The following is a 57,671-nucleotide window of genomic DNA, read 5'->3' on the forward strand; positions in this document are numbered from 1 at the left end:
TGATTTTTTGCTATGTGACAGTTTAATCGAGGCTGAGAGGATATATATTGATGAAGTCAATGATCTTTTGTCAGATTGTAATCCCAATGAATTAAAGTTGATTATTGATATTATGAAATCCATAAAAACTTCTTTGCGTCATTATAATAAGATGAACAAAACATAAGCACTTTTTAGATAAAAGTGTTTTTTTAGTTTATTAAGATGAATTTTTATTGTACAATATCATTCGAGGTGTAAAAGATGAAACAATACTTAGAGATGTGTAAATATGTTTTAGAAAATGGAGAAGATCGTGATGATCGTACGGGAACTGGAACGAGAAGTGTCTTTGGATATCAGACACGTTACGATTTAAGAGATGGTTTTCCTTTAATGACAACGAAAAAAATGTTTATTAGACCTATTGCTGAAGAATTGTTGTGGTTTATTAAAGGCGATACTAATATTAAGTATTTGGTTGATCGCAATGTTAAGATCTGGAATGATTGGCCATATGAGACTTACAAAAAATCTGCTGATTATCAAGGGGAAACACTTGAAGAATTTGTTGATAAAATTAAAAAGTTACCAGAAGATGATTCTTTTGTTTTAAAATACGGGGATCTAGGACCGGTGTATGGGGCTCAATGGCGTAATTTTAATTATGAAGGGGTAGACCAGTTAGCTAAATTAGTGGACAGTTTAAAAAATAATCCTTTTTCAAGAAGACATATTATATGTGCTTGGAATCCTGTACAAGTTGATAATATGGCTTTACCGCCATGTCATGCTTTTTTACAATTTTATGTTAGTGCTGATAAAAAGTATTTATCTTGCCAATTATATCAACGTAGCGCGGATATTTTTTTAGGAGTGCCTTTTAATATTGCTTCCTATGCTTTAATGACGGAGATGCTTGCTAAAACCTGTGGTTATGAAGCTAAGGAATTTGTGCATACGATTGGCGATGCGCATATTTATAAAGATCATATCGATGTAATCAAAGAACAGATTTCAAGAGAGCCATTGCCTAAATGCAAACTTGTCTTAAATCCGGAAGTTAAATCTATTTTTGATTATCGAATTGAAGATATTAAAATTGAAGACTATCAAAGTTATGGTAGATTAGTTGGAAAGGTAAGTGTGTAATGATTAGTATTATTGTAGCGACAGATGAAGATTTATTAATTGGTAAGAAGGATTCCTTTAATGGAATGCCTTGGAATGTTCCTGAAGATCTTAAACATTTTAAAGCAACAACTGTTAATAAGACAATTTTGATGGGACTTACTACGTATAAGGCGATTGGTAGACCGTTGCCTAATCGTAAAACGATCGTTGTTAGTTTAGAGCCGTTTGAAGATGATCGCGTTGAGATTCGCAATTCTTTAGAAGAAGTGATCGAAGAGTATCGTCAAAGTGGTGAAGATTTGTTCATTTCTGGAGGTGCTTCGATATATCGTCAATGTTTACCAATCGCTGATCAATTATTGATATCGAGAATTCCTGGTAAGCATACTGGTGAGACATATTTTCCTAATTTTGATGAATATGATTATCATTTAGTAGAACAAAAAGCGTTTGAAACATTTACTTTACAAATATATAAGCGAGGTAGTAAGTAATGAAAAGAATTATCATGATCGTAATTAGAGTTATTTTAAAACTGCCTTACTGGTGGGGATATAAAGTAAATAAGTATAAGCATATTGAAAATTATACTCTACAAAAACGTTATGGCTTTATTCACCGTGTTGTAGCAATTATCAGTAAAAAAGCTCGAGTTGAACTTGAGTGTTATGGTTTAGAAAATTTACCAGATCGATCAGGGTATTTGTTAGCGCCTAATCATCAGGGGCTATATGATCCACTAGCAATTTTTCAAACTCATGAAAGACCGATCAGGGCAATCGTAAAAAAGGAACTTGCATCAACGATTTTAGTTAAAGATGTTATTAAAATGCTTGAATATGTTCCTATGGATCGTAGTAATGTTCGTGATAGTGCAAGAGTAATTAAATATGTTTCTAATGAGGTTGCTAAGGGGGAAAATTTCTTTGTTTTTCCTGAAGGGACGAGAAGTAAAAATGGAAATAATATTTTAGAATTTAAAGGGGGAACTTTTAAGATTGCGGTAAAGGCAAAAGCTCCTATTGTTCCAGTAGCTATGATTGATTGTTATAAGGTTTTTGATAATAACACCATAAAAAAAACAACGGCTAAGATTCATTATTTAAAACCTTTGTATTATGATGAATATAAAGATTTACATACAAATGAAATTGCTAAAATTGTTCATGATCGAATTGAAGCTTGTATTAAAGAACACACAAAGGGATAGAAAATCCCTTTTTTGTGTTATAATTATATTGATTAAGAATTATATGAGGAGTTTAATATGATACTTGAAGTAAATGGAATAGAGCTGTTTTATGAAGTTAAAGGAAAAGGAAGAAATTTAATATTAGTTCATGGTAATGGCGAAGATCATCATATTTTTGATGATCTGGTTGCGGTTTTAAAAGATAATTTTAAATGTTATTGTATTGATAGTCGCGGTCATGGAAAAAGTTCTAAAGTTAAAGTATATAGTTATCAGGCAATGGCTGATGATATTATGGCATTTATAAACTGTTTAGGATTAAAAGATGTTATTTATTATGGTTTCAGTGATGGCGGAATCGTCGGTTTACTTGTTGCAAGCCAAAGTGATTTAATTAGTGATTTGATTATCAGTGGGGCAAATATAGAGCCTCAAGGTTTAAAAAAGCACATTTACTGGCAAATGAAAATAATTTATGCATTAAAGAAAGATCCTAAAATTAAACTGATGTTAGAACAGCCTCATATTAGTCATTATCTTTTACATAAAATAAAAGCTAGAACTTTAGTTCTAGCGGGTAGTAATGATATGATCAAAGAAGGACATACCTTTAATATTGCTCATCATATTAGTGGTAGTCAATTATTGATCTTGCCTAAAGAAAATCATAGCAGTTATGTTGTTAATAGTACTAAATTAGCGCCAATTATTGAAGCTTTTGTAAAGAATTAAAAATATTTTCTAATCTGAGCTGTTTGTCTATTGAAAAGATGGCATTAGGATCATTTAAATGCTGGACTAATAAGTCCGCATTTTTTATTAATTCACTATAGTCATCATCTTTTTTTTCTTTAAAGGAATGATTTTTAATGGCTGTGACGATAAGGATGATTTCATCATCCGTAAATAATTTACTATTAGTCAAAATATTTTTAGCTAGCATACTACTTCGATTGGCATGATCGAAGTGAGAATTAAATTTATAGGCAGCTAGATCATGAAGAATTCCAATAATAGCTGCTAATTCTAAATCGAGTTTTTCCATCTTGGCTAAAAAAACAGCCATATTAGCAACATTAGATAAATGCTCGATAGCTTCTTGACGATTACTTTTTGAACATTCTGTATTTAAAATATGATATACTTCATCTTTTATAACATAATAGCGATTCATCGTCTTAACCCCTTTGGATATAAATTTTTTATCTGATTGTTACTTTCTTTATAAAAAGACAATGGATAACCATCAACTAAAATCAAACCATAGCCTTTTTGGTTAGTCCCTAATAAAGTTTCCCCATGAAGATATTTAGTTATCTCTTTGTCATCAGCTTTATAATCATAATAACGCTTTACATCATTTTTAGTTAATGTTAAAGCTAAAGAGTGACTTGGTTCAAAACGTCCTTTTTTACATTCGCCCAAATATAGACCAGTTCTTAGGACTCTGATACCTTTTAATTCAGGAAATTGTGGTAATATAGCATAAATATGATTATTTGAGTTGTATAGTAAAGGTGGTACCGTTACCTTCAAGTTGTCAAGATAGAATTTGTTGATTAAATCAAGCTGTTCTTTATTAATGTTTGGTTTTAATAATTTGATTTTACTGATTTTACTTTCTTCATCGTGTTTTTTTAATAAAGCAATAAACTGTCCTTCACCTTTGTTTAGATGAGGATACATTCTTACAACTTTGTCATTTTGATAACCTGAAGTCATGCCCGGCTGTTTTTTTATTGCTAATAATTCCATGTTTAATTGTTTGACCATGTAATCGACTTGTTCTTCGTTTTCTTCTAAAGAGTATGTACAAGTTGAATAAATTAAAATACCGTCATTTTTCAACATTTTATAGGCACTATCAATGAGTTTTCTTTGAATATAAGCACATTCATTTATTTTATCGATCGACCAGGTTTTAACAGCTTGATCAAGTTTGCGAAACATTCCTTCACCAGAGCAGGGAGCATCAAGAATGATCTTATCAAAAAAATTATTGAAATATTTCTCTAATTTTACAGGATCACAATTAGTAACAATAGTATTTTTAATTCCGAAACGTTCAATATTTTCTGATAAAATGCCTGCTCTTAGTTTATTGATGTCGTTAGCGATCATAAGTCCTTGATCACTTAATTGACTTGCGGTAAAACAGGTTTTACCACCTGGCGCTGCGCACATATCTAAAACGTAATCATCTTCTTTAAAATCAACGCAATTAGCTACAGCCATTGCACTAGGTTCCTGGATATAATAAAGACCACAATTGAAATAAGGATGTTTACCAAGAGGGTAGTTATCATAGTCAAAGAAATAGGCATTTTTGATATATGGATGTGGGGTCAAGAAGTGTTGCTCTAAATGAGAAATGGCATCTTTTTTTAAAGGATTTAGATAAAAACTTTTTACTGGTTTTTGTAGTAATGCTTTTTCGAAGTTTTCATAGTCATCTTGTAAAAGTTTTTTCATGCGTTGTTTAAATAGTTCGTTCATAGTTTACCTTCTATCAGTCATCAAGATAACAGACAAGCAAGCGCTTGTCTGTTATTTTGATAGTTCGTTAGTGAGATTTGCTAGACGATTAGCAAGTCTGCTTAATTCCTGGATTGGTAATTCAAGATATAAATCTATATCGATCTTTTTGATAGCTTCTTCAAATTTAGCATTTTCTTGTAATCCGATCAAAGTTTCAGTAGTTGCATCTAGCGAATTAGTTATTTCATTAAGTTCATTTAAAATTTTATCATGTTCCATAATTATTACTCCATCTATTTATAAATTTATCTAGTTAAATTACTATTAAAAATACGTTATTTTAATTAATTCGTCAATACTATTTGTTAAATTTAATGTATTTTAGTTTCTAATTTAATAATATTAATAAATATTTTAAAATAAATAAACAAATATTTTAATTTTCTATTGATTTTATAATTAAAATTATTTATAATAGTTATCGGTAGTTGCCCAAGTGGCGAAATTGGTAGACGCAACGGACTCAAAATCCGTCGGTAGCGATACTGTACCGGTTCGAGTCCGGTCTTGGGCACCATTTGTAAATTAGTCAATGTAATGTTGACTTTTTTTATTTACTTATATAAGAAAATCTTTACTCATGAGAATGTAAAGTGGTTTCTCTTTACAATTAGTATTATGACATATTTTGATGGCTAATTTTGTCGAATTATGGTTAAAAGTTATATTTTTTGCAATATTTAATCAAAATTATGAAAAACGAATTAAAAATAGTAAATATTTGTTGTATTAAGATCATTAAAGAATAAATAATGTTATTATAAGAGAAGTTTTAAATAAAAAAAGGTGATGAAACTCATCACTTAAAGTTTTTTGAACATATTTTGTTGTTTTTGTTTATCGGATAATTCGACACGTAAGTAAATTTCTTTAACAAATTTTTGTTGCTCACTAGGACTAAGACGATTGAACAGATTTATAAGCTCATGGTTGGTTATGTAAATTTGTGATTTGTTTTGAGCGAATTGCTGATCACCGATATATGATAGAAAACCTGAATCATTAAGAATATCATAAAAACTCATTTGAAAAGCATGAGCTATCTTTACGATTGCTGGAATTGACATATTATAAGAGATACCTTTATTACCATGTTCAATATTGCTAATAGATGAAGCAGATATTCCTGATAGATATTCGAGTTTTGCTTGTGACCAGCCTTTTGATAGACGAATACTTTTAATGTATTTGCCAATTAAAGTTGTATCGATATTATTCATAAAGCCCCCTCCTTATATAATATGATTATATCGTATTTAAACGTCGATAACCGCCAAAATTGTGTAGACTCATATGGACTAATATTTTGAGAAATAAAAACTTTTTATAAAATGTGTTGACATAATTAATTTTATTGTATACAATAATTGCAACAACATCTGGTATAAATACTGTGAAAAGAAATAGTAGATATTGGAAATAGGATAGAGAGCTCTTGTTTGGTGGAAAAGAGTCTATTAGATAATATTGAATTCATCTTGGAGTAGAGGACTGAATCGTTAGTAGTAGGTCTCTCCGGTGACACCCGTTAACGTGTAAGAGTATGTACTAATAGTAATTAGCGTACTTGATGAGATCAATATAGTAATATATTGATGAACTAAGGTGGTATCACGAAGCATAGGCTCTCGTCCTTTTAGGAAGAGGGCTTTTATTTATATACAGGGTTGAAATAAATAATAAAGGGGAATAAAAAAATGATTATTGTAATGAAAATGACGGCAACAGATAAAGACGTCGAAAAAGTATCAAAAATTGTCACTGATAAGGGGTTAAGAGTAAGTGTTGTTCATGGAACTGGACAATCAATAATTGGTATTATTGGTGATACAACACGAGTTGATCCACGAGCTATTGAAGTAGATGAGGCAGTAGATCATGTAATGCGTGTATCAGAACCATATAAATTAGCGAATCGGGCATTTCATCCAGATGATACGATCATCGATGTATCAGGAGTTAAAGTCGGTGGTGAAAATCTAGCGTTGATCGCAGGGCCTTGTTCGGTAGAAAGTGAAGAACAGGTAATCGAAGTTGCTAAAGCTGTTAAAGCAGCCGGAGCTAATATTTTACGCGGTGGAGCTTTCAAACCAAGAACTTCACCATATGCATTCCAGGGAATGGGATCTTCAGGACTTGATATTTTGGTAGCTGCTAAAAAAGCAACTGGTCTGCCAATCTGTTCAGAATTAATGGATGCACAGTATCTTGAAGAATTTAATGAAAAAGTGGATTTGATTCAAATCGGAGCAAGAAATATGCAAAACTTTGATTTATTAAAGAAAGTAGGAGCAGGGACAAAAAAACCGATCTTATTAAAAAGAGGATTAAGTGCAACATTTGAAGAATGGATCATGTCGGCAGAATATATCATGGCCAGCGGGAATCCAAACGTAATATTATGTGAAAGAGGGATCAGAACATTTGAAAGCTATACAAGAAACACATTAGATCTACAAGCAATTCCAGTAGTGAAGAAACTAACACATTTACCGATCGTAATCGATCCAAGTCACGCTGGAGGGAAATGGTGGTTAGTGGAACCAATGGCAAAAGCATCAGTAGCAGGTGGAGCAGATGGATTGATGATAGAAGTGCATAACGATCCTGAAAAGGCGTTATGTGATGGACCACAGTCATTGAGACCAGAGAAATATGAGAAGTTATTAAAACAAATCAGTAAGATAGCTGAAGTTGTCGGTAAGAAAGTATAATAAATTTTAGGAGGAGATATAGCGATGGATTTGACAGTTGCGTTAAAGGATAATAGTTATCCAATTTATATTGAAAAAGGGATTTTGAATCAGGCTGATAAATATATTAAACAAATTTATCAGGGTAATAAGATCATGATTATTTCCGATGATCAGGTATATAGCTATTATGGGGATCTTTTAACTAATGTCTTGAATAAAGATTTTATCGTGGAGCATGTAACAGTTTTACATGGGGAACAGTCTAAACGGTTTGATATTTTACCATCGCTATATAAAGCTTTGTTGGATTTTAAACTAACAAGAACTGATTTGATCATTGCTTTAGGTGGTGGCGTAATTGGTGATCTAGCGGGATTTGTAGCGGCCTCTTATTTAAGAGGGGTCAAGCTTGTCCAAATTCCAACGTCGCTTTTAGCACAGGTAGATTCATCTGTAGGGGGAAAAGTGGCGGTAGATCTGCCAGAGGGCAAAAATCTTATTGGGGCTTTTTATCATCCTAAGATGGTTTTAATTGACCCAAATACGTTAAAAACTTTACCTAAACGCTTTATTAATGATGGGATGGGGGAAGTAATTAAATATGGTTGTATTAAAGATCGGGCTTTATTTGATAAATTAAATAATTATCAGAATTTTGATGAACTTTATCAAGATATTGATGAGATAATTTATCGTTGTGTTGATATTAAGCGCGATGTCGTAGAACGTGATCAGTTTGATTTTGGTGATCGCCTATTATTAAACTTTGGTCACACATTAGGACATGCGATTGAACAGTATTATCATTATCAGACATATTCTCATGGTGAGGCTGTTGCAATCGGAATGGTTCAATTAACAAAAATTGCTGAAGAAAAAGGTTTATCACCTGAGGGGACTAGTGATATAATCGAAGCGATCTGTCTTAAATATAATTTACCTACTCATAGTGATTTAAAAACAAGTGATCTAGTAGGGGCAATCAGTCTTGACAAGAAGAATATAAATAAAAAATTATCATTAGTATTATTAAAAGAAATTGGTGATAGTTATGTTTATCAAAGTGATCTTTCATTAATTCAAACAAAGGATAGGGTTTAAAATGACAGCAGTAAAAATAACACCAGCTAAATTACAGGGAACGGTTCAAGTGCCACCGTCAAAATCATTAGCACATCGCGCAATCATTTGTGCTAGTTTGGCTAAAGGAGTTAGTCGTATCGATAATATTGAATATTCAAAAGATATTCAAGCAACGATCAAAGCCATGAAATCATTAGGAACTAAAATTGAAGAGTATGATGATTATTTGATCATTGATGGAACGACTACGTACACTAAACAAAATAGTGAGATCGATTGTGAGGAATCTGGTTCAACACTTAGATTTATGGTACCAATTTCAATCGTTGCGGAAAATAAAGTTCATTTTATTGGTCGCGGAAATTTAGGGAAAAGACCTTTAGATACATTTTATGAAATTTTTGAGCGCCAAAATATTGGTTATATATATAAAAAAGATGTTTTAGATCTATATGTGATAGGAAAATTAAAACCCGATCATTATTTGATTCCAGGTAATATCTCTTCACAGTTTATTACTGGCTTACTATTTGCTTTACCGCTTTTAAAAGGTGATTCGATCATCGAAATAACTTCACCATTAGAATCTAAAGGCTATATTGATTTGACTTTGCAAATGTTAGATCAATACGGAATAAAAATTATCAACAATAATTATAAAAGCTTTATTGTCAGAGGTAATCAAGAATATACAGCTCATGATTATCGCGTTGAAGCAGATTTTTCTCAGGCGGCTTTTTATCTTGTTGCTGGAGCAATTGGTAATGATGTAGTTTTAAAAGATTTGAACTTAGATTCATTACAGGGGGATAAGGCAACATTAGATATTTTAAAAGCAATGAAAGCAACAGTTGATGTTGTTGATGAGGGAATCAAAGTAACCGCTCAAGAACTGGTGGCTACGACAGTTGATGCTAGTCAATGTCCGGATGTTATTCCTGTTGTCTGCGTAGCTTTAGCTTTAGCTAAAGGTAAAAGTGAGGTCGTTAATGCTAAACGGTTAAGAATTAAAGAGTGTGATCGAATTGAAGCAACAAGCTCTCAAATCAATGAATTAGGTGGAATGGTAACAGAATTGTCTGAAGGTATGATCATTGAGGGTATAAATGAGTTTGAGGGTGGAAATTGTTCAAGTTATGATGATCATCGCATTGCGATGATGCTGGCAATAGCTGCAACAAGATGCAAGCATGCAATCATTATCGATAATATGGAATGTGTAGAAAAATCTTATCCTAGTTTTTGGGAAGATTATCAGTCATTAGGAGGAATTATTGATGTCATCAACGTGGAAAAATAAAATCGAAATTACAATTTTTGGCGAATCACATGGTAAAGCGATTGGTGTTGTTTTAGGTAATCTTCCTAGTGGAATTAAGCTTGACATGGAAGAAGTTGCTAAAGAAATGAAACGACGGGCACCTGGTCAAAATAAAATGTCAACAGCTAGGAAAGAAGCTGATAAAGTAGAGATAATGAGTGGTATTCAGGATGATATTACTACCGGAGCACCGTTATGTGCGATGATCTATAATAGTGATCAACATTCTAAAGATTATTCTTTATTAAAAGAAAAAATGCGACCTGGTCATAGTGATTATCCAGCTTTTGTGAAATATCAAGGTTTTAATGATGTTCGTGGCGGGGGACATTTTTCAGGTCGGATCACAGCTCCGATCGTGTTCGCCGGTGCTGTTGCAAAACAGATCTTAGCTCAAAAAGGAATTTATGTTGGTGCCCATATTTTAAGTATCAAAAATAAGTATGATGATTATTTTGATATGCGTTTGTCTTATGATACATTGAAATATTTGAAGGCTCAGCAGTATCCTGTCTTGAATCAAGTTGTGTATGACCAATTTGTAGAAATTATTGATCAAGCGCGAATGAATCAAGATTCAGTAGGAGGAAAAATTGAGTGTGCAGTTGTTGGATTAGAGGCTGGATTAGGGGAACCATTCTTTGATTCGATTGAAAGTCATCTGTCAAGTCTTTTATTTTCGATTCCTGCTGTCAAATCAGTTGCTTTTGGCAATGATTTAATTAGTGAGATGTATGGCAGCGAAGCTAATGATTGTTATTATTATGATGGTGATGTTGTAAAGACGAAGACAAATAATAACGGGGGAATCACAGGTGGAATCAGTAATGGCATGCCGATAGTTTTTAATGTGGGAATCAAGCCAACTCCATCAATCTCTAAGGCACAAGAGACAATTGATATCAAGAATCATCAAAATACAACTTTAGAAGTTCATGGACGTCATGATCCATGTATTGTTTTTAGAGCAACAGTTGTCGTTGAAGCTATGGCCGCTTTAACAATACTTGATTTAGTGAGGTAATTATGAAAGATTTAGAACAATGTCGTAAAGAAATTGATGAAATCGATCAACAATTGATCAAACTTTTTGAACAAAGAATGCAGGTCAGTAAAGATGTAGTAACTTACAAATTAGCTCATGATATGGAAATATTTCAGCCGCAGCGCGAAAAAGCGGTAATTGAAAAAAATACTGATCGTATTACTAATCCAAATCTAGAAGACTATGCTCGTAATTTTATTCAAGATGTCATGGATATTGGAAAAAGTTATCAGGCTAGTTTTATTCCTTTAAAAGACACGTATAAATTAGCTAAGCCTAAAATTGAAAATATTAAAGTTGGGTATGCTGGAGTGCCGGGTGCTTTTGCTCATCAAGCATTATTAGAGTATTTTGGGGATGTTGATAATATTAATTATGAACATTTTCAAGACGTTTATGATGCTTTAAAGAATGATGAAATTGATTATGGCATCGTTCCTTTAGAAAATTCTTCAACCGGAGCAATTAATGATAATTATGATTTAGTAAGAGATTATGATTTTTATATCGTTGGTGAACATAGTGTTGGTGTCACGCAACATCTTTTAGGAATCAAAGGTTCTAAAGTAGAGGAACTTGAATATGTATATAGTCATCCTCAGGGAATTGCCCAATCAACGGATTTTTTAAAGAAATATCCAAATATAAAACCGCAAAATTTTTCTAATACGGCAGCAGCAGCAAAGTTTGTTAGCGAAAGTAATGATCATCATTTAGCAGCTATTGCTTCAAAAATGGCTGCTAAGTTATACGATTTAGAAGTCTTACAAGAAAATATTCATAACGAAGAAAGTAATAATACGCGTTTTATCGTTTTTTCAAAACAGTTAGAGGATCATGAAGATACTAATTGTGTTAGTATTGTTTTTACTTTACAACATAAAGCTGGAGCCCTTTATTCGATTTTAAAAGTTATTAAAGATCATCAAATAAACCTGTCAAGAATTGAATCACGACCAATCAAAGATAAACACTGGCAATATTATTTTTATATCGATTTTGAAGGCAGTTTACATGATGATAATGTAAAATTAGCTTTAGAACAATTAAAAGCTAATTGTTTAACATTAAGAGTTTTAGGAAACTATCGTCATGCCTGAGGTATACGGATGAAAAATATTGTATTGATTGGCATCATGGGCTGTGGTAAAACAACGATTGCTGCGCTTTTAGCTAAAAAATTAAAGCGCCCGGTTATTGATATTGATGAATATATTGTAGAAAAACACCAGCAAACAATTCCCGAAATGTTTAAAATCGGTGAAACTTATTTTAGAGAAAATGAAACCGATGGTTGTAAAGATATAGCTAAGTTAGAGGGGTATATTATATCTACGGGAGGCGGTGTTGTTTTAAATCCTTTGAATATTCAATATTTAAAAGAAAATGGAGTTATTGTTTATATTGATCGACCGATTGATGATATTTGTAAAGATGTTGAAACTTCAACTAGACCGCTATTAAAAGATGGACCACAAAAATTATATGACTTAAATAAACAAAGGTATCAGTTATATTTAGATGCTTGTGATATTCATTTTATTAACGATGATACGTTAGAGAATGTTACCAATAATTTAATTGAAATCTTAAAAAATTATATTTAATAACTTTTAAATTGATAAAAAGTATGGTAAAAGCCATACTTTTTACTTCTTATATTACTTTAAATATACTTATAGACAATTTTAAGATAAGTCTAAAAGTTTGTTTTTTGTAATTTTGTTAATATAGAATTTAAAACGATATTTTTATTAGCAAGAGTTTAAAAAATGTATTAATGTATTTATAACTTTTTGATTCTATGTGAAGGAAAGAAGTAAAAAGGTATTATAATGGAGTTGAGTATAGAGGAAATTAGTAAAGATGAGTGGAAACGGATAAAAAAACATAATTATAAAAAATCTTTCAAGAAAAAAGCTCATCTTATAAAAGAAGAAAAAGCAAAAGCATATTCAGATGGCGAATTTTTTGAACTTCTAGAAAGAGAAGGATTATAGTATGAAGGTTGTTATTGATGAAAGTATTTTTATGTTTTTAAAAGAAAACAATATAAAATTTTCACGATAGCTTAAAATAGGCATCGATCATATAAAAGTTAATTCAAGAATGTATGCAATGATAACAGATATAAGAATATTTAGCATTTTGTTATAAAAGGAATTGACTTTGGATATATGATTGATGGTGAAATAATTATTATTTCAGATTGCAGATTTGTAAAATCAAATACAAAATTAAAAGTAAAATAGAATCAGTTTATTGACTGGTTTTTTTTATAAAAATGAATAGTATTTACAATCAGAGGAAATGACACAGGTCAAGAAAATAGATTTCGTTGACATATTTTTTGAACTATGAACTTGTCAAAAATTATGTTTTCAAAATATAGCTATTTTTGTTGGAATAGAAAACAGGTCTTTATTTATAAAATTTTTACTTTATGAATTGAAGTTTAAATAAAGATAAAATTTATGATATAATGTTAAACAAGGTGATTAAAGTGAAATTGGTAAAAGAAGAGTATGTTGATAAAAACTTACCTAAAGGATGGAAGCCGTATTATATCTATGCCATGATCGTTGATGATAAAGCTGTCGGAAAGATCGTTTTACGTGAAGGAACGAAAGAAGAACGTTATTATGATGGTCATATTGGATATACGGTTGAAAAAGAATATCAAGGACATGGTTATGCTTTTCAAGCTACACAATTATTAAAAAAAGAAGCATCATTATTAGGATTTAAGGAACTGATAATAACTTGTTCACCTAATAATATTGCTTCTAAAAAAACAATTCTAAAATTAAAAGCACAATATTTAGAAACAGCTGCAGTTCCTAAAAAATTAAGAAAGAATTTTGCTGCTGGTGAAAGCGAAAAAGAAATTTATATCATAGAGTTATAAGGAGATAGATAATGAGATTTGTTCATATTAGTGATATTCATTTAGGCAAACTGCTTTTTCAACAGAATTTATTAGAAATTCAGGCTGATTTGTTGAAGCAGATAACTAATTATCTAGTTGAAAATGAAATTGATGTTTTAATTATGGCTGGCGATATTTATGATCGCAGTGTGCCTAGCAACGAGGCGGTTGAAGTATTAAATGATTTTTTGTCATCGTTAATTTTAAAACATCATAAAAAGGTTTTAATGATTGCTGGAAATCATGACAGTGCTGCGAGATTAAGCTTTGCTAGCGGCTTATTAAAACATGAGGGGTTATATATCGAGGCTCATTTACAAAAGGAAATGAAGCCGATCATTATTGATGGGGTAAATTTTTATTTATTACCTTTTTTTAAACCTTCTTATTATCGCTATTTGTTTGAAGATGAAAATATAATTACTTATCAAGATGCTTTTGAAGCATATTTAAAAAGACAGAATTTTGATTTTAAAGCAACGAATGTATTAATAACGCATCAGTTTATCGCTGGTAATAAAGAAGTTGTACGTAGTGAAAGTGAAGTGGTTTTAAGTGTTGGGGGAAGTGAAATAATTGATGTTTCTTTAGTGAAACCGTTTGATTATGTAGCTTTGGGACATATTCATGCGCCGCAAAAGATTGCAAAAGAAACAATTCGTTATAGTGGTAGTTTAATGCGTTATTCTTTTGATGAAGTGTTACAGCAAAAAAGTATTGTCGATGTTACGATCGTTGATAAAAAAGTATCATTTAAATTAGTAGCACTAAAGACTAAACAGAATCTAATTAAATTCTCGGGGTCATTTGATGAAATAATGAATTTAGAAGATAATCATCATGATTTTATCGCAGTTGAGTTATTAGATACAATGATCGTTCCTAATGCCATCGATTATTTACGAACAAAATTCACTAATGTTTTACAAATAACTTATCCTAATTTAATTAGTCAGCAAATAAAAAATAATACTAAAGCTGATCAGGGATTTGAAAAATTGTCCTCATTAGAACTATTTGCGCAGTTTTATCAAAAAATAAAAGGTGTGCCAATCGATGATAAATCTAAAGCAATAATAACTAAAATAATGAAGGGGGAAGATGATCATGTTGCCTAATACCCTTACAATGTCAGCTTTTGGACCATATCGAAATGTTGTCAAGATCGATTTTGAAACCTTTAAACAAGATGGATTATTTCTAATTACCGGACCTACCGGCTCAGGAAAGACAATGATCTTTGATGCCATAACCTTTGCTTTATACGGGGTTTCAAGCGGCAGTGAAAGAAGCAGTGAACAATTTCGGAGTGATAAAGCTGATAATGATGTTTTTACATATGTGGAATTAGATTTTACTTTGCATGGCAAACACTATCTGATCAAGCGTTCGCCGAAGTACTTATTAGAAGGTCGAAAAACGCCTAAAATGCCAACGGCTTTATTAACTTTGCCAGATGGAAAAGTTATTGATGGAGTCAAGGAAGTAAATGCTAAGATAAAAGAAATTTTGGGAATTGATGAAAAACAGTTTAAACAGATCGTCATGATTGCTCAGGGGGAATTTACCAAACTTATTTATGCGGGTAGTGATGAGCGGGAAAAAGTTTTAAGAAACTTGTTTAAAACGGATGATTTAGTGTATCTGGAAGAAAAATTAAAAGAACAGGTCAAAGAATATCGAAATAAATATGATTTATTATTTAAGCAAAGAGAGATGTTAAAAGATAGTTTAAAGATCGAACCGACAAATCTTGATGATGAAGATTATTTAAAGATGTATGAAAAAGAAGTGAAGGATAACGAATTGATTTATCAAACGAAGTTTGAAGAGTATAATCAGATCAATCAAGAGTTGAATATAACATTATTGAATAATCAAAGAATCAGACATTTAGATGAATTACAGTTTAAATTAGATGATTATTCAAATAATCAAGGATATTATCAAAAGCTAAAAGAAAATATCTTATTGTTGAAAAAAGCCATGAGTTTACAAAATACTTATCAAGAAATGCTTTCAAGTAAGAAAAAAGTAGATAAATTATTGACTGCTAGGGATGATAGTCAAAAACTTTTGATAAAGACTAAAAAAGAATTGGCTGATAAGGAAAGGGAATATTTAGATATTGCTAAATATCAAGAAAAAAAAGCGGCACTAACGATTGAATTACAAAAAAATAAAGAATTGAAACAAATTTATAAAGATTATCAAAATGATCTAGCTATCCAAACGAGATTAAATAAACAGATCAGAATTATTAAAAGTAGGTTAGTAGGTTTAGAAGATAAACAAAATAAATACCAAAAGTTGATTGATACTGATAGTGCTAGTATTTCTAAATTAGATAAACTAACAAGTGACTATGAGTTAGTCAATCAAGAGTACCAAAAGTTACATCAGCATAAATTAGAATTACATCGTTTAAGTGAAGATTATGATAAATTATTGTTGACTGAAGATCAGGGATATGATTTAAAAGAAGAATTTCAAAGAGTTGAAGAAAGTTATTTAAAAGAAAAGCAAAATTATGATATGATCGAACATCGTTTTCGTTTGAGCCAAGCTGGAATCTTAGCTAGTGGACTTAAAGAAAACGAGCCTTGTCCCGTCTGTGGATCGTTGCATCATCCCCATATTGCTAGTTTTGATAAAGATATTGTTTATCATGATGATTTAAAACGAGCTAAGCATAGTTTTGATAAATGTAGCGAGCGCCGTAATGATCTTTATAATGCATTAATGCTAAAACAGCAGGAAATTTCTTTGTTGAAAAATAAATTAGAGTCTGATTCGAAACGTCTTGATATTGATGAGGAATTAGGAAAAGAGGTTTTTATTAAGGAGTTAGGACTGATCAATATTAAAGAAAGTGGTTTATTGAAAAAAGCTAAAGAAATGGATAATGAGATTATTTATTTGAATAAGCTTAAAACTACTTTAGATAACCATTTAAGAGATCTAAAAGAAGTTGAAATGAAGATAACTGATGATAATAATGTACTTAGTAATTATAATGATCAATTAAATCAACTAGTGGGGAAAATAACTCCTTTAGATCATTTAAAGCAATTGACCGAGTCGAAAATTAATCAAATGATCAATGATGATGAAAAACAGCTTCAGGATCTAGATGCTTTGATTGCTGCACTTGAAAAAAATTATCATTATTTAAAAGAAAAAATGATTCAGTTAGAAACTAATGACCAGGCATTAGTTAAGCAGTTACAGGAAGAAAAAAATAATTATCAAGATAAATCAAATATTTATCTTGAACAGTTAAAACAATTATTCGATGATGAAGATCATTTTATTGAGTTATTACCACAAATAGTATTATTAAATGATAAAGAAAAAGAATATAATGATTATTTGATCAATAAGACGACATTACAAAATCAAATCAGTGAATTAAAGAAAGAATTAGAAAATACAAAATATATCGATACTTCTAAAATAAAAGAAAAGACAATGATCCTCAAAAAAGAATTAGAAGTCTTACAAGATTCATTAAATAAACAAAAAGCTAAACTAATGATGATGAAAAAAACAATTGAAAATATTAAAGAAATTGATAAACAGTTAAATGATAATTATGAAAATTATCAGCGCTACTTAGAATTAAGCGAGATAACTTCTGGTAAAAATGAATATCGGATCTCATTTGAACGCTATGTTTTAGCTGCTTATTTTGAAAATATTTTAGCTTATGCAAATATTTTGTTAAAAAGAATGTCTCAAGGCAGATATCAGTTATATCGTCGTGATAATCGTTCTAAAGGTGCTGGAAAACAAGGTTTAGAGCTGGATGTCTTAGACTTAGAAAGCGGGATGTTTAGAGATGTTAAGACTTTATCAGGGGGCGAATCATTTAAAGCAGCTTTATCGTTAGCTTTGGGATTATCAAAGATGATTCAAAGTTTTGCTGGGGGCATCGAACTTAATACTTTATTTGTTGATGAAGGGTTTGGTTCTTTAGACAGTCAGTCATTGGATCAGGCAATCAATTGTTTGATTGATTTACAGCAGGATGGTAAATTGATCGGAATAATTTCTCATGTAAGTGAACTAAAAGAGCGTATCGATCATAAGATCGTTCTTTCTAAAGGAAATAAAGAAACTTATATTTCTATTGAATAATCCAGACATAAATAGTAAAATAAACAAAGATTATAATGAAATGAGGAGATATGATGGCAAATAATAAAAAAAATGATGCAATATGTGCAATGGAGGATGACTTTGCTCAATGGTATACAGATGTATGTAAAAAAGCTGAATTAATGGATTACAGCAGTGTTAAAGGCTTTATCATTTATCGGCCATACAGTTATGCAATGTGGGAAGCAATTCAACAATATATGGATAAACGTTTTAAAGAAACTGGACATGAAAACGTTTATATGCCGATGCTTATTCCACAATCATTATTACAAAAAGAATCCGATCACGTTGAAGGATTTGCGCCCGAATGTGCAATTGTAACAAAAGGGGGATTAGATGATCTAGAAGAAAATCTAATCATCCGTCCAACTTCAGAGACCCTATTTTGTGAGCACTACGCTAAAGTAGTAAACTCTTATCGTGATCTGCCTAAATTATATAATCAATGGTGTTCAGTAGTGCGCTGGGAAAAAACAACACGTCCATTTTTAAGAGGATCAGAGTTTTTATGGCAGGAAGGGCATACGATTCATGCGACTGAAGCCGAAGCTCGAGCTGAAACTTTACAAATGTTAGATATTTATGAAGATACAGCTAAAAATTTATTAGCGATTCCAATGGTAACAGGTCGTAAAACAGAACGTGAAAAGTTTGCTGGGGCGATGGAAACATATACGATCGAAGCTTTGATGCATGATGGTAAAGCGTTACAGTCAGGAACTAGTCATTATTTTGGGCAAGGTTTTGCGAAAGCTTTTGATATGAAGTTTTTATCAAAGGAAAATAAATTAGAATATGTTTATCAGACATCTTGGGGTGTTTCAACAAGATTATTAGGGGCGATCATTATGGTTCATGGTGACAATAATGGGTTAGTTTTACCACCACGAGTAGCACCGATCCAAGTGATGATCATACCGATCCAGCAGCAAAAAGATGGTGTTTTAGATAAGGCTTATGAGCTGCAGCAAAGATTGAAAGATGCGGGAATTAAAGTTAAAGTTGATGCTAGTGATAAGACACCAGGATGGAAGTTTTCTGAAGCTGAAATGCGCGGGATTCCATTAAGACTTGAAATTGGTCCTAAAGATATTGCTAATAATGCTTGTGTTATTGCTAAAAGAAATGATGGAACTAAGGAAACATATCCATTAGATGAAAATCTTGAAAATACAGTTAAGCAATTATTAGATACGATTCATGAAGAAATGTATCAAAAGGCTTTAAAACACCGTGATAAAAATATTCGTCAAGCTAATAGCTATGATGAATTTAAAGAAATTCTTAATACTAAGGGTGGTTACATCAAAATGATGTGGTGTGGCGATGAAAACTGTGAGGTTAAGATCAAAGAAGACACAGGAGCTACTAGCCGTTGTATTAAAGAAGATGAAAAGCCATTTGGTGATGTTTGTCCAATTTGTGGTAAACCAGCTAAAAAGGTTGTTTATTTTGCGAAAGCTTATTAGAAGATCAAACAGTTTTGCTTTAAAAGTGAAACTGTTTTTTTGTTTATAGTTGACATATCAATTAATTTGAATATAATAGTTGATATGTCAATTGTTGGAGGTGTGATTATGGATAGAATAGGCAAAGTAATCAATCAGTTAGCGATATTAAATCGTAATGATAGTAATCAAAGATTGAAACAATATAATTTAACTGGCAGTGAGGGTGCTGTTTTATTGATGTTTAATGAAAAACCGGAACTTTACCAGGAAGATATTATCAAAAAATTAGAAATTGATAAAAGTGCGGTGACAAGATTATTAAAACGGATGGAAAGTAAAAATCTAATCAAGCGAATTCAGGCTCCTAATGATAAAAGGTATTGTTTAATTGGAATAACGGAATCAGGACTAGAAAAACAAAAGCTGGTTGATCGTGTCTTTAATAAAAAGGATCATGATATTGTTGCTGGTTTGTCTAAAGAGGAGCAAACTGAACTTAGAAGAATGCTGGAAATCATAAAGAATAATATTGACGGAGGGAAAATCAATGAATAATGAAAGAATGGAAACTAAAAAGATCTTACCATTGCTGGTAGAATTTAGTGTTCCAGCAATAATCGGAATGCTGGTTAATGCTATATATAATGTTGTTGATCGGATGTTTATTGGTAATGCTCCTGATTTAGGCGCAATTGGTATTGCTGGAATAACGATCAGTTATCCAATTACTTTAGTTTTAATAGCGATTTCTTTAATGGTCGGTGTTGGCGGGGCTACGCGTTTTAGTATTTCTCTAGGTAAAAAAGAGCCTGAAAAAGCAAGGATCTATCAAGGAAATGCCGTCGTATTAACGATTATTTTTGGTTTGATTTTCACGATTTTTGGAAATATTTTTATTGACCCGATTTTAAGAATCTTAGGGGCTAGTGATAAAGTTATCGGTAATGCTAGAGATTATTTATCAATTGTATTATATGGGGCTGTTTTTCAGTGTGTTGCAATGTGTGGTAATAATTTTTCACGAGCTCAAGGTAATCCTAAAAATGCGATGATTTCTCAGTTGATTGGGGCGGGATTTAATATTTTATTTGATTATATTTTAATTATGAAATTACATATGGGAATGCATGGAGCGGCTATTGCTACGATTGGGGGACAATTTTTAAGTATGATCTGGCAGCTTTGTTATTTATGTTCAAACCGATCATTAATTAAGCTGGATTTAGATTGTTTAAAATTAAAGGTAAATTACGTATTAGATATCATAAAAACAGGAATTCCTGCGTTTTTAATGCAGATGGCAAATAGTGTTTTAAACTTTATTTTGAATAGTACTTTAGGTAGATATGGTGGCGATATCGCGATTTCGGCAGTAGGAATCATCACGAGTTTTCAAACTATTTGTCAAATGCCTTTAACGGGGTTAATGCAGGGACAACAGCCATTAGTAAGTTATAATTTTGGTGCGGCAAAATATGATCGGGTGAAAGAAACTTTAAAATATGCGGTTATTGGTGGAACGATCATTGCGGTTACGGGCTTTTTAGCGGTTGAGATTTTTCCCGAAACGATCATTAAGATGTTTAATAGTGAAAAAGATGTAGTTGAACTTGGGGTTAAAGCAATTAGGATCTGGTTTGCTTGTTTGCCATTATTGGGAGCACAGATCATCATGGCTAATTATTTTCAATGTATTGGTAAAATCAAGGTAGCTAGTGTCTTGAATTTATTACGCCAAGTCATTATTTTGATTCCAATGATATTGCTTTTAGCTGCTGTTATTGGCTTAGATGGTATTTTTATGGCAGTGCCGATTGCTGATTTTAGTGCGTTTGTAATAACGATTTGTTTGTTTATCAAAGCAATAAAAAAATTATCTTAGTAAAACATAACTATAGATCAATATAGAATTAAAAAGGTCAATTAAATGACCTTTTTGTTTAGTTAAAATATTAATTTAAGATCCAAAGATCAGGCAGATCTTTATGTAAAGGCTGGATAGAAATATATAGTATACTTTGATTATTTTAAAGTTGGAATGAATGTAATATATATTCATGTTATAATTATTTATAATGAAATGAACAAATTGTTAGGAAATATTAATGGAGTGATTCGGCGACGAATATACAATGGTTGATAAGTAATAGAAAGTGGAAGAATTTTGATGGGATCATCGTATCTTTTGTTCGTGATTAAATCTTATTAGATTACAATGGGGATAGTAGTATTTTAGCATCAAAAGTTTTGGCTGATAGATATGAACAATGTAATACAAAAGAAATACTTTTTATGGCATGGTGTTGCTGTAAAAGATTTTTGTAATCCGATAATTGTTTTTGAGCGATAAATTGAAGGAATTAATCAAGATTTTGAAATTTATGATTGTCTAGATGATTTATTTAAAGAACATCATCAGGAAATATCGGTTTTTCTATATAGAAATTTAAGCAGACATTTAATGAATTACAAGATAAAAAATGCAAGTAGTTAGTTTGTAGGATGAGCGATAAATTAGAATTTGAAGGAATGAAAATAGATGATAAAAAACATATTTAAAATTATAGTAGGCTTATTTATGATTGCAGTTGTTTTAATTGGATATATTCCCCAGCCAGAGTATTTAGTTGAACTCACTTGTGTATCAAATATGCTTGGTGGATTACTTTTGCTTTTAGATGGGGTGCTTAACATCACAAAAAAGAAAGCTTTTCCTAATGCTTTTTATATGAATATTACAGTAAGCATACTTATAGTATTTCTAGTTTGTATGGGAAGTCTTATTGGAGCATATAAGTTTAACTTCAATGGTGCATTTTTCTTTATGCATGTCATCAATCCAATTGTTTTTGTGGTTTATTATATAATTTTTGTCAACGAGCAAGATCGTAAAGTTGGGTATGTTTTGAAAGCACCGATAATGATCATGGCATATGTATTGTTTGATTATATACACTACCAGTTTACAGGTGAATTTGTTTACGGTTTTATCAATTCTGAAAAATTTACGCTTGTTTATGCAATAATCGCAGGAATTGTTATTTATGTTTTAATGTATCTGCTTAGTTTGATTCTTTTTGTTTTGAATAGACTTGTTCATAAAATAAAATGGTGAATTAGAATTTATGGAGGAAAAGATGAAAATAGTTGATGGTAAGGAATATATAGAACAGGTACGAGATCTCATTATTGAATATATACAATGGCTTGATAGAGATCTTTCTTTTCAAGAAATAGATGATGAACTTGCTGATCTGGCTAAAAAATATACAGCTCCAGAAGGAGAAATTTTAGTAGTGATTGAAGATAGTGAAGTCTTAGGAATGGTTGCTTATCATCGACTTTCTAATATGCGCTGTGAAATGAAACGTCTTTATGTAAAGCCGAAATATCGTGGTATGAACTTGGGAGAAACTCTCATTACAGAAATTATTTTACATGCTAAAAAGGCGGGTTATAAAGAAATGGTACTAGATACGATCACCCCATTGAAATCTGCAATATATTTATATCAAAAACTGGGTTTTAAAGAGTGTAAACCTTATTATCATAATCCTATGTCTGACGTTTTGTATTTTAGTAAAAAGCTGTAAATTATAATTTGCAAAGGAGAAATAAACAGATGAATAATATGAAGAATGAAGAATATGTTGTATGCCCACGCTGCAAACAAGAGGTTTTCAAAGATTCAATTACATGTCCTTTTTGTAACTTTGGTATTATGGCATGGATTGAGGGAGAAATTGACGAAAATGGAGAATCAATAGAAGATAAGTCCAAACAGAGTCCCCATTTGTATAGCAAGAGATAACTTGAATTTAAGGCGGAGGTGTAGTTATGGGAAGTGGAAGAATTGTTTTAATTACGGGTTCACCAGGAACAGGAAAAACTACAGTATCGACTGTTGTTGCAGAAGAATCTGATATGAAAAAATCTGTACATATGCATACAGATGATTTTTATCACTATTTGAGCAAAGGAGCAATATCGCCACACCTGCCTGAATCTGATAAGCAAAATTTAATTGTCATTGAGGCTTTTTTAGAAGCTGCAAAACGTTATGCTCGTGGCGGATATGACGTCATTGTAGATGGTATTATTGGACCATGGTTTTTAGAACCGTGGCTAAATATTGTTCGAGATGGATATGAAGTACATTACATTATTTTAAGGACAAGTAAAAATGAAACGATGAAACGAGTAATAAATCGTTCAAAATTAGATAAAGAGACAAACATAGAATTAGTGGAAATAATGTGGGAGCAGTTTAATAATTTAGGAGTTTATGAAGCAAATGCTATAGATACAACAGAATTATCAATAAGTGATGTAGTTTCTTTAGTGAAAGAAAAAATTAGAAGTAAAATATTTATGTTATAAAGTTGATTTATTTTTATATAAAGATAAGAAATTTATAGCTTTCAAAAAAATGAAATTAATAAATGAGAATTTTTAAGGAAGTGAAATAATAATGTGTATTGAATGTTATATTGATGAAAATAGAATAACACCGCTGTTAAACCCGATAGAATGTTTACAAAATCATACGCAATATATTTGTGGAACTTGTGGACGGTGTATCTGTATTGAACGTGACCCTAAACGGGGACTGCAAAGATGGAATTTTCCTTTCAAGTCATTAGAAATTGCAAAAATGTATTTGCGTACTGCTGATTACAGTATGAAAAAATCTTGTGGTATTTATGAAATAGAAAGTGAAAACGGCAGACATTCCTTTAAAATTTTTGCAAGGGATAAAGATCTACAGATATACTTAAAAAAGAATAAAGGTAAATTTTGTAAGCGTATGAAACCTATTTTCATTGTTGCTAAATATAAGGAATACGCAAATACCCAAATACGAAAATTGACTTTTGATGAAGTACAGAAATATATGTCAGAACGATAGATCCCCGTTTGTGGCGGAAATATGAAAATGGAATGTAGTAATGAAATAAATCCAATCAGCAAAAAGCAGGATATCTGTTCTTTGTTACAAAGACTAAACTGCCAATATGAAATTTATAATGTAAATTCTGATAAGGAATATGAATATTTAAAAGGAAATGATATTTGTATTACTATATCTAATTCAAATTATAAATATTCAATGTATATTGATTTAGAAGATGGTGGAGAATTTACTTTATCCTATTATAAGTGGCATACACATTATTTTGGTGAAAAAGAGGATTATAATAGATTATGTGCTGATTTAACAGATATTTTAAGAAATAATAAATGTGTAATAGTTATAAATAGTAACAAAAGATGGCTATATAGTGGATTATCAGAAACAAAAATCAATAAAAGTTATAATTATGATAATGATATTAAAAAGTTACCAGGAGAATTTCAAAAGGAAATAAAGAAATTAAAAGGTAATGTAGAATTGTTTTATTGGGATGTTAAAGATAATATAGTAATAGATATTTAGGGACAAATGAGGGATAAATTGTTAAAATATCGATTTATTGAAATCAAGTAAAGAGTATATAAAAACGATAATATTGATCTTAAATATCTGTTCATTATAAAGCAGGATAAGATAATGTTATTAGCTGCAAGGAAACAGATCATGGCTGTGAAAATCATTCTTGTTTAAGATACAAAAAAATCAACTAAAAAAGTTGATTTTTTAGATTAGATTTTTTAATCAATAATTTTAATTGAGGTAATTACTGGCTGGTTTTGGGCCTCTACTGTACCATTATCATCTGTTACAGGTACACTGGTAGCAATTTGATCAACAACATCCATTCCTTCATATACATATCCAAAAACAGCATATTGGCCATCTAATGAAGGATATGTTTGATGAACGATAAAGAATTGTGAACTGGCACTATCATAATCTTGAGAACGCGCCATTGAAATAGCACCACGAGTATGTTTTAAAATATTATCAACATTATTAGCACTAAATTCACCTTTGATCGTTTCATCAGATCCACCTGTACCATCACCATTAGGATCACCACCCTGAATCATAAAACCATCGATGATGCGATGGAAAGTTAAGCCATCATAAAATCCTTCTTTAGCGAGTTTAACAAAATTTGTAACTGTAATTGGGGCTTCATCAGCATTAAGTTCAACTTTAATTACACCATAATCTTTAACATCGATTTCAGCATGATGATTACCGCTTAGTAAATCATCTGTTGTACTGTTTTTTGAACTGCTATCAGTATCTTTGTCTCCGCCACATCCTGCTAAAGCTAAAGCAAGAAGCATAACCATACCAATCTTAAATAATTTTTTCATACTATCTCCTTTTCATTTTCTTATTTATTATACAAAATATTACTATTAATTGTCTATACAAAAGTTTAGATAAATATTGTCCACATAAAAATAATTAAAACTGTCATGATTAATTTATCTATAAATATGATAAAATTAATGACAATGAAAAGAGGGTATTTATGAGACAAAAAAGAATTGTTTTAATAAATGATGTTACAGGGTACAGTCGCTGTTCTGTTGCCGTGCAGCTGCCAATTATTTCTGCTATGGCGATCGAATGTGTATTTGTACCGACTGCTATTTTATCGATCAATACATATCATCCTGGATATTTTTTTGATGATTACACAGATAAAATGAATGATTATATTGCAACATATAAAAATATGGAACTTGAATTTGATGGTATTGTAACTGGTTTTTTAGGTTCAGCAAAACAAATCGATATCGTTATTGATTTTATTAAATATTTTAAACATCAAAATACGTTTGTTTTAGTTGATCCTGTCATGGGAGATCATGGCAAGTTATATCCTACATACACTGCTAAAATGCAAGAAAAAATGCGTGAGTTAATACCTTATGCATCGATAATGACACCTAATTTAACGGAACTATGTGCTCTTTTGAATATTGAATATCCTAATAGGATACCGGATTTCGATGAATTGTTTAAAATGTGTAAGCAGTTATCTAGTCAAGGGCCTAAAATGATCGTAGTTACGGGAATTAGTATTGATGATGAGATAATTAATTTTGTTTACGAAGATGGTAAGGATTATCAAATTATCAAAGCCAAAAGAATCGGCGCAGATCGTAGTGGTACCGGTGATGTTATTAGTGGAGTAATTGCCGGAAAATATTTGTTGCATCATGATTTTTATCAAAGTGTCAAGGCTGCAGTTGATTTTGCTTCTAAATGCATTGATTATAGCCAAAAAATTGGTGCTCATAATCATTTAGGGTTATGTTTTGAACCGTTTTTAAAGGAGCTGTAGGAGGGAAAATAAATGGTTATTTTATATACACTATATAAAAATAGTTATCTTGATATTAAGGAATTAGATGATTTAAAAGGTGTTACCTGTTATGTAAATAGTACTAATCGCTGCAGTTGTGCGTGTACTTTTTGTTTAAGAAATACTAAAGAAATGCAAGAATCTAATTCATTGTGGTTAGAGCAGGAACCAACTGTGGAAATGATCATAGATGAGTTTAAGAAATATGATTTAAATGATTTTAAAGAAGTTGTTTTTTGCGGATTTGGAGAACCTTTGATGCGCCATGATGATTTGATGCAAGTAGCTAAATATTTAAAGGAAACAAGAAAAGATCTACAAATTAGAATTAATACTAATGGTTTATCTTCGATTGTTTTAAAAAGAGATATTACTCCTGATTTTAAGGGACTGATCGATACTGTTTCAATTAGTTTAAATGCTCCAAGTAAAGAAGAATATTATCAGTTGACAAGATCAAAATATGGTATTGATTCATTTGATTATATGCTGGATTTTACTTTAAAGACGAAGCAATATGTTGAAAATGTTGTATTGACAGTAGTTGATATTATTGGTGATGAAAAGATCGCTAAGTGTCAAAAGATTGCTGATGATCTCGGGGTGGCATTAAGAGTACGGCCTTTTGAAGAATAGAAAATTGTGTATCTAAAAATGTTATGGTATAATTTTATCAGTGAGGTAAATTATAATGATGCAATTAAGTCGAGAAGAAAGAATGTTAAAAGTGGAAAGTATGACTAATATTCGTGATCTAGGCGGGTATGAAACTCAGGCTGGTTATTATACTAAAAGTCATAAGTTTGTTCGTTCAACTAATCCAGGTAAATTGAGTGATGAAGAAAAAGAATATTTATATGAATATGGAATCAGGGTTCAAATCGATTTACGAAGTAATTTCGAATTAGAACAGCAGCCTAGTACATTAAAAGATTATCAAGATATTAAATATTATCGTATTAATTTGATGAAGGTCAAAGATTTAAATGTTCTACCTAAAGAGATAGCTAATTATCATGACTTGGCAGGTTTTTATATCTTTATGCTGGAAGCTAACAAAGAGCAGTTTAAAGAAGTATTTGAAATATTTTATGATAATCCCTATGATGCGATCATGTTTAATTGTTCGGCTGGTAAAGATAGAACGGGTGTTGTTGCAGCTTTGTTATTAGATCTAGCAGGATGTCATGAATATGATATCGTTAAGGATTATTCAGAGTCTTATGAAAATAATCTAAAGCTGATACCGGAATTGGAAAAACTCGTGGGTGTTGAAAATCGGGTTTATCTAGAATCGGAGCCACGAATGATGATGAAATTTCTTGATTATTTAAGAGATAATTATGGTAGTGCTAAGGAATATTTGATCAGTTGTGGTGTTGAAGAAGAAAAAATTTTAGAAATAATAGAAAATTTTGTAATTTAAAGAAGTAAATCTCCTATTTGATTTGTATAAGATAATAGGAGGTTTTTTTATGGGAAGAACTAATACTTTAACATTTAAACAAAAGCAGGATGCTGTTGAAAATTTATTTAAGCAATATCATCGGGCTAAATTAAAATTATATTGTTTAGAAAATGTAAATTATTATCCCCAGGTAAGTGCGGGAATTATTAAAGAGACAAAGAGGCGTTATAAAAGATCAATAGCTGAGCGTCTAAATAGTAGGATCGAAGACAAAGATGAATTAAAAAGCTTGATATCTTCTTTTGAAATCATTATTAAAGCATTGAGTCCCGATAGTCAAATCATTATTACTAATGAATTTGTAGATCAAAAAGAAGATGACTGGTGGGTTGATTTTTATAGCCGGGCTACTTATTATCGTTTGAAGACAAGAGCTTTGGAAGAGGTTTTATTTTATGTAAATATTATTTGAAGCATTATTTTTCTTGAAAAGGCACAAATTTAAGATATAATTAAAGAGAATTTGTAGAAGGAGAAAGAAATAATGCTTGAAAGATTTTTTAAATTAAAAAAGAAGGGAACTACTGTTAAAACAGAAGTGATTGCGGGAATTACAACTTTTTTAGCAATGGCTTATATCTTAGCGGTAAATCCGAACATGTTGCAAGAAACAGGTTTATCTTATGATGGGGTTTTCTTAGCAACAGCTTTATCTTCAGGAATTGCAACGTTGATCATGGGTCTACTTGCAAATTATCCTGTTGCTTTAGCTCCGGGAATGGGAGTTAATGCTTTATTTACATATACATTAGTATTTGGAATGGGATATAGTCCAGCAGCAGCATTAGCTGCAGTAGTAGTATCAGGAATAATTTTCTTAGTTATTTCAGTAACAGGTATTCGTAAAGCAATCATTAATGCTATTCCTCAGCAATTGAAATTAGCAATCGGTGCCGGAATTGGTTTCTTTATTGCTTTTCTTGGTTTTAAAAATGCAGGAATTATTGTTAGTGATGCCTCTACGTTTGTTGCATTAGGAGATTTAAGAGATCCAGTTGTTTTACTTGCGGTATTTGGAATTTTAGTAACGATTATCTTAATGGCTAGAAAAGTTCCAGCAGCAGTATTTTATGGATTGATCATTACTGCTGTTGTGGGAGTTATTTTGGGATTATGCGGAATAGCAGGAATGCCAGAAGTACCTTCAGCTATTATATCATTCGATTTAGATACTAGCGGATTTGGAATCTTTATGAATGGTTTTGGAGAATTGTTCTCACATCCAGATTGTATCGTAGCACTATTTTCATTATTATTTGTTGATTTCTTTGATACTGCAGGAACATTGATTTCAGTAGCTAATAAAACTAATTTAGTAGACAAAAATGGCGAACTTGCAAATATTGAACAAGCACTTATTGCTGATTCAACGGGTACAGTAATTGGTGGGATTTTAGGAACATCTACTGTAACTTCATTTGTTGAATCAACTGCTGGTGTTGAAGCGGGTGGTAGAACAGGTTTAACGGCTTGTACTACAGCTGTCCTTTTCTTCTTATCAATATTTTTTGCTCCAGTTTTAAGTGTAGTAACTAATGCAGTTACTGCTCCTGCGTTGATTGCTGTAGGAATTTCTATGGCAACACAATTAGGAGGAATTGAATGGGATGATATTGTTTTTGCAGCAGCTGGATTTATTACTGTAATTATGATGGTTTTAACGTATTCAATTTCTGATGGGATTGCTTTTGGTTTTATTGTTTATGGTCTTACTAGTGCTATTGCTGGTAGAGCAAAAGATATTAAGCCAATTGTTTGGGTTTTGATTCTTGTCTTTATTGCATATTTTGCTTTGATTTAGATTTTTAAAAGTGAATATTAAAAATTGAATTACTATATTAATATTAAAATGCCATGTCTTATTTAGATATAGCATTTTAAAATGACAATTGTTAAATCAAATATATGACAAATATCATTATTTATATATTATTAATATATTAAATGGATTATATTAATGAAATATAGTATAATATATTTGTAACCACACATGGGAGAAGGAAAGAAAATGGTAAAATGACAAAAAATATTAGATTTCAAGATCCTAAAAGAACTAAAGAAATTCAAGAAGATATGAGAGACTATGGACGTGCTTTGGCAGGTCGTGGTTTGATTATTGGTGGTTTTATTATCATCGCCATGTTTTTAAGTTATTTTTTTGGTATTAAGTAAAATTTATACAGTAGTTCCTGTGTGTGGTTAAAATATATTGGTAATAAAAAGTAGGTCTAGACCTACTTTTTTAGTTATGCAAAAAGATCCAAAAATTTAAATATAGGGCAAATAATAACCAGGCTAAATATGGAAGCAGTAAATATGCTGCAATGGGTCTTAGTTTATAGAACATGCGAATTAAGATAATTACAGAAATGTTTAAACATAATAAATCAGCTAATGCTAAAAGAAAGTTTTGATAGTTGAAAAAGATAATTGGCCAGATAAAATTTAAAGCTAACTGGAAATAATATAGAATTAAAGCAGATTCTTTATGTTTTTCGTTACTACGATGAATTAGATAACTTGATAAACCAATCAATACATACAAAATTGTCCAAATGATTGGAAAAATAAAACCAGGTGGCGCTATTTTAGGCCGATTGATTTTTATATAGAGATCCATAGCATTCATTGTAAAAAAGGCACTCAAAGCACCAATCCCTAAAGATATTGCTACATTAAGAATTATATATTTGTATTTTTTCAATTTAATCACCATAATCATTATTAACAATTTATAAAAAAATATTAAGAAGTGATAAAGATTGATAAAATATTTTCTATTTTAGAAAAAAATACTTCTATATAAAAATGCTTTCATGTATAATTAGATTGTGAGGTATCTAGATGAAATTAATATCATGGAATGTAAATGGAATTAGAGCTTGTATAACTAAAGGTTTTTATGATGTTTTAAAAGATAGTCAGGCTGATATATTTTGTGTTCAGGAAACAAAAATGCAGGAAGGACAAATCGAATTAGAGAAGCATGGCTATTTTACTTATATGAATAGTGCTAAGAAGAAAGGATATAGTGGCACTTTAGTATTTTCAAAAATTGAACCATTGAGTTATTGTTATGGAATCAATATTGAAGAACATGATCAAGAAGGTCGAGTCATCACTTTGGAATATGATAATTTTTATTTGGTTAATTGTTATACTCCAAATAGTCAAAATGAGCTTAAGCGTTTGGATTATCGAATGTTATGGGAAGATGATTTTTTAGCTTATTTAAAAGAGCTTGAAAAGAAGAAACCGGTTATTTTATGTGGTGATCTTAATGTTGCTCATTGTGAAATTGATTTAAAAAATCCTAAAACTAATCGTAAAAATGCTGGTTTTAGTGATGAAGAAAGAGCTAAAATGACACAATTATTAGAAAATGGTTTTGTTGATACTTTTAGATATTTATATCCTGATTTAGAAGGTATTTATTCATGGTGGTCATATCGTTTTAATGCTCGTAAAAATAATGCTGGATGGCGAATTGATTATTTTATTGTATCTGATTGTTTAAAAGATAAAATCAATGATGCATATATTTATACGGACATTATGGGAAGTGATCATTGTCCTGTTGGTTTAGAAATTGATTTATAGAAGATAAACAAAGGAGATTTTAGTATGACACCGATAATATTAATATCGTTATATACATTACTGGGAGTAATAATAGTTTTCTTTGGTTGTGTGGCTTATAATAAATTAAAAAACAAGTAGTAAAATACTTGTTTTTATATTGAAATAACACCTAAAGTTGAAAGAATTGAACTGATTAAAATAATCAACAGACCAGGAACAACAATATATTTCATACAGAAAATATATGCTTTTTTCCGTTTGAATTTAGAACTATATTCTACTTCATCAATAACTGTTTTAAATCCGGTCACTTTGATAATTAATAAACAGGTGCATATAGCTGAAATTGGCATCATAATAGAATTCGTCATAAAATCAAAGAAATCAAGAATACTCAAGCCAAGTGGGGCAATAAAATCTAAAACCCCAAAACCTAACGAGCAGGGAATTCCTAAAATACAGATAATTATTAGAATAATACTACAGCATTTCTTTCTTGAGTAATTAAATTGATCCTGAATCACTGATACACAGCATTCCATCAATGAAATTGCTGAAGTTAAAGCTGCAAATAAAACTAATAAAAAGAAAACGATCCCAATAATATTACCAAAAGCCATACTATTAAAGACTTTCGGTAAAGTAATAAACATTAATGATGCCCCAGCATTTAATGTATCTGGATTACCACCTGAAAAAGCAAATACAGCGGGGATGATCATTAAACCAGCTAAAAAGGCAATTAATGTATCCATAATTTCAACTTGAGTAATTGAATGTTCCATATCGATTTCTTTTTTCATATATGAGCCGTAAGTAAATAAAATTCCCATTCCTATCGAAAGTGAATAAAACATTTGCCCCATTGCTGCTACTACGGTCATGATCGAAAATCTAGAAAAATCAGGAATTAAATAGTATTTAGCTCCTTCGAGCGCTCCTGGCGTAAATAACGCATATCCAGCAATAAAAATAGCCATGACTACTAAAGTTGGCATTAAAATCTTACTGCATTTTTCCACACCTTTTTCTACCCCTAACATTACTACTGCAAAAACCAGGATAGCAAATATTAATAACCAGAATACTGGTTGTACTGGTGAAGCAGCAAAACCAGTGAAATATGTATCAATTATTAAACTGGTAGAATTGTTAGTAAGATATTCAAATAAGTATTTACACACCCATCCTCCAACAACACAGTAATATGGCACGATCAACATCGGGATAATGGCATTTAACCAGCCGCCAAGCTGTAGTTTTTTAGCTCCTAATTGCTTATAAGCAGCAATAGGACTTTTTTTAGTTTTTCTACCTAAAGCCGTTTCACTAACTAAAAGCGCAAAACCAAAGGTAATTGCAAGGATAAAATAAGTAAATAGAAAGGTACCACCACCATATTTAGCTGCCAAATATGGAAAGCGCCAAATATTTCCTAGACCAACAGCAGATCCTGCAACCGCCATTACATAACCAAGCTGTCCAGAAAATGTACTACGTTTATTTTTTGTCTCCATTTCGTTCTCCTATAATAAGTTCTGTATTGTCCATTATAATAAATCCTGAATATAAAAGTCAATCAAAGTCGTAGAATAAACAGTTAAAATTGATTTTCAAAATAAAATAGTTTTCTAATATTGATAAATCTTAGAAAACTATTTGCAATCTTAAAAATAATTTACGCCAATAATAGCAATTCCCAGGATAGTTAAAACTATACCAGTAGCTCGATTTAATGTGATTGGTGAAGCTTTATTAGCAAATCTGGCAGCAATCAAAGCCCATAATAGTGTTGCTAAAACACAAAAAAGCAGAGCGCTAATATCTGGGATGCCACCAATTGCAAAGTGACTAACGGCTCCAGTAAGAGCTGTAAAAGTCATGATAAAGACACTTGTTCCCACAGCTGTTTTTAATTCATATCCTAAAACGCTAGTAAGAATCAACAGCATCATCATACCGCCTCCAGCACCAATAAAACCGCAAATAAAACCAATTAAAATTCCGCATAGAATAGACTGCCTAAACCTTTTTTGTTTATTTACACTGACCATTGATTCTTTAGTCGTCATGACAGGTTTAACAATAAATTTGATTCCTAAGATCAAAGTCATAAAAACCGAGAAACCGCCCATTGTGCTGCTGGAAAGAAAACTTGAGATCCAGCTACCGACCATTGTAAAACCTAAAACAGCAATCATCATTACGATTCCGTTTTTAATATCAAGATTTTTATTTTTACCATAAGTATAAGCGCTAACAGCACTAGCTAAGACATCACTGGCAAGAGCAATTCCAACTGCTTGATAAGCTGGAATATTTAAAAAAGTTATCAACATGGGACTAATTACTGCAGCAGCACTCATACCAGCAAAACCGGTTCCTAGTCCGGCTCCGATTCCAGCGAGAAAACAAATAATAAATTTATATAACATGTATTAGTCCTCCTTTAATTTTTGTTGAGCATTTCTTTGGATTTTAGAAAAAGCATTAATAATTGTTTGTTTTTCATCTTTTGAAAAATCTTTAAGAATCGTTTCAAAAAAATTTTTTTGTGCTTGTTGACCAGCTTTGATGATTTCATCGGCACTATTTAATAACTTTAAATGTACAGTTTTTTTATTATTTGGTAAATATACGGGTTTGAGATAATTATTTTTAGTTAGGGACTTGATTGAGGTAGAAACATGGGATTTTGTTAATTTACGACGTTCGATAATATCTTTAGCACTATCATATTGAGGATTGTTAGCAAGAAATAGAAGAATATCTAGTTCCATTCTGGTTAGGTCATATTGTTTACATACAGGTTCTAATGAAACTGTATATAGTTTTTTTATTGTTGTAATAGTATCTAAGAAATCAATGATCATAATACCTCCAAATAGTTCTATTTAGAACTAAAATGATTTTAACAATGAAGATAATATTTGTCAAGATAAAAGGATATTCTGTTACTGAATATCCTTAGAATAAACAACAAGTCCATCTTTAATGGTTTTTAAAATATTGATTTTTAAAATTTCATCTATAGCTACCTTGCAGGGATTCTTATCTAAAATAATTAAATCAGCAATTTTACCCTCAGCAATAGAACCTTTGACTTTTTCTTCAAAATATTGATAAGCCGCATTTATCGTAACGCCCTTTAAAGCATTGTATCTTGAGATTTGTTCATTTTCACCTAAAATAATTCCCGCTTTAGTTTCTCGTTTACAAGCACACCAGACACTTTCAAGCATATTAGGGGGAATTACTGGACTATCTTGATGAAAAGTATATGGAAGTTCTTGTTTTAAAGCACTGTGAATACAAGAAATCTGGTGAGCTCGCGGACCAAGATTTTTTAAATGAATATCACCCCAATGATAAAGATGATTGACAAAAAAACTAGGAATCATGTTGATCGTTTTTAATTGCGGTAGTTGATCGGGACGTAAAGTCTGGCAATGAATCATGACGGGGCGAGTATTAGTAGGTCTATTTTTAAAAGCATCTAAAAGTTGTTTAGCAGCCCTATCACCATTACAATGGGTTATTAATTGAATATTGTTTTGTAAAATATAATCTACATATTTAATAACATCCTCATCTTGATAAATAGGATAGCCGCAATAATCACCACTGTCTAAATATGGCTGACTTAACCAAGCTGTTTTTCCCTGAGGAGAACCGTCGAGGAAAAGTTTATAACCACCTAATTTAAAATGATTTTGATATTGATGATATAAAGTATTTTCTTGATACAATTGCTGATGATCTTTAATATCAACATAACCAACAACATCTAAAAATAACTTATTTTCTTTTGCTAATGAAGCTAATAAAGAAAATTCTTCTTCTTTCATATAACCTTCCTGAACAGTAGTTATACCATAACTGGCATAAATTTTTAAGGCTTCGAGACATTGTTCTTTTAAATTTGTATTTGTTTCATCATTTTTTGAAGCAATCATGAGATAAGCCTGTTCTTCAAGATAACCATTTAATTGCTGGTTTTCATCACGCCCATATTTTCCCCCAGCAGGATCACTAACACTATTATCTATTTTAAATAACTTCATAGCTTTTGTATTTATAACTCCCATGTGTCCAGATACATGAGAAATCATTACTGGATAAGCTATTTGATCAAGATCTTTAGCTAAAGGATGACGGCATTCTTTTAAAGAATTATGATCATAACCAAACCCTACTAACAATTTATTTTTTTCTGGATTAGTTATCTTGATATATTGATTAAAACGAGAAATTATTTCTTTAATACTTGTACTATTACTCAAATCAACTAAGTTTAATGTTTTAGCTAAAGATACAAGATGACTATGACTATCAATAAAAGAGGGCATTAGACAATTATTGTTTAAATCAATTAATTTTGTATCATTAGGAATAACTTGTTTTAAAGTGGCAAGATCACCACATTTTTTTATAATTCCATCTTCAACATAGATAGCCTCATAACTGCTGTTTTCCATCGTTAAAATATCGCCATTATAATATAATGTTCTCATTTTTTGACCTCCTAAATATATTATAGACGCACATATTTGATTTTATGTAAACTATAGTTAGGATTCTATTTAGATATTTTGACTTTCTACTAAAACACAATTTAGGTAATAATTGATTTTTGCCTCTTTGATCATTGAAATCAGTTCATCATTATAAGTTCCTGGTTGTAGCCAAATATGCTCAATTTTTAATTTTTGACATTCTTTAACATAATCAACACCAAATTTTGGACTAACGACAAATACAGCAACATCTATTTTATTTTTGACGGCTGATAAATCAGGATAAGTAGGGGTTCCTTCAATATCCCTATAAACAGGTGAAATTCCATAAACATTCTTACCAAGATCTTTTAAACATTGAAATATTTTATAACCATATTTTTCTTGGTTGTTGGTTGCACCGATAACAGCAAAATTTTTATGATCTCTTAATACATCTATAGCATTCATTTTTCTAACTCCTTATTAAGATAATAAAATTGGTTTTATTTGTTCAAGAGCCTCTGTTTTACTGAGCTCATTGATCATTTTGATCATTCCTGGTCCCATTGAAATCGGATACGCACTGATCAATCCATCATAAGTAATCACATTTCTAAATGGTAAGATCAGCATTTCTGTTAATGCTGGAGCAGGAATAATTTCTCCAATGTTGGAATAAAGGCCTTTTATTTTATAACTAACATTATTTTTTGTACAAACTATCGTACAATCTTGACGATGTTCAACAATAATAAATTGATCGATGATTCCAAATTTAAAATTATCAAGAATTTTTAATTCATCATCATTAAAATTAAAAGGATTATCTTTGATAAAATCATCAATGATATTACGATGGTTTTTAAATAAAGCATCACGAATCTTAGTTAATTTTTCAGATGGCAAGTCTTTTTTGCGATAGATTTTTTTTAGATTTGTTACACGTAATTTTTTATTGGCATATTCCAATAAACCTAGATATATTTTGAAAAATGTTTTGACATCATCTTCACACATGCGAGCATTGCTTTGAATTACAGATGGATAAGCAGCGTCATCATTTTCAAAATAATCTGTTAAATCGGAAATTGAATGGCCATATAAAACAGCGCAGGGATAATTGAAATAAGCTTCAGTGAATAAATCACAAAGTTCATCAAGATCAATATCTTTCTGGTAAAAAGTTTCCTCTAACCATTCACAAAATGACTCTGGATCACAAACGGTGTTAACACAATTTCGAAAATTAGTAATGATAAATTCACTTTCATAAGTCATCAGATTTGCAGTCAAGAAGTTCGTAAAATCTGTATAACTTCGATGATCATACTTGTCACCAGCGATGAGGCGAAGGGTATTTTTAGAAAATATTTTATATTCAAGGGAAGGATATTCTTCTTGAAGATCAAGAATTTCATTACCGATATTTTCTCCAAGATAGTCGTAATTTTGAATTATATCATCATCAATGTCAATAATGTGTTTAAGACTTTTTGCGGTAATTAGATAGTCATATAGTTCATCATAGTTTTTATCAGGATAATATTTTAACAGTATTTCAATAAAAGTATCGATGTTCATGATACCGTAAGCCATGATCATGCCTTTAATTATTTCATCTAATTCACTTTTTCTTTTTATTTTTTGTAAATCAAGTGTTTTTATGGCTTCAAGAATATATTCGCTTAATTCTTCAGGAATATAAAGGATATCATCGATAGTATTAAAGTTAGGAAGCAGAAGCATTTTTGTATATAATTCACGACTGATATTGTCATGACCAGCTTCAATTTGATTGTTTTTTAAAGCTTTTTTTAAAAATATTACTTCTTTATAAGTTAAAATATCTTGAATGTTTTTGATATTACTGTAAGTTTTGATGATTTCATCAAACATTTTATTACGTGTGATTTTTTTATATTCTTTAGGTTCTGTTACAATATTACAATAACAGTTGTAAATAAATTCTTTGCGGACAATAGTTCCAAGTTCTTTAAGTTTCATTTGTGTTTCTCCAATTTATAAATATGATGTCTTTATTTTTTACGTTTAGATTTATGACGAATCTTTTTTCTTGCTTGTTTTTTTACATGTTGTTTTGTTGAATGGTGATCTTTTTTAAAAAAAGAATTATGAAATGTATCTATTTTATTTTGATATAGATCATGAGTTTTATTATCTTTAGTTAAAGTATAATATAATGTTAAAGTGCAAAATAGTGATAATGTATCAAAATCACATTCGATTTCTGGATCGATATATTTATCTATTAATTCCTTAGCAAAATCGAGTTTATTTTGATGAATCAAGCTAGATAGGTAAGATTCAAGACAAGTATAATTAGAGCCATCTTCTTCAAGCCAATTATTATACCATTTATAAGCTTGATCATCTTCTTTTAAAAACACTAAACATTCACCATAGGCAGCTTTGAAATGGTCTAATTCATGATTATTGCAAGTAAATAAAGTTAGTACCTCATTCAAAAATTCTTTTTGCTGTAAAATGTCATGATTGTTGCATAGAGCTGTTAAAAAATCATCAAACCAGCTTTTTATTGTATCTTCATAATCGAGCAGGATTTCTAACCATTCAAGAGTAACTTTGAGTTGATTGCTTTGCTTAATAGCTGTTTTTATTTCATGCCATGCTGATGACCACAGTTTAAGACATTGATCAAAGTTATCATCGTGAAAATAGTCATATCCTTGGTAAATGAGTTCAGTTGTAGTAATTGTATTTGTTTTTGAGAGTTTAGCTAAGTCGTTAGCATAAGAAGTTTCGTTAAATGTAGTTTGATACATGATCATATTTCGAATATGTTTTTCTAAAACCTTGCCAATTAAATGTTTAGCTTCCTGCTTACTGCATCCTTCTTGTTGAAGCCTTATATATGCTTCATTGGTGCATTGGGGTTTTTTCATTTTGATTTGATTTTCAACTACATTTTGGATTTCAGTTGTTAGAATTTTATTAGACATACGTTTCTCCTCTATCATATTTTAACATGTTAATAGTAAAAATTATAGATAAGATGTTTTAATATTAGATAATATTTAGTAAAATTTAGATAGTAGTAAATTCAAAGTTAAGTTTTAAAAAATATTAGCGGAAATAAAAAGGAAGTTTGAATTATGGGATTAAAAATTATTTATGGTGATGTTACTTTGATGGCAACTGATGCGATCGTTAATGCAGCAAATTCTGGTTTGAAGATGGGTGGCGGTGTTTGTGGTGCTATTTTTAAACGGGCTGGAGCTACTAAATTACAAGCAGAATGTAATTTGAAAAAATATTGTCCACCAGGGCAGGCGGTAATTACTAATGGTTATGATTTAAAGGCTAAATATATTATTCATGCAGTTGGTCCTGTTTACCAGGATGGCAAACATCATGAAGCAGAATTGTTAGCTAGCAGTTATGAAAATTCGTTACTTTTAGCCAAGCAGTATAATTGTCATTCAATTGCTTTTCCTTTGATTTCATCAGGAATTTATGGCTATCCATATCAGGAAGCTTTAGATATTGCCAAAGATACGATCAAGCAGTTTTTAGCTGTTAACGAAATGGATGTCTATTTAGTGTTATTTAAATAAAAAGCTGTTAAACAGTTTAGACTGTTTTAACAGCTTTTAATAATTTTTGATACAATTCAAGATCTTCTTTAAAAGTATCAATAGAACTTTGCCAAAAAGCTTTATCTTTCAAATCAATATCAACACTTAAACAAACATCTTCTAATGACATTTTACCAGTTAAAGATAATAACTTTTCATAAGTATTACTAAATGCTGGACCTTCTTTTTGATATTTTGCATATAATCCCTTAGCTAGTAAAAGTCCAAAAGCATAGGGAAAATTATAAAAAGAGCAATCGGCATAATAGTAATGCGGTTTCCAAGTCCACATATATGGATGAAGATAATTATGATCTAGACCATCACCATAAGCATCAATTTGTGATTGAGTCATTAATTCTTTGATTTCAGCGACGGCTAGAGCACCATTTTCTCTCTTTTCAAAAAAGCGGCTTTCAAATAAAAATCTTGAATAAATATCAACGATTACTTGAGTAGCACCAGATAATTCATCTTCTAATAAAACTAGTTTAGTTTTATCATCGGCATCTTTTAAAGCGGCTTTGGTTACGATCGTTTCGCAAAAAGTAGATGCTGTTTCCGCAATTGGCATCGGATATGCGCTATTTAAAATCGATTCATTATTTAAACATTCACCATGAAAACCATGTCCTAATTCATGAGCCATCGTAATTGCATCAGCGAAGTTATTACCATAGTTTAAAAGAAAACGGCTTTCTTTGAGACTATGCAAATTACAACAAAAAGCGCCACCTACTTTACCGCTATGAGGGTAAACGTCGATCCAGTTATTATTGATTGCCTGGAAAGCAAAATCACCTAGATGACAAGAAAAAGTATTGAATTGTTTAATGATGAATTCACAGCTTGTTTCATAGGGATAGCTGGTATTATCTTCAACTACAGGTGCATATAGATCGTACCATGGTAGGCCGTTTTGATAGCCTAAGTGGTTTGCTTTGATTTTTAAATAATCTCTAAAAAGAGGAAGATTTTCATTTATTGTTTCAAGTAAAACATCTAGCGTTTCTTTAGACATTCGGGCATTGATCAACGTCCGTTCTAATTCATTTTTATACCCCCGCAGCTTAGTCGTGTATAAAACTTCACCTTTGATTCCGTTTAAACAAGCAGCGATAGCTTGTTCTTTATCTTGATAGCTGTTGATTTCTGCTTCATAAGCTTTTTTCCTAGTTTCTTTATCTTTGCTATAAGCCATATTTAAAACTTCAGTTAAAGGGTATTTTTGATTATCAATATTGACTTCAATTGAAGAAATAAGCTGGTCTTTTAATTTACTAAAAGCGTTACTTCCAGTATTTTGCATATGGGCAATGATACTTTCGCTTTTTTTATCTAAAGTATATTTTTGGTTTTGTTGGATTTCTTTTAGAATAAATAGATGTTCTTTGATCAGTTTAGAATCAAGGGTATCTAAAGCAAAAGAAGCGATCCATTGTTGATTTAAAGTGTCGTCTTCGACAAATGACGCTAGTAGAGTGTCTAATTGATCACTATATTTTAAGGCATCTTTATTAGTGGTATCAACTGATAAAGTAAGACTGATGAAATTAGCTAATTTTTCAATCATTTCATTGATCGTTATAGTGTCTTTTAGATAATTTTCTAGGGCTTTAACATCATGATGATTACGATAAGTATTGATTTGATCTTGAATCGTAATGATTTTATTAAAATCATTAATAAAATTTGGATCATTAAATGATGTATATAATTTACTTAAATCCCATTCTTTCATTAATTAATCACCTCGAAGTTATTATACCAGTTTTTAAGTAAAGTATTGTAAAAAGATGAATTTAAATGATCAAGTTTTGCTTGTAAGATAGCTAAATAAAGCATCTTTGATCGGAGTTTCTAATTTATATGTAAACTGGATGGCCGAATTTTTATTGTCAGGGAGTTTTACATTGATAGGTTCATCTATCGCATGTAATCGTCCCATATAATAAAATTCTTTGGAAGTAGTATCATTTTTGTTCTTTCTTACAAATAAATGTATTTGGATATGGTTATTATCTTCATCATAAATTCTTTGGATTTCATCAGAATCTATGCTTCGATTTGGTTTAGAAAAACAAATCAGAGTGCTGTTATCAATAAATCGATGTAAATATTTACCGCCATGAATGGCATCATGATCATGATTGATGAAAACTGGCATCGTGTTAGTTCGCTGATCATATTTGTAGCCGCCAATATTAAGAGGTACAGCATTTACTTCCCAGTTTAATAAACGACAGACATCTTCATAAGTGTATTTTTGATATAGGCATAAATCAGTATTTTTATATCGGTCATTGTAATATCGTTGATAACGGCTGATACCAAAATCAATTACTTCAAGCAATTGATTTTTAAAATCTTTGTCTTTTAATAAATTTTTTAATTGCGGATGAACATTTAAATCATCGTCAATAAAAATTGCCTCTTGAAAAGTAGCTTTAGCTCCACCGGTGGCAAATTCTTGTTTTAACTGGTTGATAATAGGTAGATAATTTACTTCTTTAAATTCAATATTATAATCATGGCACAGCTGTTTTTTTAATAGTGTGATGATATTGTTTTTATTTTCGATACAGAGCTTAACAGCTAATAGTTCATGAATTCGTTTACCAGCTGCCAATTTGTTGGAAATATATTCAAGATATTTTTCTTGCAGTCTTGTAAATTTGATCGGATATTCTTTTTCATATTTGCTTAGAAATTTATGATAGGATCCAAGACTTTTGTTTTGAAAGATTCTTAAGGGATCGATTGAATCATATTTATCAAAATCTGATAAATTAGGAATTCTTCCTAATTTATCCTTTAACTGCTGATAACTGTCTTTGATTATTTTTAGATCATTAAATTTAGCTTGATCGATAGCTTCATAAATTTTCTTTTTAGAAATTAAATCAAAGTCAATCGTTGAAGCCCCAGGCAATAATAAACTACCTTCACTTACAAATCTCCTTAGACTATCTTTGTCATAAGTATAATTGCCGCTTAAAGCAATCGGAATCAAAAAATTCTTTTCATAATTACCAATAAAATCAATAACGACAACATAATCTTTAGAAGCATTTTTACGTAAGCCGCGGCCTAGTTGTTGAACAAAGATAATTGCTGATTGGGTAGGACGTAACATGATGATTTGGTTTATTTTAGGAATATCGATTCCTTCATTAAAGATATCGACTGTAAAGATATAATCTAAATTATCATTTTCTAATTTATCAATGGCATTTTGGCGCTTTATTTCACTATCATCACTAGTTAAAGCAACTGTATGATAGCCTTTTTGATTAAATAAATTCGATAACTCTATTGCTTCATCTTTACGACTACAAAAAATCAAGCCACGTGCTTTATTTCCAGAATAGCCATATAATTCAATTTTATCAATGATATGGTTGACCCGAACTTCAGTAACGAGATTATTAAATGATGTTTTATCATCGATACTTATCCCATCAATAGCAATATCAGATATTCCATAATAATGAAAAGGACATAATAAATCATATTCCATTGCCTGCTGTAAACGAATTTCATATGCGATATTATAATCAAACATTTTATAAATATCAAAATGATCAGATCTTTCCGGCGTAGCTGACATTCCTAATAAAAATTGCGGTTTAAAATAATCAATCAATTCTTGATATGAAGCAGCACCAGCTCGATGAACTTCATCGATAATAATATAATCGAATGTATCCGGTTTAAATAACTCTCGATATTTTTGCTTATGAATAGTTTGGATCGTTGCAAAGATATAATCGCTGTTTATATCTTTATCATTACCAGTAAAAAGACCAAAAGTATGATTTTTAATAATATTTTTATATGTGTTCATGGCCTCATGAACAATGTTTTCACGGTGAACGACAAAAAGCATTCTTTTAGGATCAGCATTTTTTACAGCAAAGGCACTTAAATAAGTTTTGCCTGTACCGGTTGCGGAAATCAGCAGTGCTTTATCTTTTTTTTGGTTTCTTAAAGCGTTCAATGAAATAAGCGCTTCTTGTTGCATCAAATTAGGCTGAATGTTTTGGTGTTTATGATTAATGGGGATTGATTTAGGAATATATGTTTTTTCATATTCTTCTATCCATTCTTTAGTTAAAGGAACAGAATGTTGCCACTGCAATTTAAATTCATTATTTATTTCTTCAACAAAATCGTTATCACTACTAGCATCAATCATAATATTCCATTCTTGATTTGTAGCTAAAGCTGACTGAGTTAAGTTGGAACTACCAATAATGATTTTATAATTGTTATTATTTTTAAAGATATAGCCTTTAGGGTGAAAGCCTATTTGTTCATCTTCATAAATGCGAACTTCAATATTATCAAATATTAGTAATTCTTTAAATACATTAGGGTGATTAAAACCTAAATATGTTGAGGTAATGATTTTACCTCTAATTCCTTTATCTTTTAAATCTATTAAAGTTTGTTTTAAGACGGCTAATCCTGATTTGTTGATAAAAGCGACAGAAAAGTAAAATGTCTCACATGCATTTAATTGAGTTATTAATTCGTGTGATACTTTGATACCTTGTTTGTAGTTGTTAAGTAGTAGCTTGGGTTGGGGGTTATATGTATGTAATTTTGGATTAGATTGTAAAGTTGAAGTCATTATTAAATTCCTCGTTCTTGTAGTTTTTTTATTATTTGGATATCAGCAGGAATCCAATTAATATTTTGTTCATTTAATGTAATCCATTTTATAGAAGTATGATCATTTAATTTAATATGATTATCTTTTAATGAGCATAAATAACAATTCATATCTAATATAAAGTTTGGATATTTATAATTTACATTCATAAAATATTTATCGACACTTATTGTTGTCTCTAATTCTTCTTGAATTTCTCTGATTAAAGCTTGTTTATCAGTTTCGCCAAATTTGATTTTACCACCGGGAAATTCATACATTCCAGCAAAAGCACCATTTTTTCTTTTAGCGATTAATATTTTATTTTCTTTTTTTATAATTGCCGCTACTACTTTTATAGTATCCATATAATTCACACTCCTGTTTGCTTATTATAACAATTTTAACTAGTTATTTAAAGAAAAGAACAATTACTTGTAATAATCAAGTAATTGTTCAAATGATATAGATATTCCTTTTTTAGATAATAAGTCTTTTCTTTCGTTATATAATTTTTCTAAAATAATCATTTTATCTTCTAAACGACCATAATGTAATAGATTATGACAGTGACTACATAATGAAACAATATTAGCTGTAACATCTAAGCTATATTCAAATTCTTTGTATTTTGAAAGAGGGATAAGATGATGCGGTTCTGTATATTCATATTTTCCATCTTTTCGTAAAAATAGTTTATGGGATATGTCATTTTCACATTTAAAATTTGCTTTTTTTAAAGCATTTTTAGCTTTGTTATTATTTCTTTTAGGTCTAGGAATTCCAGTATTATTTGAAATTGTTAATTCAATATTTTCTGGTTTTTCAGATTCAATAAAACTTTCATTTTTAAAATCATCTAATGATGAATTTATTTCATCTAATTCTTCATGATCATAATCTAAATCTGATTCAATTGCTTCTGTTAATAAAGCATGAATAAAAGCCTTGGTTTTATTAAATTTTTCAGTTTCTTTTATTTTAGTAAGAAGATATTTAGCGTGTTCCAGATCTATTTGTGATAAATATCTTTGATTACCACTACCGTTTGAGTTAAAAGGGCCACCTTTTAATTGATGTTCTTTTAACCACTCTCGATGTTGTCTCATATCAAGAGGTGGTGTAAGTAAATTATAATCACAATCTACCATATAACCTTTATTATTCCAGATTTGTTGAGATTTTAATTTTTTTAATTCTTCAGGTTGTTTAGCTTCATAGCAGTCACTTTGAGCAATACTAATAGCAAAAGTTTCTTGATTAGCACCATGAAAAATCAAATCGCCTTTTTGAACTTTAGACATATTTATATAACCTAAGTCATTTTCACCAGTTAATTTTTTTTGCGGTGACCATAAATATTTTCCATTTAGTTCTTGTTTTTTGCTTTGATTTTGAAATACATAAAATATCTTCATGCTCTAACCTCACTACTCAAATAATTTTTTTATATCAATCGTTAAAACATCACAAATTCTGTATAAAAGATCTAATGAAAAACTCTTATTACAATTTGGAGCTTCAATTTTACTTAAATAACTAATACTAATACCCACTTTTTCGCATAATTCTTCCTGAGTTAAATTTGCTTGAAGGCGATATTTTTTAATGTTAAGACCTATTTTTTTATACTCATGATCATAATTTTTCATATGTTAAAACTCCTTGTTTATTAATTAATTATACAAGGATAAAAAAACTTCTTATATTCACTTATAGTGAATACATTTGTGAGAAAAGAGTTAATGTTTGAAGATAATTGTTATAAAAATGATTATTACATGTAAAATGTGATGTATATTTAGAATATAAATTTGATATTGTAGAAGATCTAATTTACAATTAGAACATATAGTTTATGTATAAAATTAAAGGAGGGTTAAAGTGGCTAAATTAGTACTAGGAATTGATATTGGAATTGCATCAGTAGGATATGGGTTGATTGATTTAGAAACAGGTGATTTTATTGATTATGGTGTGCGGTTATTTAAAGAAGCAACCGCTGAAGATAATGAAAATAGAAGAAATAAACGAGGATCTAGAAGGTTAATATCACGTAGAAAAAATAGACTATCTGATATGAAAAAATTATTAGAAGAGTTAAATATTTTTTCTAGTGATTATAAGGAATTAAATAACCCTTATGAAATTAGATGTAAAGGTCTTGAAGAAAAATTAACTAACCAAGAATTGACATGTGCCTTGATGCATATTACAAAGCATCGGGGAAGTTCTTTAGAGGTTGCTGAAGAAGAAAGTAAAAGTACTGAAAAAGGGACAAAGGCAATATTATCACAAAATTTTTTAGAATTAGAAAAAGATGAATATGTTTGTAAAGTCCAATTAAAAAGATTAAATGAGCAAGGATCATTAAGAGGCATAAAAAATAATTTTAAAACAAAGGATTATATTAAAGAGGTTGAAAAGATTTTATCAAATCAAAATATAGATGAAGATGGGATAAAAGCAATTATTTCATTGATTGGAAGACGTAGACATTTCTCTGAAGGGCCAGGTAGCAAGAAATCTCCTACACCTTATGGTCGCTTTTTCTATGATGAGTATGGACAATTACAGGAAATTGATTTAATTAAAAAAATGCGTGGTAAATGTAGTTTATATCCTGATGAATATCGGGCTCCAAAACAAAGTTTTAGTGCAGAATTATTTAATTTTTTGAATGATTTAAATAATCTTAGTATCGAAGGAGAAAAACTAACAGAAAAAGAAAAGCAAAATTTAATTAATATTGTTTTAAAAAAAGGAAATATTACAGTTAAAGGACTTGCTAAAGAATTAGGAGTATCTTTAGATAAAATCAGTGGTTTTAGGATTAATACGAAAGAGCAGCCACTTTTAACAGAATTTAAAGGATATAAAGTTTTAAAAAAGATTTTTGATAAAGCTGGAAAATCAGATTTATTGATGGAGACAACATTATTAGATGAGATTATTTTAATTTTAGTTGAAACTAAAATTATTGAAGAACGAATTGAAAGATTAAAAAATTTAAATATTAATTTGTCTGATGAGTTGTTAATTGATTTAGCTAATAATACTACAATATCTGGGTATCATTCATTATCATTTAAAGCACTCCGTGAATTAAATGAAGAAATGCTAAAAACTTCAATGAATCAAATGCAAATTATTTATCAAAATAAACTCTATCATCAAAAAATTGGTAAATATAAAGGAAGAAAAAATATAGAATGTGATGAAAACGCAATTTTATCACCAGTAGTTAAAAGAGCGCAAAGAGAAGCTTTTAAAGTGATTAATAAAATTAGAAAAGATTATGGTGAATTAGATTCTATAGTAATTGAGATGACTCGTGCAAAGAATTCAAAAGAAGAAAAAAATAATATTAAAAGAAGACAAGAGAAATTTGAGCAAGAGAATAAGGAAGTTAATAAATTGTTATTGGAAGCTAATTACGACCCTGATAAAATTAATGCTAAAACAAAAACAAAAATCAGATTATATATGCAACAAAATGGTAAAAGTGCATATTATCAAAATGATTTAGATTTATCTTTGATTATTAGAGATCCAAATGCATATGAAATAGATCATATAATTCCATTATCAATTTCTTTGGATGATTCTTTAGCAAATAAAGTTTTAGTAACTTATCTAGAAAATCAAGAAAAAGGGAATTTAACACCAATTGGAGCTTTTTTAAAAGGTAAATTTAGTAAAGGTAGTTTAGAAAAATATAAAGCATATGTATATACAAATAATCAATTTTATGGAAAGAAAAAAGATTATTTATTATATGATAAAGATATAACTAAATACAGTAATGCAAAAGAATTTATTAATCGTAATCTTGTAGATACATCATATGCATGTAGAGTTGTTTTAAATACACTTACAGATTATTTTAGAGATAATGAAATTCCAACTAAGGTCCATACGGTTAAAGGACAAGCGACAAATGCATTTAGAAAACGTATCAAACTTGATAAAGATAGAGATTTGGATTATTCACATCATGCAATAGATGCTTTGATTGTTGCATCTATAAAAAAATTAGGTTTGTTAAATACGTTATTATCAAAATATGATCTAGATGATTTGTACAATAGTGATACGGGTGAAATTATTAAAGTAGAAGACGATAAAAAGTATTTAGATCCAAAATATATTGAATATATTTCTAATCTGAAGAATGTTAAAGTTATTAAATTTTCTCATAAAGTTGATACAAAACCAAATCGTAAAATTGCTGATGATACAATCTATAGTACTAGAATCATTGAGGGAAATGAGCGATTAATAAAGAAGTATTCAGATATTTATGATCCAAAATTTAAACATTTAACTGAAGATATTTTAAATGAAAAAGATGATAAATATTTAATGAAACGACATGATTATCAAACGTTTGAAAAAATTAAGGCAATTATATTGAATCATTATAATACGTTTAAAAATGATACTAAGTATTATAGTAAGAATAAAAAAGGAGAAATTGAACTTAAAGGAAAAAATCCTTTAACAGAATATAAAGAAGAGCATGGTTTTATTACAAAATACTCTAAAAAAGGAAATGGGCCAATTGTTGTTTCAATAAAATATGATAGTGAAAATTTAGGAAATCATGTTTCTATTACAGATAATTATCAAGTTAAGCAAGATAATCAAAAAAATGTTGTATTGTTGCAATTGTCATCTTATCGTAGTGATATTTGGTTAGATAAAGGTAAATATAAAATGGTTACAGTAAGATATAGTGATATAAAATTTAATAAGGCTAAAAACAATTATTATATTGATGAAAACTGGTATAAAAAACAAAAAGAAATTAAAAAGATTAGTGATGAAGCTGTATTTATTGCTAGTTTTCACCATGATGAACTTATTGGTATTGCTAAGAAAAAAGGTAGTAAGTACATTGATCCAAGAAATGAAAACGAGCATGATGGAAATAATGTGGAAATTTTAAAATTTACAGCTACTAATAATGATAAGAAAAATATTGTAGAAGTTAAACCTATTGATTATCATTGTTCTAAGCAATTAATGCTTTCAATTGGCAAATTTGTAAAAGTGGAAAAGTATGCAACTGATGTATTAGGAAATCTTTATAAAGTTACAAATAATCACTTGAAATTAGAATTGTAGTGTGCTATCATTTCTGTAGTCATATTCTAGCAAAATTTCATATGACCTAACAAAACAAGGGTTTATCCCGGAATCGGCTCGTAAGAGCCTTTTTTTGTTATATGAGTCATAGAGTAATATATATTGAAAAAAGTGAATGTTTGAGATTATATCTTGATAATTTAAAAGTCATAATTAGTGATGATGAATTATTGATACCAGTTTCAGATATTCAGATATTAGTAATTGATAATTATAAAGCTACTTTAAGTATTCAATTAATGAATAAATTAACTGAAAATAATGTATGTGTTATTTTTTGTGGAATGGATCATCTTCCCCAAAGTTATTTGTTACCAATGAATGGTAATTTTGCGCAAAGTGGAAATATAAATAAGCAAATAGCATGGAAAGATGAAAATAAGTTGTTAGCTCACCAATTAATTATTAGAGCAAAAATTTATAATCAAATTGAAATATTAAGAAAATTAAATAAAGGTTATAATACAGTTATTAAGTTAGAACAATTTTTAAATGAAATACAATTAGGAGATGAGACAAATAGAGAGGGGTTAGCAGCAAAAATGTATTTTAGAGAATTATTTGGATCTGATTTTGTTAGAATGAATGAAGATATCATTAACGCAGGATTAAATTATGGTTATAGTATTATCAGATCTTTGATTAGTTCTATCATTTGTGCTAAAGGGTATTTGGGAAATTTTGGTATTTTTCATCGCGGAAAGCAAAATATGTTTAATCTTGCAGATGATATTATTGAAGTATTTAGACCTATAATAGATGAATATGTATATTTGAATATGAGAGATGAGATTATTTTTAAACAGAAACATCGAGAAGGTTTAATTAGAATATGTAGTGACAAAAAAATTGAAATTTGTAATCAACAGCAAACTATTGCTAATGCAATATATGTATATATAGAAGCATTGTTAAAAGTGTTAGAAACAGGTAATCCAAAAGCATTTATTTTTCCTCTACCATATTTATATGATATATAATTTTATGAGATTAATTCTTTTGTTTGATTTACCAATGATCACAAAAAATGAAATAAAAATATATAATAGATTTAGAAAGTATTTAATTAAAAATGGTTATATTATGATGCAATTTTCTGTTTATTGTAAACTTTTTGCAAATCGTGAGGCTGCTGTAAAACATATTGAAATGTTAAGAAGAACAGTTCCAAAAGAAGGGCAAATTAGACTAATGTTAGTTACTGAAAAACAATATTCTAAAATTGAAGTAATAGTTGGAGGTAAATCAAATCAAGAAAAAAAGATAAATAGTGAATCATTTATCAAATTATGAATAAAATAACTATTTGTAGAGGAAATGATAAAAATAATATAGTAATAGATAAATATAAATTTATAGTTGGGAATAACTATTTATATAGAAATAGTCTTTGTAGAGATATTAGGTTGTTTTTTACTAATATAAAGAATGAATATCGTGAAGAATTTGGGAAGGAAGTTTCAATTTATGTTAATGATAAATTAGTTAATAGAAAAAGATCAATATTATTTAATGTAAATGAAAATTTTTCTCTTTATAAAGATTTTAAAATGCAAACAAATTCTCTTGTTGCTAAATATCTTGAAATTATGATTAATAAACCAGAACTCATAGATATAATAAATACGATTAATTATCTTTTAGAGACATTATGTGAGCAAATTAATGAAATTTCTGTAATTAAAACTAATTATGATGTCATGACAGAGAAGAAATTAACAAAATTAATTGAACCCTATGTTGACATAGATGGCTATAAATGTGATGAATATGATTTATCATTTGAAGATGTCATTATTATTCAATTAAAACTTATAAACGAAATAATTAGTAATAATAAAATATATGATTATATTTTTATTATTTTAGAAATACCTTATCTTAGCCCTGAGATTTTAAATTTATTGTCATGTATGAAAAATTGTTTTTTGCTTGTATTTGTAAATAGTAAATATTTTATTGAAAATATTGATTTAGATAATATCCTGTTGTTGGAAAATATTAAAATAGATTTTGCTAATGAAGAACAAGTATGTGAAATGATTTGTAATAACTGTTATAAACCGATCTATTTATACGAGGTGAAGGAATATATGAAAGAATATTTTATTAATAATGGTAGTGATAAATGTAGCTTTATAAAAAGATTACTAAATATGTAAAAATTCATATTTATTAATTTTCAAAACTATGCTAATATTTGTTTTGAGGTTTTGTTACCATATGGAATTTTGCTAGAATAAGACCTAATACATGTATGCTATCAGTGTCACAATGTTTTGTTACCATATGGAATTTTGCTAGAATAAGACAATACAGTTCTAACATCACCTTGATATCTTGTTTTGTTACCATATGGAATTTTGCTAGAATAAGACATTAATGATGAAAGTATTACTCCGCTTACAGTTTTGTTACCATATGGAATTTTGCTAGAATAAGACTAAGCCAAGGTAATGACTACTTAGAATATAGTTTTGTTACCATATGGAATTTTGCTAGAATAAGACAAATACGAGGTGAAATAATAATGATATTAAGTTTTGTTACCATATGGAATTTTGCTAGAATAAGACAAAAAAATAAATATTTTTATTGACAAGCGGGTTTTGTTACCATATGGAATTTTGCTAGAATTATATTGTGCGTACAGTAGTTAATTTTTTATTTTCTTTTAACGTTATGATATATTTAATTCAATTTTGGAATTTTATATTTAAGAATCGATATCACATTAATTTGGATATTTTATTTATTGAATGAGAAGCGTTGCTTCTCTTTTTATGATAGGTGGAAAATATCTGTATATAGACAGATAAATAAATATGATACAATTTAATTAAGAGTACTATAGATAAACCTAGGGTTCTATGTGAGTTTAAAAACCTGTAATAGTCTATAAAATTCTAGAAGCTGTCATGATGTATGATAACATTAAACAAACTAAATACTAATTATATCTTGGTAAATGTTTAATAACAGCAATAGGAATTTGGCTGAAAGATGAAGGTTAAAATTATATTAGAAATTAGTTTGTTATAAAATTTAAAATAGTAGCAAAGCACATGTATATATGTGTATAATGTAGTTGGAGTTTTAGAGTTAAATAGTTTAAAATCAACGCTAGTTCATATATTAAAAAGATCAATAAAATGAAATCTTTATTTTTATGAGATTAAATTATTTATTTCAATTAGTTACCAATAAATATGTTATACTAATAATAATTAGTATACAAAATCTTAATATAAGATATTTTAAAGATAGGGAGATTGAATTTGATGAAAGGGTTACCGATAGGAATAGAAAATTTTAAAAAGTTAATTGATAAAAATGTATATTATGTTGATAAAAGCAAATTAATTGAAGATTTAATAAATGAAGAAGTTATTTTGTATACAAGGCCTAGAAGATTTGGTAAGACTTTAAATATGTCAATGCTTTATTACTTTTTTTCAATTAAACAAAAAGAAAATGCTTATCTTTTTGATAACTTAGAAATAAGTAAAAATATTGAAGTTATGAAACATCAAAATCAGTATCCTGTTATTTTTATTACTTTGAAGGATATGAAAAGTAAAAGATTTAATGATCAAATTGCAATATTTAGTAAGATTGTTAGAAACTTAATAAATGATAATTTAGAATTATTAAATAGTGATTACTTAGAAGAAATAGATAAAGATAATTTAGTAAAATATCAAAAAGAAACAAAAAATGAAATTGATTTACAAGATGCTTTGAATTTTATTAGCAAATGTTTAAAAAAGCATTATCATCAAAATGTAATTATTTTAATTGATGAATATGATGTTCCATTACAAAGTGCTTATATTAATGGATATTATGATGAAATGGTGGAATTTTTAAGAAATATCTTTAGCACTGCTTTAAAAACCAATGATTCTTTAGAAAGAGGAGTTTTGACAGGATGTTTACAAATAGCTAAAGAAAGTATTTTTACGGGGTTAAATAATTTTAGTGTTAGATCTATACTTAATCAATATTCAAGTGACTGTTTTGGTTTTGAACAGAATGAAATTGATGAGTTATTAAAATATTACGATCTTTATGATAAAAAAGGCTATATCAAGGAATGGTATGATGGTTATTGTTTCTATGACAAAGAAATATATAATCCTTGGAGCACATTGCTATATGTAAAAGAACTATTAGGAGATAGAAATATTGCTGCTATACCATTTTGGGCTAATACTAGCAGCAATGATATTGTGTATAAATATATCATTGAAGGGAATCAAAAACTAAAAGACGAATTTGATTTATTAATTAATGGTGAAAGTATTGAAAAAATAATCAAACCGGAGCTAACATATCGAGAAATGGATGATATTAATAATATTTATAGTTTTCTGCTATTTACAGGTTATCTTAAAATTATTAAATATGTTGATATAAATTGTTATAGATTAATGATTCCTAATAAAGAAATTAAACTAATATATACAAATGTTTTTCAAGAATGGGCCAATAAAATTCAAGAAAACTATGGTCAGAAGCTTATTGATGCCTTATTAGATAAAGATGAAAATAAAGCAAATGAGATATTAAATTATATTTTACTGCAATCAATGAGTTACCATGATGGTAAAGAAAGTTTTTATCATGGTTTTATTTTAGGATTATTAAATAATAATAATTTGTTTTCTAATATTGAAAGTGGTGATGGCAGAAGTGATATTAAGTATTTGCCGGTTAATAAAGAAAAAAGAGGTTTTATCTTGGAATTAAAAATATGCAAAAATAAAGATTTGTATGATACAGCTATAGAAGCATGTAATCAAATAATTGAAAAAAGATATCTAGAGAGTGATAAGGGTAGAGGGTATCTAAATATGCTTGGCTATGGAATAGCTTTTGATAAGAAAAGGTGTTTTATCAAAATGCTCAAAGAATAGTTAGATCATATTTTCTAATAGATTATTAATAAATGAGTCATAGTCATAGCTATGAATAATACTTTGCTGCAACTTAGTATTATTAACAATTTCAATAAAAATATCATAAAGGTGCTCAATGTCTTGTTGGTCACCTTGTTTTATTGCAAGTAAAAAGACGATTTGAACAGTATCCTGCTGATACCAGGTAAGTGGTTTGTCAATGATAGCTACTGCAACCTTAGTATCCTCAGCACATAGACGCATTGGATGGGGTAAAGCGAAAACTTCATTCATGTTTGTTTTTGCTAGATTTTCTCTTTCCATGACACAATCATAATAGTCGCTGTCAACGATATTCTGCTTTTCCATTAACTGGCACATTTGTTTTAGTAAAGCTTCTTTAGAGTCTATTTTATCTAAATGAATAAATAAATTTTTATCAAAAAATTTATTTGACTTTTTTGATTTGTTTAAAGAAATAGAAGTAATAAATTTAGAAATAGCTTCGATATCCTGATTATTCAATGCGAAATCAACGGTTATAGTTGGAATGAAAGCACTTTTTAAAGGAATCGTCGAAATAACAAAATCAATATTCATTAATTCTCTTTTCGTATAATTAATAAATTCATTATACGAAGCTTTATGAACAATCGTAATTTTATCCTTAAAGAAAACATTTAATCTCGCCTCTAACATCCTTGTTGTTGCCTGACCTGAACCACAGACTAAAATCACACTTTTATTTTGAAGACTGCCAGAGAAACAGCGTTCAATAGCAGCTCCAATATGTAATGAAATATAACCAACTTCATCATCTGTTAAAATATACGGTGGGCTGTTAAATATTTTAGATGTGCAGGTTAGTGTGATATCAAAAGCTAAGGGAAAATTGGTTTTAATTGTGTTTAATAAGGGATTGCGTTTATTTAGGGCAAACGACTTAGTATTTAAAATTGATTTAAAGTGGAAGAAGAGGTCTTTCAATAAGATTTCATCATTACGTAAATCAAAATTATAATCTAAATAAATATTATCCAATAATTCTTTAACTAAAGTTTTGATACGACTATCGTTAGCAGCTAAATCATCTAATTGACTATTAGCGACTAAGTGTGAGTATATATATTTCTTTTCACCTTCACTAATAGTAATATTAAAATTATTTTCGATTTCAGTAGAGATATCATTAATAAAACTAGCATAATTTTCATCAATTTTGATCGTATTATTAATATTGATATAGCAGTCATATTGGATTCGAGAAATCATTAAAGCAAAATGAATCACTAGATTTTTAAAATTAAAATCACTAGTTTTTATATTAGCACGTTTTAATTTATCAGAAACGATTTGTTTAAGTAGGTCAAGATCGATTCCCTCAAATAACGCATATTCATCTTTAGTAAATCCAGTAACATAATTTTGAAAATTATACGATAATACATTTTCAACTAAACACTTTCGTTTATCATCTTCATTACCAATTACTTTAACACCAATATTTGTTTTTGAAATATATTCAAGATCATATTTCAAAAAGATATTTTTTAAACTCTTGATATAGTTTTGTAAAGTATTTTTACTTACATAAATATGATCAGCTAGATCATCAAGCGTCATATATTCATCACTATATAATAATAGATTCAACAAATATTTGATTCGATCTTGAGAAGTGTCAAGTTCAAGATTACTTGTCTGTTTTATGGTATTTAAAAACTCTTGATATTTTTTTGAATCATTAATTTCAAGATAATATCCAGCTTTTCTTTTTAATTTTATTTGCGCCCCATTTTTTTCAAGAACATCATTTATTGCCTGAATATCACTGCGGATAGTACGATCAGTTATGTTTAATAGTGAAGATAATTGTTTTACGGAGACGATATTATCCTGTTTAACATAATCAAATATTTCGTTTAGTCGTTTGTATGGAAACATTATTATCACGATTCCTTCCTTATTCTGTCTATATTGTATAGATAATTGTTTGTTTATGCAAATAATTAATTTCCAATATAAAATGGAAATTTTTGGGTTTATTAAACAAATCTTTCCGCTTATAACTGGAAATGGCTTTGGTTGAAATATCACGTTTTTCCAGGTAGACTGGAGTTGTAGCAAGGAGGTATCGGTGTGATGCTTAAAGAAAATTATATATATTTAGATGTTAATGCTAAAACTAAAGAACAAATGCTGAAGTTTATTGCTGATAAAGCAATTGAAAATGACATCTGTGATAGTAGTGAGGGACTACTTGAAGATTTAAAAAAAAGAGAAACAGAGTTTCCAACAGGTTTACAAGATGGTTTTGCAATTCCTCATGCTCGCAGCAGTCATGTAAAAACAGCAGCAATCTTATATTTACGCTGTAATGAAGCATTAGAATGGGGAACGATGGATGATAAGAAAGTAAATTATTTATTTTCGTTACTCGTTCCTGAAGAAAATGAAGGAAATCTTCATTTAATGATGATATCTAAATTAGCAACTTGTTTATTAGAAGATGATTTTAAAGAAACGTTAAAATCAGTGACTGATAAAAAAGAGCTAAAAGATTATATATTAAAAAATATGGAGGTAGATTAAATGAAAATCGTAGGTATTTCAGCATGTCCAGCAGGACTAGCACATACACCTATGGCTGCTAAAGCTTTAGAAAAAGCAGGCGCAAAATTAGGGTATAATTTAAAAATGGAACAACAGGGAAGTATGGGGCAGATCAACACGATTAGTGATGAGGAAGCTAAAGAATGTGATTTTGTAATCATTGCTTCTGATCAAAAAATTATCGGGATGGAACGTTTTGAGGGAAAACCTGTAATTCGTGTTAACATTACAACATGTATCAAAGCCCCTGAAGCAGTAATAAAAAAATGTGTTAAAGCAGTTGAAAGTAAAAAATAAAAGCAATTTAACTTGGCGGAGTCAAATTGCTTACACAAGACTATAATGAGTAGTGTGCACTCTCATTATAACACAAATAAAAAGAG

At 29.5% G+C, this 57,671-nt stretch carries 58 protein-coding genes, 1 tRNA gene, 1 CRISPR repeat array and 1 other annotated feature (1 of these 61 only partly in view); of the genes, 40 read left to right on the plus strand and 19 right to left on the minus strand.

Annotated features, from left to right (window positions below):
• The 5 genes from OC535_RS08835 to OC535_RS08855 all read left to right on the plus strand — a co-directional run.
• Positions 1 to 166 carry the 3' end of a helix-turn-helix domain-containing protein gene (locus OC535_RS08835; protein WP_498823609.1) on the plus strand. The gene continues 191 nt to the left of window position 1, outside the view, so 166 of the gene's 357 nt are visible here — the last part of the coding sequence; the start codon falls outside the window, past its left edge; it ends in the stop codon at positions 164 to 166.
• A 77-nt stretch (positions 167 to 243) separates the two neighbouring features.
• Positions 244 to 1,131 carry a thymidylate synthase gene (gene thyA / locus OC535_RS08840; RefSeq protein ID WP_227053459.1) on the plus strand — a complete coding sequence of 296 codons (888 nt, stop codon included), beginning with the start codon at positions 244 to 246 and terminating at the stop codon, positions 1,129 to 1,131.
• Positions 1,131 to 1,607 carry a dihydrofolate reductase gene (locus OC535_RS08845; RefSeq protein ID WP_024722358.1) on the plus strand — a complete coding sequence of 159 codons (477 nt, stop codon included), beginning with the start codon at positions 1,131 to 1,133 and terminating at the stop codon, positions 1,605 to 1,607. The genes thyA and OC535_RS08845 overlap by 1 nt, the downstream gene beginning before the upstream one ends.
• The gene (locus OC535_RS08850; RefSeq protein ID WP_498823610.1) at positions 1,607 to 2,323 is read left to right on the plus strand and encodes a lysophospholipid acyltransferase family protein; all 717 of its coding nucleotides are present in this window, start codon (positions 1,607 to 1,609) and stop codon (positions 2,321 to 2,323) included. Before OC535_RS08845 ends, OC535_RS08850 begins: the two co-directional genes overlap by 1 nt.
• 57 nt (positions 2,324 to 2,380) lie before the next feature.
• A complete protein-coding gene (locus OC535_RS08855; RefSeq protein WP_024722360.1) occupies positions 2,381 to 3,037 on the plus strand; it encodes an alpha/beta fold hydrolase in 657 nt (218 codons plus the stop codon).
• Here OC535_RS08855 and OC535_RS08860 read toward each other — a convergent pair.
• From OC535_RS08860 to OC535_RS08870, 3 genes are read right to left on the minus strand one after another with little or no spacing between them, the layout of a single operon-like run.
• Positions 3,012 to 3,479: an HD domain-containing protein gene (locus tag OC535_RS08860; RefSeq protein WP_498823611.1), complete on the minus strand. Its 468-nt coding sequence runs from the start codon at positions 3,477 to 3,479 to the stop codon at positions 3,012 to 3,014. The genes OC535_RS08855 and OC535_RS08860 overlap by 26 nt on opposite strands.
• The gene (locus OC535_RS08865; RefSeq protein WP_024722361.1) at positions 3,476 to 4,801 is read right to left on the minus strand and encodes an RsmF rRNA methyltransferase first C-terminal domain-containing protein; all 1,326 of its coding nucleotides are present in this window, start codon (positions 4,799 to 4,801) and stop codon (positions 3,476 to 3,478) included. The genes OC535_RS08860 and OC535_RS08865 overlap by 4 nt, the downstream gene beginning before the upstream one ends.
• 51 nt (positions 4,802 to 4,852) lie before the next feature.
• Complete coding sequence (locus OC535_RS08870; protein WP_227053456.1) at positions 4,853 to 5,062, minus strand: hypothetical protein; 210 nt, start codon at positions 5,060 to 5,062, stop codon at positions 4,853 to 4,855.
• Between the two features lie 211 nt (positions 5,063 to 5,273).
• On the opposite strand from OC535_RS08870, the gene OC535_RS08875 reads away from it, so the two are divergent.
• Positions 5,274 to 5,360: transfer RNA gene (locus OC535_RS08875), tRNA-Leu, on the plus strand.
• A gap of 286 nt (positions 5,361 to 5,646) precedes the next feature.
• Here the strand turns inward: OC535_RS08875 and OC535_RS08880 are convergent.
• A complete protein-coding gene (locus OC535_RS08880) occupies positions 5,647 to 6,063 on the minus strand; it encodes a helix-turn-helix domain-containing protein (RefSeq protein ID WP_024722363.1) in 417 nt (138 codons plus the stop codon).
• A 164-nt stretch (positions 6,064 to 6,227) separates the two neighbouring features.
• Positions 6,228 to 6,482: a binding site (T-box leader), on the plus strand.
• A 58-nt stretch (positions 6,483 to 6,540) separates the two neighbouring features.
• Between OC535_RS08880 and aroF the strand changes: the two genes are divergently transcribed.
• The 19 genes from aroF to OC535_RS08975 all read left to right on the plus strand — a co-directional run bounded on the left by aroF (position 6,541) and on the right by OC535_RS08975 (position 24,969).
• Positions 6,541 to 7,557 (plus strand): 3-deoxy-7-phosphoheptulonate synthase, encoded by a 1,017-nt coding sequence (aroF, locus tag OC535_RS08885; RefSeq protein ID WP_498823612.1) that lies wholly within the window; start codon positions 6,541 to 6,543, stop codon positions 7,555 to 7,557.
• Between the two features lie 24 nt (positions 7,558 to 7,581).
• Positions 7,582 to 8,640 (plus strand): 3-dehydroquinate synthase, encoded by a 1,059-nt coding sequence (gene aroB / locus OC535_RS08890; RefSeq protein ID WP_024722365.1) that lies wholly within the window; start codon positions 7,582 to 7,584, stop codon positions 8,638 to 8,640.
• Between the two features lies 1 nt (position 8,641).
• Positions 8,642 to 9,922, plus strand: coding sequence for a 3-phosphoshikimate 1-carboxyvinyltransferase (gene aroA, locus OC535_RS08895; protein ID WP_498823613.1), 1,281 nt, complete (start codon positions 8,642 to 8,644; stop codon positions 9,920 to 9,922).
• On the plus strand, positions 9,900 to 10,967 hold the full coding sequence (gene aroC / locus OC535_RS08900; protein ID WP_498823614.1) for a chorismate synthase: 1,068 nt from the start codon (positions 9,900 to 9,902) through the stop codon (positions 10,965 to 10,967). Before aroA ends, aroC begins: the two co-directional genes overlap by 23 nt.
• A gap of 2 nt (positions 10,968 to 10,969) precedes the next feature.
• Positions 10,970 to 12,088: a prephenate dehydratase gene (gene pheA, locus OC535_RS08905; RefSeq protein ID WP_498823615.1), complete on the plus strand. Its 1,119-nt coding sequence runs from the start codon at positions 10,970 to 10,972 to the stop codon at positions 12,086 to 12,088.
• Between the two features lie 9 nt (positions 12,089 to 12,097).
• The gene (locus OC535_RS08910; RefSeq protein WP_024722369.1) at positions 12,098 to 12,595 is read left to right on the plus strand and encodes a shikimate kinase; all 498 of its coding nucleotides are present in this window, start codon (positions 12,098 to 12,100) and stop codon (positions 12,593 to 12,595) included.
• Between the two features lie 228 nt (positions 12,596 to 12,823).
• Positions 12,824 to 12,988, plus strand: coding sequence for a hypothetical protein (locus tag OC535_RS08915; protein WP_227053587.1), 165 nt, complete (start codon positions 12,824 to 12,826; stop codon positions 12,986 to 12,988).
• Positions 12,989 to 13,491: 503 nt separating this feature from the next.
• Positions 13,492 to 13,896, plus strand: a complete 405-nt coding sequence (locus OC535_RS08920; protein ID WP_024722370.1) for a GNAT family N-acetyltransferase — start codon at positions 13,492 to 13,494, stop codon at positions 13,894 to 13,896.
• Positions 13,897 to 13,907: 11 nt separating this feature from the next.
• Positions 13,908 to 15,035 (plus strand): exonuclease SbcCD subunit D, encoded by a 1,128-nt coding sequence (locus OC535_RS08925; protein WP_498823616.1) that lies wholly within the window; start codon positions 13,908 to 13,910, stop codon positions 15,033 to 15,035.
• The gene (locus OC535_RS08930; RefSeq protein WP_498823617.1) at positions 15,025 to 18,057 is read left to right on the plus strand and encodes an AAA family ATPase; all 3,033 of its coding nucleotides are present in this window, start codon (positions 15,025 to 15,027) and stop codon (positions 18,055 to 18,057) included. The genes OC535_RS08925 and OC535_RS08930 overlap by 11 nt, the downstream gene beginning before the upstream one ends.
• A 53-nt stretch (positions 18,058 to 18,110) precedes the next feature.
• Positions 18,111 to 19,550, plus strand: a complete 1,440-nt coding sequence (gene proS / locus OC535_RS08935; protein ID WP_024722372.1) for a proline--tRNA ligase — start codon at positions 18,111 to 18,113, stop codon at positions 19,548 to 19,550.
• 108 nt (positions 19,551 to 19,658) lie between these two features.
• Entirely contained in the window at positions 19,659 to 20,087 is a 429-nt protein-coding gene (locus OC535_RS08940) for a MarR family winged helix-turn-helix transcriptional regulator (protein WP_024722373.1), read from the plus strand.
• Positions 20,080 to 21,414, plus strand: a complete 1,335-nt coding sequence (locus OC535_RS08945) for an MATE family efflux transporter (RefSeq protein WP_024722374.1) — start codon at positions 20,080 to 20,082, stop codon at positions 21,412 to 21,414. The genes OC535_RS08940 and OC535_RS08945 overlap by 8 nt, the downstream gene beginning before the upstream one ends.
• A 657-nt stretch (positions 21,415 to 22,071) precedes the next feature.
• Entirely contained in the window at positions 22,072 to 22,647 is a 576-nt protein-coding gene (locus tag OC535_RS08950) for a hypothetical protein (protein ID WP_498823618.1), read from the plus strand.
• 22 nt (positions 22,648 to 22,669) lie between these two features.
• Entirely contained in the window at positions 22,670 to 23,125 is a 456-nt protein-coding gene (locus OC535_RS08955) for a GNAT family N-acetyltransferase (RefSeq protein WP_498823619.1), read from the plus strand.
• Between the two features lie 29 nt (positions 23,126 to 23,154).
• Positions 23,155 to 23,343 carry a hypothetical protein gene (locus OC535_RS08960; RefSeq protein WP_227053785.1) on the plus strand — a complete coding sequence of 63 codons (189 nt, stop codon included), beginning with the start codon at positions 23,155 to 23,157 and terminating at the stop codon, positions 23,341 to 23,343.
• Positions 23,344 to 23,369: 26 nt separating this feature from the next.
• Positions 23,370 to 23,912, plus strand: coding sequence for a P-loop nucleotide/nucleoside kinase family protein (locus OC535_RS08965; protein ID WP_227053784.1), 543 nt, complete (start codon positions 23,370 to 23,372; stop codon positions 23,910 to 23,912).
• A 91-nt stretch (positions 23,913 to 24,003) separates the two neighbouring features.
• A complete protein-coding gene (locus OC535_RS08970) occupies positions 24,004 to 24,441 on the plus strand; it encodes a hypothetical protein (protein WP_227053783.1) in 438 nt (145 codons plus the stop codon).
• Between the two features lie 21 nt (positions 24,442 to 24,462).
• On the plus strand, positions 24,463 to 24,969 hold the full coding sequence (locus OC535_RS08975) for a hypothetical protein (protein ID WP_498823620.1): 507 nt from the start codon (positions 24,463 to 24,465) through the stop codon (positions 24,967 to 24,969).
• Positions 24,970 to 25,184: 215 nt separating this feature from the next.
• On the opposite strand, the gene OC535_RS08980 is transcribed toward OC535_RS08975, so the two are convergent.
• A complete protein-coding gene (locus OC535_RS08980; RefSeq protein ID WP_498823621.1) occupies positions 25,185 to 25,799 on the minus strand; it encodes a peptidylprolyl isomerase in 615 nt (204 codons plus the stop codon).
• Positions 25,800 to 25,960: 161 nt separating this feature from the next.
• Between OC535_RS08980 and OC535_RS08985 the strand changes: the two genes are divergently transcribed.
• The 6 genes from OC535_RS08985 to OC535_RS09010 all read left to right on the plus strand — a co-directional run bounded on the left by OC535_RS08985 (position 25,961) and on the right by OC535_RS09010 (position 30,440).
• Positions 25,961 to 26,779: a pyridoxamine kinase gene (locus tag OC535_RS08985; protein WP_498823622.1), complete on the plus strand. Its 819-nt coding sequence runs from the start codon at positions 25,961 to 25,963 to the stop codon at positions 26,777 to 26,779.
• Between the two features lie 12 nt (positions 26,780 to 26,791).
• Positions 26,792 to 27,436, plus strand: a complete 645-nt coding sequence (locus OC535_RS08990) for a TatD family nuclease-associated radical SAM protein (protein WP_024722382.1) — start codon at positions 26,792 to 26,794, stop codon at positions 27,434 to 27,436.
• A 55-nt stretch (positions 27,437 to 27,491) separates the two neighbouring features.
• Entirely contained in the window at positions 27,492 to 28,226 is a 735-nt protein-coding gene (locus OC535_RS08995; RefSeq protein WP_498823623.1) for a tyrosine-protein phosphatase, read from the plus strand.
• A 49-nt stretch (positions 28,227 to 28,275) separates the two neighbouring features.
• Complete coding sequence (locus OC535_RS09000) at positions 28,276 to 28,680, plus strand: MG284/MPN403 family protein (RefSeq protein WP_024722384.1); 405 nt, start codon at positions 28,276 to 28,278, stop codon at positions 28,678 to 28,680.
• Between the two features lie 72 nt (positions 28,681 to 28,752).
• The gene (locus tag OC535_RS09005) at positions 28,753 to 30,069 is read left to right on the plus strand and encodes an NCS2 family permease (protein WP_024722385.1); all 1,317 of its coding nucleotides are present in this window, start codon (positions 28,753 to 28,755) and stop codon (positions 30,067 to 30,069) included.
• A 215-nt stretch (positions 30,070 to 30,284) separates the two neighbouring features.
• The gene (locus tag OC535_RS09010) at positions 30,285 to 30,440 is read left to right on the plus strand and encodes a hypothetical protein (RefSeq protein WP_227053389.1); all 156 of its coding nucleotides are present in this window, start codon (positions 30,285 to 30,287) and stop codon (positions 30,438 to 30,440) included.
• 70 nt (positions 30,441 to 30,510) lie between these two features.
• On the opposite strand, the gene OC535_RS09015 is transcribed toward OC535_RS09010, so the two are convergent.
• Positions 30,511 to 30,972, minus strand: a complete 462-nt coding sequence (locus OC535_RS09015; protein WP_264467789.1) for a TspO/MBR family protein — start codon at positions 30,970 to 30,972, stop codon at positions 30,511 to 30,513.
• 140 nt (positions 30,973 to 31,112) lie between these two features.
• Here OC535_RS09015 and OC535_RS09020 point away from each other — a divergent pair, with 140 nt between their 5' ends.
• Positions 31,113 to 31,868, plus strand: coding sequence for an exodeoxyribonuclease III (locus OC535_RS09020; RefSeq protein ID WP_024722388.1), 756 nt, complete (start codon positions 31,113 to 31,115; stop codon positions 31,866 to 31,868).
• 134 nt (positions 31,869 to 32,002) lie between these two features.
• Here the strand turns inward: OC535_RS09020 and OC535_RS09025 are convergent, their stop codons facing one another.
• The 7 genes from OC535_RS09025 to OC535_RS09055 all read right to left on the minus strand — a co-directional run bounded on the left by OC535_RS09025 (position 32,003) and on the right by OC535_RS09055 (position 39,330).
• A complete protein-coding gene (locus OC535_RS09025) occupies positions 32,003 to 33,367 on the minus strand; it encodes a sodium-dependent transporter (RefSeq protein ID WP_024722389.1) in 1,365 nt (454 codons plus the stop codon).
• Positions 33,368 to 33,517: 150 nt separating this feature from the next.
• Complete coding sequence (locus OC535_RS09030) at positions 33,518 to 34,285, minus strand: sulfite exporter TauE/SafE family protein (RefSeq protein WP_024722390.1); 768 nt, start codon at positions 34,283 to 34,285, stop codon at positions 33,518 to 33,520.
• Positions 34,286 to 34,288: 3 nt separating this feature from the next.
• Positions 34,289 to 34,723 (minus strand): MarR family transcriptional regulator, encoded by a 435-nt coding sequence (locus OC535_RS09035; protein ID WP_498823624.1) that lies wholly within the window; start codon positions 34,721 to 34,723, stop codon positions 34,289 to 34,291.
• Between the two features lie 81 nt (positions 34,724 to 34,804).
• Positions 34,805 to 36,364 (minus strand): amidohydrolase, encoded by a 1,560-nt coding sequence (locus tag OC535_RS09040; protein WP_227053386.1) that lies wholly within the window; start codon positions 36,362 to 36,364, stop codon positions 34,805 to 34,807.
• 69 nt (positions 36,365 to 36,433) lie between these two features.
• On the minus strand, positions 36,434 to 36,817 hold the full coding sequence (locus OC535_RS09045; RefSeq protein WP_227053385.1) for a CoA-binding protein: 384 nt from the start codon (positions 36,815 to 36,817) through the stop codon (positions 36,434 to 36,436).
• A 15-nt stretch (positions 36,818 to 36,832) separates the two neighbouring features.
• On the minus strand, positions 36,833 to 38,353 hold the full coding sequence (locus OC535_RS09050) for a hypothetical protein (protein WP_498823625.1): 1,521 nt from the start codon (positions 38,351 to 38,353) through the stop codon (positions 36,833 to 36,835).
• A gap of 32 nt (positions 38,354 to 38,385) precedes the next feature.
• Entirely contained in the window at positions 38,386 to 39,330 is a 945-nt protein-coding gene (locus OC535_RS09055; protein WP_498823626.1) for a hypothetical protein, read from the minus strand.
• Positions 39,331 to 39,483: 153 nt separating this feature from the next.
• Here OC535_RS09055 and OC535_RS09060 point away from each other — a divergent pair, with 153 nt between their 5' ends.
• Positions 39,484 to 39,945, plus strand: coding sequence for a macro domain-containing protein (locus OC535_RS09060; protein WP_498823627.1), 462 nt, complete (start codon positions 39,484 to 39,486; stop codon positions 39,943 to 39,945).
• Between the two features lie 16 nt (positions 39,946 to 39,961).
• On the opposite strand, the gene OC535_RS09065 is transcribed toward OC535_RS09060, so the two are convergent.
• The 5 genes from OC535_RS09065 to OC535_RS09085 form a co-directional block, all read right to left on the minus strand.
• Positions 39,962 to 41,707, minus strand: a complete 1,746-nt coding sequence (locus tag OC535_RS09065) for a M3 family oligoendopeptidase (RefSeq protein WP_498823628.1) — start codon at positions 41,705 to 41,707, stop codon at positions 39,962 to 39,964.
• Between the two features lie 69 nt (positions 41,708 to 41,776).
• Positions 41,777 to 44,602: a DEAD/DEAH box helicase gene (locus OC535_RS09070; RefSeq protein WP_498823629.1), complete on the minus strand. Its 2,826-nt coding sequence runs from the start codon at positions 44,600 to 44,602 to the stop codon at positions 41,777 to 41,779.
• Positions 44,603 to 44,604: 2 nt separating this feature from the next.
• Positions 44,605 to 44,991 (minus strand): (deoxy)nucleoside triphosphate pyrophosphohydrolase, encoded by a 387-nt coding sequence (locus OC535_RS09075; RefSeq protein WP_024722640.1) that lies wholly within the window; start codon positions 44,989 to 44,991, stop codon positions 44,605 to 44,607.
• A 63-nt stretch (positions 44,992 to 45,054) separates the two neighbouring features.
• The gene (locus tag OC535_RS09080) at positions 45,055 to 46,041 is read right to left on the minus strand and encodes an HNH endonuclease (RefSeq protein ID WP_227053379.1); all 987 of its coding nucleotides are present in this window, start codon (positions 46,039 to 46,041) and stop codon (positions 45,055 to 45,057) included.
• 12 nt (positions 46,042 to 46,053) lie between these two features.
• Positions 46,054 to 46,275, minus strand: coding sequence for a helix-turn-helix domain-containing protein (locus OC535_RS09085; protein WP_024722638.1), 222 nt, complete (start codon positions 46,273 to 46,275; stop codon positions 46,054 to 46,056).
• A 232-nt stretch (positions 46,276 to 46,507) separates the two neighbouring features.
• On the opposite strand from OC535_RS09085, the gene cas9 reads away from it, so the two are divergent.
• The 5 genes from cas9 (at position 46,508) to OC535_RS09110 (ending at position 54,693) form a co-directional block, all read left to right on the plus strand.
• Positions 46,508 to 49,753 (plus strand): type II CRISPR RNA-guided endonuclease Cas9, encoded by a 3,246-nt coding sequence (gene cas9 / locus OC535_RS09090; protein ID WP_498823630.1) that lies wholly within the window; start codon positions 46,508 to 46,510, stop codon positions 49,751 to 49,753.
• 101 nt (positions 49,754 to 49,854) lie between these two features.
• Entirely contained in the window at positions 49,855 to 50,754 is a 900-nt protein-coding gene (gene cas1, locus OC535_RS09095) for a type II CRISPR-associated endonuclease Cas1 (protein ID WP_498823631.1), read from the plus strand.
• Positions 50,755 to 50,758: 4 nt separating this feature from the next.
• Positions 50,759 to 51,067, plus strand: coding sequence for a CRISPR-associated endonuclease Cas2 (gene cas2, locus OC535_RS09100; RefSeq protein WP_024722635.1), 309 nt, complete (start codon positions 50,759 to 50,761; stop codon positions 51,065 to 51,067).
• A 113-nt stretch (positions 51,068 to 51,180) separates the two neighbouring features.
• Positions 51,181 to 51,936: a hypothetical protein gene (locus OC535_RS09105; protein ID WP_155855652.1), complete on the plus strand. Its 756-nt coding sequence runs from the start codon at positions 51,181 to 51,183 to the stop codon at positions 51,934 to 51,936.
• A 48-nt stretch (positions 51,937 to 51,984) separates the two neighbouring features.
• Positions 51,985 to 52,416: direct repeats of the CRISPR family, unit length 36 nt; unit sequence GTTTTGTTACCATATGGAATTTTGCTAGAATAAGAC.
• A 639-nt stretch (positions 52,417 to 53,055) separates the two neighbouring features.
• Positions 53,056 to 54,693 carry an AAA family ATPase gene (locus OC535_RS09110; protein ID WP_498823632.1) on the plus strand — a complete coding sequence of 546 codons (1,638 nt, stop codon included), beginning with the start codon at positions 53,056 to 53,058 and terminating at the stop codon, positions 54,691 to 54,693.
• Here the strand turns inward: OC535_RS09110 and OC535_RS09115 are convergent, their stop codons facing one another.
• Complete coding sequence (locus OC535_RS09115) at positions 54,694 to 56,619, minus strand: BglG family transcription antiterminator (RefSeq protein WP_498823705.1); 1,926 nt, start codon at positions 56,617 to 56,619, stop codon at positions 54,694 to 54,696.
• A 198-nt stretch (positions 56,620 to 56,817) separates the two neighbouring features.
• On the opposite strand from OC535_RS09115, the gene OC535_RS09120 reads away from it, so the two are divergent.
• Positions 56,818 to 57,267: a PTS sugar transporter subunit IIA gene (locus tag OC535_RS09120; protein WP_034595847.1), complete on the plus strand. Its 450-nt coding sequence runs from the start codon at positions 56,818 to 56,820 to the stop codon at positions 57,265 to 57,267.
• Positions 57,268 to 57,585, plus strand: a complete 318-nt coding sequence (locus OC535_RS09125; protein ID WP_024722608.1) for a PTS fructose transporter subunit IIB — start codon at positions 57,268 to 57,270, stop codon at positions 57,583 to 57,585. It abuts the gene before it with no gap.
• Positions 57,586 to 57,671: the final 86 nt, after the last annotated feature.

The sequence above is a fragment of the Clostridium sp. Marseille-Q5894 genome (assembly GCF_946902305.1).
GTDB lineage: Bacteria > Bacillota_I > Bacilli_A > Erysipelotrichales > Coprobacillaceae > Thomasclavelia.

What these genes read in the sequence shown, in the direction of transcription:
- thyA (WP_227053459.1), top strand. Translation starts at nt 244, where the DNA reads ATGAAACAATACTTAGAGATGTGTAAATATGTTTTAGAAAATGGAGAA.
- OC535_RS08845 (WP_024722358.1), top strand. Translation starts at nt 1,131, where the DNA reads ATGATTAGTATTATTGTAGCGACAGATGAAGATTTATTAATTGGTAAG.
- OC535_RS08850 (WP_498823610.1), top strand. Translation starts at nt 1,607, where the DNA reads ATGAAAAGAATTATCATGATCGTAATTAGAGTTATTTTAAAACTGCCT.
- OC535_RS08855 (WP_024722360.1), top strand. Translation starts at nt 2,381, where the DNA reads ATGATACTTGAAGTAAATGGAATAGAGCTGTTTTATGAAGTTAAAGGA.
- OC535_RS08860 (WP_498823611.1), bottom strand. Translation starts at nt 3,479, where the DNA reads ATGAATCGCTATTATGTTATAAAAGATGAAGTATATCATATTTTAAAT.
- OC535_RS08865 (WP_024722361.1), bottom strand. Translation starts at nt 4,801, where the DNA reads ATGAACGAACTATTTAAACAACGCATGAAAAAACTTTTACAAGATGAC.
- OC535_RS08870 (WP_227053456.1), bottom strand. Translation starts at nt 5,062, where the DNA reads ATGGAACATGATAAAATTTTAAATGAACTTAATGAAATAACTAATTCG.
- OC535_RS08880 (WP_024722363.1), bottom strand. Translation starts at nt 6,063, where the DNA reads ATGAATAATATCGATACAACTTTAATTGGCAAATACATTAAAAGTATT.
- aroF (WP_498823612.1), top strand. Translation starts at nt 6,541, where the DNA reads ATGATTATTGTAATGAAAATGACGGCAACAGATAAAGACGTCGAAAAA.
- aroB (WP_024722365.1), top strand. Translation starts at nt 7,582, where the DNA reads ATGGATTTGACAGTTGCGTTAAAGGATAATAGTTATCCAATTTATATT.
- aroA (WP_498823613.1), top strand. Translation starts at nt 8,642, where the DNA reads ATGACAGCAGTAAAAATAACACCAGCTAAATTACAGGGAACGGTTCAA.
- aroC (WP_498823614.1), top strand. Translation starts at nt 9,900, where the DNA reads ATGTCATCAACGTGGAAAAATAAAATCGAAATTACAATTTTTGGCGAA.
- pheA (WP_498823615.1), top strand. Translation starts at nt 10,970, where the DNA reads ATGAAAGATTTAGAACAATGTCGTAAAGAAATTGATGAAATCGATCAA.
- OC535_RS08910 (WP_024722369.1), top strand. Translation starts at nt 12,098, where the DNA reads ATGAAAAATATTGTATTGATTGGCATCATGGGCTGTGGTAAAACAACG.
- OC535_RS08915 (WP_227053587.1), top strand. Translation starts at nt 12,824, where the DNA reads ATGGAGTTGAGTATAGAGGAAATTAGTAAAGATGAGTGGAAACGGATA.
- OC535_RS08925 (WP_498823616.1), top strand. Translation starts at nt 13,908, where the DNA reads ATGAGATTTGTTCATATTAGTGATATTCATTTAGGCAAACTGCTTTTT.
- OC535_RS08930 (WP_498823617.1), top strand. Translation starts at nt 15,025, where the DNA reads ATGTTGCCTAATACCCTTACAATGTCAGCTTTTGGACCATATCGAAAT.
- proS (WP_024722372.1), top strand. Translation starts at nt 18,111, where the DNA reads ATGGCAAATAATAAAAAAAATGATGCAATATGTGCAATGGAGGATGAC.
- OC535_RS08940 (WP_024722373.1), top strand. Translation starts at nt 19,659, where the DNA reads ATGGATAGAATAGGCAAAGTAATCAATCAGTTAGCGATATTAAATCGT.
- OC535_RS08945 (WP_024722374.1), top strand. Translation starts at nt 20,080, where the DNA reads ATGAATAATGAAAGAATGGAAACTAAAAAGATCTTACCATTGCTGGTA.
- OC535_RS08950 (WP_498823618.1), top strand. Translation starts at nt 22,072, where the DNA reads ATGATAAAAAACATATTTAAAATTATAGTAGGCTTATTTATGATTGCA.
- OC535_RS08955 (WP_498823619.1), top strand. Translation starts at nt 22,670, where the DNA reads ATGAAAATAGTTGATGGTAAGGAATATATAGAACAGGTACGAGATCTC.
- OC535_RS08960 (WP_227053785.1), top strand. Translation starts at nt 23,155, where the DNA reads ATGAATAATATGAAGAATGAAGAATATGTTGTATGCCCACGCTGCAAA.
- OC535_RS08965 (WP_227053784.1), top strand. Translation starts at nt 23,370, where the DNA reads ATGGGAAGTGGAAGAATTGTTTTAATTACGGGTTCACCAGGAACAGGA.
- OC535_RS08970 (WP_227053783.1), top strand. Translation starts at nt 24,004, where the DNA reads ATGTGTATTGAATGTTATATTGATGAAAATAGAATAACACCGCTGTTA.
- OC535_RS08975 (WP_498823620.1), top strand. Translation starts at nt 24,463, where the DNA reads ATGAAAATGGAATGTAGTAATGAAATAAATCCAATCAGCAAAAAGCAG.
- OC535_RS08980 (WP_498823621.1), bottom strand. Translation starts at nt 25,799, where the DNA reads ATGAAAAAATTATTTAAGATTGGTATGGTTATGCTTCTTGCTTTAGCT.
- OC535_RS08985 (WP_498823622.1), top strand. Translation starts at nt 25,961, where the DNA reads ATGAGACAAAAAAGAATTGTTTTAATAAATGATGTTACAGGGTACAGT.
- OC535_RS08990 (WP_024722382.1), top strand. Translation starts at nt 26,792, where the DNA reads ATGGTTATTTTATATACACTATATAAAAATAGTTATCTTGATATTAAG.
- OC535_RS08995 (WP_498823623.1), top strand. Translation starts at nt 27,492, where the DNA reads ATGATGCAATTAAGTCGAGAAGAAAGAATGTTAAAAGTGGAAAGTATG.
- OC535_RS09000 (WP_024722384.1), top strand. Translation starts at nt 28,276, where the DNA reads ATGGGAAGAACTAATACTTTAACATTTAAACAAAAGCAGGATGCTGTT.
- OC535_RS09005 (WP_024722385.1), top strand. Translation starts at nt 28,753, where the DNA reads ATGCTTGAAAGATTTTTTAAATTAAAAAAGAAGGGAACTACTGTTAAA.
- OC535_RS09010 (WP_227053389.1), top strand. Translation starts at nt 30,285, where the DNA reads ATGACAAAAAATATTAGATTTCAAGATCCTAAAAGAACTAAAGAAATT.
- OC535_RS09020 (WP_024722388.1), top strand. Translation starts at nt 31,113, where the DNA reads ATGAAATTAATATCATGGAATGTAAATGGAATTAGAGCTTGTATAACT.
- OC535_RS09025 (WP_024722389.1), bottom strand. Translation starts at nt 33,367, where the DNA reads ATGGAGACAAAAAATAAACGTAGTACATTTTCTGGACAGCTTGGTTAT.
- OC535_RS09030 (WP_024722390.1), bottom strand. Translation starts at nt 34,285, where the DNA reads ATGTTATATAAATTTATTATTTGTTTTCTCGCTGGAATCGGAGCCGGA.
- OC535_RS09035 (WP_498823624.1), bottom strand. Translation starts at nt 34,723, where the DNA reads ATGATCATTGATTTCTTAGATACTATTACAACAATAAAAAAACTATAT.
- OC535_RS09040 (WP_227053386.1), bottom strand. Translation starts at nt 36,364, where the DNA reads ATGAGAACATTATATTATAATGGCGATATTTTAACGATGGAAAACAGC.
- OC535_RS09045 (WP_227053385.1), bottom strand. Translation starts at nt 36,817, where the DNA reads ATGAATGCTATAGATGTATTAAGAGATCATAAAAATTTTGCTGTTATC.
- OC535_RS09050 (WP_498823625.1), bottom strand. Translation starts at nt 38,353, where the DNA reads ATGAAACTTAAAGAACTTGGAACTATTGTCCGCAAAGAATTTATTTAC.
- OC535_RS09055 (WP_498823626.1), bottom strand. Translation starts at nt 39,330, where the DNA reads ATGTCTAATAAAATTCTAACAACTGAAATCCAAAATGTAGTTGAAAAT.
- OC535_RS09060 (WP_498823627.1), top strand. Translation starts at nt 39,484, where the DNA reads ATGGGATTAAAAATTATTTATGGTGATGTTACTTTGATGGCAACTGAT.
- OC535_RS09065 (WP_498823628.1), bottom strand. Translation starts at nt 41,707, where the DNA reads ATGAAAGAATGGGATTTAAGTAAATTATATACATCATTTAATGATCCA.
- OC535_RS09070 (WP_498823629.1), bottom strand. Translation starts at nt 44,602, where the DNA reads ATGACTTCAACTTTACAATCTAATCCAAAATTACATACATATAACCCC.
- OC535_RS09075 (WP_024722640.1), bottom strand. Translation starts at nt 44,991, where the DNA reads ATGGATACTATAAAAGTAGTAGCGGCAATTATAAAAAAAGAAAATAAA.
- OC535_RS09080 (WP_227053379.1), bottom strand. Translation starts at nt 46,041, where the DNA reads ATGAAGATATTTTATGTATTTCAAAATCAAAGCAAAAAACAAGAACTA.
- OC535_RS09085 (WP_024722638.1), bottom strand. Translation starts at nt 46,275, where the DNA reads ATGAAAAATTATGATCATGAGTATAAAAAAATAGGTCTTAACATTAAA.
- cas1 (WP_498823631.1), top strand. Translation starts at nt 49,855, where the DNA reads ATGAGTCATAGAGTAATATATATTGAAAAAAGTGAATGTTTGAGATTA.
- cas2 (WP_024722635.1), top strand. Translation starts at nt 50,759, where the DNA reads ATGAGATTAATTCTTTTGTTTGATTTACCAATGATCACAAAAAATGAA.
- OC535_RS09110 (WP_498823632.1), top strand. Translation starts at nt 53,056, where the DNA reads ATGAAAGGGTTACCGATAGGAATAGAAAATTTTAAAAAGTTAATTGAT.
- OC535_RS09115 (WP_498823705.1), bottom strand. Translation starts at nt 56,619, where the DNA reads ATGTTTCCATACAAACGACTAAACGAAATATTTGATTATGTTAAACAG.
- OC535_RS09120 (WP_034595847.1), top strand. Translation starts at nt 56,818, where the DNA reads ATGCTTAAAGAAAATTATATATATTTAGATGTTAATGCTAAAACTAAA.
- OC535_RS09125 (WP_024722608.1), top strand. Translation starts at nt 57,268, where the DNA reads ATGAAAATCGTAGGTATTTCAGCATGTCCAGCAGGACTAGCACATACA.